The sequence below is a fragment of the Streptomyces sp. NPDC048111 genome (assembly GCF_043202815.1).
Taxonomy (GTDB): domain Bacteria; phylum Actinomycetota; class Actinomycetes; order Streptomycetales; family Streptomycetaceae; genus Streptomyces.
Window position 1 is genome coordinate 57,672 of sequence record NZ_JBIDBD010000019.1, and the last position, 57,671, is coordinate 115,342.

The 57,671-nt window shown below is 67.5% G+C and carries 41 protein-coding genes (2 of these 41 cut by a window edge); 27 read left to right on the forward strand and 14 right to left on the reverse strand.

Translation table 11 applies throughout. The annotated features are described in order from the left end of the window. Positions 1 to 82, reverse strand: the start of a protein-coding gene (locus ACGF3I_RS25460) for a hypothetical protein (RefSeq protein WP_393135759.1). It extends 956 nt beyond the left edge of the window; 82 of the gene's 1,038 nt are visible here — the first part of the coding sequence; it begins with the start codon at positions 80 to 82; the stop codon falls past the left edge of the window. Positions 83 to 987: 905 nt separating this feature from the next. On the opposite strand from ACGF3I_RS25460, the gene ACGF3I_RS25465 reads away from it, so the two are divergent. The 8 genes from ACGF3I_RS25465 (at position 988) to ACGF3I_RS25500 (ending at position 10,299) form a co-directional block, all read left to right on the forward strand. Further along, positions 988 to 1,449: a transcriptional regulator gene (locus ACGF3I_RS25465; RefSeq protein WP_393135761.1), complete on the forward strand. Its 462-nt coding sequence runs from the start codon at positions 988 to 990 to the stop codon at positions 1,447 to 1,449. 63 nt (positions 1,450 to 1,512) lie between these two features. Then, on the forward strand, positions 1,513 to 3,102 hold the full coding sequence (locus tag ACGF3I_RS25470) for a Mu transposase C-terminal domain-containing protein (RefSeq protein WP_393135763.1): 1,590 nt from the start codon (positions 1,513 to 1,515) through the stop codon (positions 3,100 to 3,102). Continuing rightward, positions 3,099 to 4,199: an AAA family ATPase gene (locus ACGF3I_RS25475; protein WP_393135765.1), complete on the forward strand. Its 1,101-nt coding sequence runs from the start codon at positions 3,099 to 3,101 to the stop codon at positions 4,197 to 4,199. The genes ACGF3I_RS25470 and ACGF3I_RS25475 overlap by 4 nt, the downstream gene beginning before the upstream one ends. Further along, entirely contained in the window at positions 4,196 to 4,969 is a 774-nt protein-coding gene (locus tag ACGF3I_RS25480; protein WP_393135767.1) for an AAA family ATPase, read from the forward strand. Before ACGF3I_RS25475 ends, ACGF3I_RS25480 begins: the two co-directional genes overlap by 4 nt. A gap of 20 nt (positions 4,970 to 4,989) precedes the next feature. Continuing rightward, a complete protein-coding gene (locus ACGF3I_RS25485) occupies positions 4,990 to 6,111 on the forward strand; it encodes a hypothetical protein (RefSeq protein ID WP_393135769.1) in 1,122 nt (373 codons plus the stop codon). Continuing rightward, positions 6,108 to 7,727, forward strand: coding sequence for a multiprotein-bridging factor 1 family protein (locus ACGF3I_RS25490; RefSeq protein ID WP_393135771.1), 1,620 nt, complete (start codon positions 6,108 to 6,110; stop codon positions 7,725 to 7,727). Before ACGF3I_RS25485 ends, ACGF3I_RS25490 begins: the two co-directional genes overlap by 4 nt. Positions 7,728 to 8,203: 476 nt before the next feature. After that, positions 8,204 to 9,070, forward strand: coding sequence for a hypothetical protein (locus tag ACGF3I_RS25495; protein WP_393135772.1), 867 nt, complete (start codon positions 8,204 to 8,206; stop codon positions 9,068 to 9,070). Between the two features lie 770 nt (positions 9,071 to 9,840). Further along, a complete protein-coding gene (locus ACGF3I_RS25500) occupies positions 9,841 to 10,299 on the forward strand; it encodes a lamin tail domain-containing protein (RefSeq protein ID WP_393135774.1) in 459 nt (152 codons plus the stop codon). A 103-nt stretch (positions 10,300 to 10,402) separates the two neighbouring features. Here ACGF3I_RS25500 and ACGF3I_RS25505 read toward each other — a convergent pair whose 3' ends face one another. Both ACGF3I_RS25505 and ACGF3I_RS25510 read right to left on the reverse strand, forming a co-directional pair. Continuing rightward, the gene (locus tag ACGF3I_RS25505; protein WP_393135776.1) at positions 10,403 to 10,606 is read right to left on the reverse strand and encodes a hypothetical protein; all 204 of its coding nucleotides are present in this window, start codon (positions 10,604 to 10,606) and stop codon (positions 10,403 to 10,405) included. Continuing rightward, a complete protein-coding gene (locus ACGF3I_RS25510; RefSeq protein WP_393135778.1) occupies positions 10,603 to 10,995 on the reverse strand; it encodes a hypothetical protein in 393 nt (130 codons plus the stop codon). The genes ACGF3I_RS25505 and ACGF3I_RS25510 overlap by 4 nt, the downstream gene beginning before the upstream one ends. A 1,891-nt stretch (positions 10,996 to 12,886) precedes the next feature. On the opposite strand from ACGF3I_RS25510, the gene ACGF3I_RS25515 reads away from it, so the two are divergent. Beyond that, positions 12,887 to 13,066, forward strand: coding sequence for a hypothetical protein (locus ACGF3I_RS25515; protein WP_393135780.1), 180 nt, complete (start codon positions 12,887 to 12,889; stop codon positions 13,064 to 13,066). Positions 13,067 to 13,425: 359 nt separating this feature from the next. On the opposite strand, the gene ACGF3I_RS25520 is transcribed toward ACGF3I_RS25515, so the two are convergent. Both ACGF3I_RS25520 and ACGF3I_RS25525 read right to left on the reverse strand, forming a co-directional pair. Then, entirely contained in the window at positions 13,426 to 14,136 is a 711-nt protein-coding gene (locus tag ACGF3I_RS25520; protein WP_393135782.1) for an ABC transporter ATP-binding protein, read from the reverse strand. Between the two features lie 76 nt (positions 14,137 to 14,212). After that, positions 14,213 to 14,578, reverse strand: a complete 366-nt coding sequence (locus tag ACGF3I_RS25525) for a hypothetical protein (RefSeq protein WP_393135784.1) — start codon at positions 14,576 to 14,578, stop codon at positions 14,213 to 14,215. Positions 14,579 to 15,546: 968 nt separating this feature from the next. Here ACGF3I_RS25525 and ACGF3I_RS25530 point away from each other — a divergent pair. From ACGF3I_RS25530 to ACGF3I_RS25550, 5 genes are all read left to right on the forward strand, one after another. Continuing rightward, the gene (locus ACGF3I_RS25530) at positions 15,547 to 23,457 is read left to right on the forward strand and encodes a polymorphic toxin-type HINT domain-containing protein (RefSeq protein ID WP_393135786.1); all 7,911 of its coding nucleotides are present in this window, start codon (positions 15,547 to 15,549) and stop codon (positions 23,455 to 23,457) included. Beyond that, complete coding sequence (locus ACGF3I_RS25535; RefSeq protein WP_393135788.1) at positions 23,435 to 24,433, forward strand: DUF3710 domain-containing protein; 999 nt, start codon at positions 23,435 to 23,437, stop codon at positions 24,431 to 24,433. The genes ACGF3I_RS25530 and ACGF3I_RS25535 overlap by 23 nt, the downstream gene beginning before the upstream one ends. A gap of 200 nt (positions 24,434 to 24,633) precedes the next feature. Further along, positions 24,634 to 25,545 carry a Dyp-type peroxidase gene (locus ACGF3I_RS25540; RefSeq protein ID WP_393135790.1) on the forward strand — a complete coding sequence of 304 codons (912 nt, stop codon included), beginning with the start codon at positions 24,634 to 24,636 and terminating at the stop codon, positions 25,543 to 25,545. 580 nt (positions 25,546 to 26,125) lie between these two features. Further along, positions 26,126 to 26,359, forward strand: coding sequence for a DUF397 domain-containing protein (locus ACGF3I_RS25545; RefSeq protein ID WP_393135792.1), 234 nt, complete (start codon positions 26,126 to 26,128; stop codon positions 26,357 to 26,359). A 90-nt stretch (positions 26,360 to 26,449) separates the two neighbouring features. Then, positions 26,450 to 27,385 carry a Scr1 family TA system antitoxin-like transcriptional regulator gene (locus ACGF3I_RS25550; protein WP_393135794.1) on the forward strand — a complete coding sequence of 312 codons (936 nt, stop codon included), beginning with the start codon at positions 26,450 to 26,452 and terminating at the stop codon, positions 27,383 to 27,385. A gap of 12 nt (positions 27,386 to 27,397) precedes the next feature. On the opposite strand, the gene ACGF3I_RS25555 is transcribed toward ACGF3I_RS25550, so the two are convergent. The 6 genes from ACGF3I_RS25555 to ACGF3I_RS25580 all read right to left on the reverse strand — a co-directional run bounded on the left by ACGF3I_RS25555 (position 27,398) and on the right by ACGF3I_RS25580 (position 34,655). Beyond that, the gene (locus ACGF3I_RS25555; protein WP_393135796.1) at positions 27,398 to 28,180 is read right to left on the reverse strand and encodes an SAM-dependent methyltransferase; all 783 of its coding nucleotides are present in this window, start codon (positions 28,178 to 28,180) and stop codon (positions 27,398 to 27,400) included. A gap of 161 nt (positions 28,181 to 28,341) precedes the next feature. Continuing rightward, positions 28,342 to 28,863 carry a hypothetical protein gene (locus tag ACGF3I_RS25560; RefSeq protein WP_393135798.1) on the reverse strand — a complete coding sequence of 174 codons (522 nt, stop codon included), beginning with the start codon at positions 28,861 to 28,863 and terminating at the stop codon, positions 28,342 to 28,344. After that, on the reverse strand, positions 28,863 to 29,621 hold the full coding sequence (locus tag ACGF3I_RS25565; RefSeq protein WP_393135800.1) for a helix-turn-helix domain-containing protein: 759 nt from the start codon (positions 29,619 to 29,621) through the stop codon (positions 28,863 to 28,865). The genes ACGF3I_RS25560 and ACGF3I_RS25565 overlap by 1 nt, the downstream gene beginning before the upstream one ends. 365 nt (positions 29,622 to 29,986) lie before the next feature. Then, positions 29,987 to 30,157: a hypothetical protein gene (locus ACGF3I_RS25570; protein ID WP_393135802.1), complete on the reverse strand. Its 171-nt coding sequence runs from the start codon at positions 30,155 to 30,157 to the stop codon at positions 29,987 to 29,989. 2,196 nt (positions 30,158 to 32,353) lie between these two features. Then, a complete protein-coding gene (locus tag ACGF3I_RS25575; protein WP_393135804.1) occupies positions 32,354 to 33,367 on the reverse strand; it encodes an IclR family transcriptional regulator C-terminal domain-containing protein in 1,014 nt (337 codons plus the stop codon). 676 nt (positions 33,368 to 34,043) lie between these two features. After that, positions 34,044 to 34,655: an RNA polymerase sigma factor gene (locus tag ACGF3I_RS25580; protein ID WP_393135806.1), complete on the reverse strand. Its 612-nt coding sequence runs from the start codon at positions 34,653 to 34,655 to the stop codon at positions 34,044 to 34,046. Positions 34,656 to 35,200: 545 nt separating this feature from the next. Between ACGF3I_RS25580 and ACGF3I_RS25585 the strand changes: the two genes are divergently transcribed. The 3 genes from ACGF3I_RS25585 to ACGF3I_RS25595 are packed head-to-tail and all read left to right on the forward strand — an operon-like array spanning position 35,201 to position 38,719. Next, on the forward strand, positions 35,201 to 35,800 hold the full coding sequence (locus tag ACGF3I_RS25585) for a DNA-binding protein (protein WP_393135808.1): 600 nt from the start codon (positions 35,201 to 35,203) through the stop codon (positions 35,798 to 35,800). A gap of 22 nt (positions 35,801 to 35,822) precedes the next feature. Continuing rightward, positions 35,823 to 38,000: a hypothetical protein gene (locus tag ACGF3I_RS25590; RefSeq protein WP_393135810.1), complete on the forward strand. Its 2,178-nt coding sequence runs from the start codon at positions 35,823 to 35,825 to the stop codon at positions 37,998 to 38,000. Then, on the forward strand, positions 38,000 to 38,719 hold the full coding sequence (locus tag ACGF3I_RS25595) for a helix-turn-helix domain containing protein (RefSeq protein WP_393135812.1): 720 nt from the start codon (positions 38,000 to 38,002) through the stop codon (positions 38,717 to 38,719). The genes ACGF3I_RS25590 and ACGF3I_RS25595 overlap by 1 nt, the downstream gene beginning before the upstream one ends. Before the next feature lie 196 nt (positions 38,720 to 38,915). Here ACGF3I_RS25595 and ACGF3I_RS25600 read toward each other — a convergent pair whose 3' ends face one another. Continuing rightward, positions 38,916 to 39,965, reverse strand: coding sequence for a hypothetical protein (locus ACGF3I_RS25600; RefSeq protein WP_393135814.1), 1,050 nt, complete (start codon positions 39,963 to 39,965; stop codon positions 38,916 to 38,918). A 183-nt stretch (positions 39,966 to 40,148) separates the two neighbouring features. Between ACGF3I_RS25600 and ACGF3I_RS25605 the strand changes: the two genes are divergently transcribed. Together ACGF3I_RS25605 and ACGF3I_RS25610 are read left to right on the forward strand one after the other, a co-directional pair. Then, on the forward strand, positions 40,149 to 40,412 hold the full coding sequence (locus ACGF3I_RS25605; RefSeq protein ID WP_362465523.1) for a helix-turn-helix transcriptional regulator: 264 nt from the start codon (positions 40,149 to 40,151) through the stop codon (positions 40,410 to 40,412). Positions 40,413 to 40,930: 518 nt separating this feature from the next. After that, positions 40,931 to 42,499 carry a UvrD-helicase domain-containing protein gene (locus ACGF3I_RS25610; RefSeq protein ID WP_393135816.1) on the forward strand — a complete coding sequence of 523 codons (1,569 nt, stop codon included), beginning with the start codon at positions 40,931 to 40,933 and terminating at the stop codon, positions 42,497 to 42,499. 164 nt (positions 42,500 to 42,663) lie between these two features. On the opposite strand, the gene ACGF3I_RS25615 is transcribed toward ACGF3I_RS25610, so the two are convergent. Beyond that, on the reverse strand, positions 42,664 to 45,846 hold the full coding sequence (locus tag ACGF3I_RS25615; RefSeq protein WP_393135818.1) for an AAA family ATPase: 3,183 nt from the start codon (positions 45,844 to 45,846) through the stop codon (positions 42,664 to 42,666). Continuing rightward, positions 45,843 to 47,129 carry an exonuclease SbcCD subunit D gene (locus tag ACGF3I_RS25620; RefSeq protein ID WP_393135820.1) on the reverse strand — a complete coding sequence of 429 codons (1,287 nt, stop codon included), beginning with the start codon at positions 47,127 to 47,129 and terminating at the stop codon, positions 45,843 to 45,845. The genes ACGF3I_RS25615 and ACGF3I_RS25620 overlap by 4 nt, the downstream gene beginning before the upstream one ends. Before the next feature lie 134 nt (positions 47,130 to 47,263). Between ACGF3I_RS25620 and ACGF3I_RS25625 the strand changes: the two genes are divergently transcribed. The 8 genes from ACGF3I_RS25625 to ACGF3I_RS25660 all read left to right on the forward strand — a co-directional run. Then, entirely contained in the window at positions 47,264 to 48,124 is an 861-nt protein-coding gene (locus ACGF3I_RS25625) for a hypothetical protein (RefSeq protein ID WP_393135822.1), read from the forward strand. Between the two features lie 31 nt (positions 48,125 to 48,155). Then, entirely contained in the window at positions 48,156 to 49,289 is a 1,134-nt protein-coding gene (locus ACGF3I_RS25630; RefSeq protein ID WP_393135824.1) for a hypothetical protein, read from the forward strand. Continuing rightward, the gene (locus ACGF3I_RS25635; protein WP_393135826.1) at positions 49,286 to 50,800 is read left to right on the forward strand and encodes a hypothetical protein; all 1,515 of its coding nucleotides are present in this window, start codon (positions 49,286 to 49,288) and stop codon (positions 50,798 to 50,800) included. The genes ACGF3I_RS25630 and ACGF3I_RS25635 overlap by 4 nt, the downstream gene beginning before the upstream one ends. Then, the gene (locus ACGF3I_RS25640) at positions 50,797 to 52,128 is read left to right on the forward strand and encodes an AAA domain-containing protein (protein WP_393135828.1); all 1,332 of its coding nucleotides are present in this window, start codon (positions 50,797 to 50,799) and stop codon (positions 52,126 to 52,128) included. The genes ACGF3I_RS25635 and ACGF3I_RS25640 overlap by 4 nt, the downstream gene beginning before the upstream one ends. Positions 52,129 to 52,159: 31 nt before the next feature. After that, positions 52,160 to 54,415 carry a Helicase associated domain protein gene (locus ACGF3I_RS25645; RefSeq protein WP_393135830.1) on the forward strand — a complete coding sequence of 752 codons (2,256 nt, stop codon included), beginning with the start codon at positions 52,160 to 52,162 and terminating at the stop codon, positions 54,413 to 54,415. Positions 54,416 to 54,609: 194 nt separating this feature from the next. Beyond that, complete coding sequence (locus tag ACGF3I_RS25650; protein ID WP_393135832.1) at positions 54,610 to 56,091, forward strand: hypothetical protein; 1,482 nt, start codon at positions 54,610 to 54,612, stop codon at positions 56,089 to 56,091. 34 nt (positions 56,092 to 56,125) lie between these two features. Then, on the forward strand, positions 56,126 to 56,896 hold the full coding sequence (locus ACGF3I_RS25655) for a hypothetical protein (RefSeq protein WP_393135834.1): 771 nt from the start codon (positions 56,126 to 56,128) through the stop codon (positions 56,894 to 56,896). 3 nt (positions 56,897 to 56,899) lie between these two features. Next, positions 56,900 to 57,671, forward strand: the beginning of a protein-coding gene (locus ACGF3I_RS25660) for a hypothetical protein (protein WP_393135836.1). 3,851 nt of this gene lie beyond the right edge of the window; 772 of the gene's 4,623 nt are visible here — the first part of the coding sequence; its start codon is at positions 56,900 to 56,902; its stop codon lies beyond the right edge, outside the window.

Here is a 57,671-nt window from a genome sequence, read left to right on the forward strand (position 1 = left end):
CAGCCCTGGTGTCAGGAAGCTGCTCGGCCAGAAAGCGCGAGATGGGGGAGCGGGCGTCCTTGAGGTGGGAAGTGAGGCTCATGGGGGCATCTTGGATGACGGCTCTGACAAGTCCTCCGTGCCGAAACCTTCCTGCTCTTCCCGTCGGAGGCGCATCAAGCCATGCCCCCTCTCCATCGTCCACATGCCCTGGTCTCCTGACCAGCGTCGACTGACCACAGGGTCTGTTAAAGCGCCGGCAAGCAGCAGGATTGAGTCAATTACGCGGCGAGGAAGGCGAGTTGTGCGAGGAAGCTAGAGCTGCACTGTCAGACCCGAACGCTAGTGTTCCTCTTGTCTTGCGTCGCCTCTCGCCCCGCGTGTGGCGTGTACAGCCCGGGTCGGGGCGTGCTGCGACAAGTACTCGCGAGTAGGTGAGAGCGAGACCTGCGGACCTTCCGTCTCTTCCATGGCTGAAAGCGACTCCCGCGCCCCGAAAAATGACCTGCCCGCACGTCTATCCGGCATCGACGGCACGGTTGGCGGTGGCTGAACACATGCGTTTCCTCTCGGATCGCACCAGCTGTGCCGATAGCCGATCGAAGCCCTGTGCTACTCGGTTCACCGCCAGGCGAGTGGGCCGACGGAGGCGATTCCGGAGCTGCACATTGCCCCGAAATGTTCCGCACCTTGATGTCGACCAGAACTCATTCGGGTGGACTCCCGCTCTCCTAGGGTGCCGTGCATCGGAGCCCACCCGGCTCCGGGTCACCCAACGTGCCCACCCGGCCATGACGTTGGGGGCCAGCCGCGCGCGGAGCACGGCGACGCGGTGCCTCTCCACACGAGAAGGCGCCCCTTCGAAGCCCGCAGCGCACCACCCCATGATTACGTGAAACCCCGGAGAAGGCTCTAATGGGATTCGGACGGTTAGGGGCCCAGGGCGTGCCCGGGGCCGTAGCCCTCAGTACCACACTTGATGAGATCGCCCAGGTCACCAACCCTTACATGACGCCGCCGGAACGGCTCAGGCGCAACCTGCTCTACCTCACCCGCTCCCGCACCGGCTACACCTTCATGCAGGACTGCGGCATCCGCCTGGACCGACGGATGATCACTGCGTGGCTCGCCGAGGAACGCTGCCCAAGGCCCGAGCGGCAGCGGCGCCTGGAGGACGCCTTCCGCCTGCTGCGCCGCCGCAACATGGCGCTCAGCATGACGCGCCGCCTCAACGCCGGGGGAGGCACCTGCGTGGAGATCTACCCCGTCGACCAGAGCGACGTCAGCGACGAACACCGGCGCACCGCCCGGTGGCGGCACAAGAACATCTACCGCTGGGACCCCATCGTCACGGCCTGGTCGCGCAGCGACCTGCGCGAGCTGACCCACCGGTGGCACGACGTCATCACCGACCTCGACTCCGACTGGCGCATGTACGAGCACGTCACCCACCTCGGCTTCTGGGCCTAAAACCCCTCCTTGCCGCAGTACCAGCGAACCCTCCCGATCGACCCGCACCGAAGGAACGCCTCCATGGAGCTCCCGGACTCCGAGGACCTCACCCACGAAGACCTGGCCCGCCGGCAGCAAGTACGCGCCGAACTCATGGGCCCGGCCGTACGCGCCTTACTGGAGCTGTCCCAGCGCGGAGAACTGACCACCGCCCACGTCGAACTGTCCGCCCACACCCTCCGCGTCCACGTCAGAACCGTGTGGCGCAACCTGGCCCGCGCCCGACTCGGTGAACCCCTGCGCCGCAGCCGGGACCGTTTCGAAATCACCGACAACATCCGCACGCTGCTCGCCTACCACCGCGGCAACGTCAAAGCTGTCCACAGAGAACTCGCGGAGGAAGCCCAAAAATCCGGCGCCACCCCGGTAAGCCTGTCCACACTGCACCGCGCCGTCAAACGCGATCTGACACCCGGCGACCGGGCCGGCATGAAAAACGGCATCCCCGCCTCCCGTGGCCACGACCCACATCTGCGCCGCCCGCCCACCGCCCGCAACGAGGAATGGGAAGGCGACCACAAGCAAGCCCCCGTGCGGGTATGGGCCGACGGCCGGCTGGTGAAACCCTGGGTGACCTGGTTCTGCGACTGCCACACCGGCATGATCATGGGCTGGGCCGTCACCCCACACTTCCCGCACCGCGGATCCATCCTGGCCGCCCTCAGATCCTGCATCCTGCACGGCGACACCTACGGCCCAGCAGGAGGCCTGCCCGCCCGGATCCGCATCGACCGCGGCAAGGACTTCCTCTCCCGCGCCGTTCAGGACGCCCTTGGCGCCTTCGCCGTCCACGTCGATGTCCTGCCCCCGTACACCCCCCACCTCAAGGGCAGCATCGAAAACCTCAACCGGGCCGCCACCAGCATGTTCTTCTCCACCCTGCCCCGCTACACCCACGCCCAGAAACTCGACTCCCGCCGCCGCTCGGGAGAGGAGGACCCGGCCCTGACCTTTGAAGGCTTCGTCGAACTGTTCGCGCAGTGGGTCCGGGACCGCAACGCCGAACACACGATGTCCGGCTACGGCGACCTCACCCCACTGCAATGGTGGAACAGCGATCCAAGCCCGCTACGCGAGGTCAGCGCCGAAGACCTGCACGCCTTCCTCCTGGAGGGCGACCGCACCACGCGCATCATCACCGGCCACGGCATCCGCTTCAAAAGCCGCGACTACATGGCCGGCTGGATGACCGGCCGCTCAGGCACCCGCGTCCACATCCGCTTCCAGCCCCACCACCTCGACCACATCGAAATCTTCGACGCCGGCAACCGACGTCATCTGGGCACCGCCCGCCTCGCCGACCAGGCCACCGAAGAGCAGATCGAACAGGTCTACCAGGCCCGCACCGAACGCGCCCGCCGCCTCCGCCGCGACATGCGTCGAGCCGAAACCCGACGCCGCCGGCGTTTCAAGGCACACACCACCGCCGGACCGGCCAAAGCCGACACCGCGATGACCCGCAAAGAGGCCTCCGAAGAACTCCGCACCCTGCGTTCCAGCCGTCCTGCCGACGATCTGCCCCCCGACTACATGCCCCGCCGGATCATCCCCCCACACCGCTGGGCCGTCCCCGACACCCACCCGCCCACCCCACCCGAGGAACACCCGTGACCGCCCCGGGCCCGCCCTCCGGGCAGGCCACCCGCATCATCCGCGGCCACACAGTGCACTGGAAAGGCCGCCCCTACACGGCTGACTGGATGGCCGCCCACGCCCAGAACGCCGTCCACGTCCGCCCCCACGGCCCGGACACCGTCGGCATCTACGACACCACCACCGGCCGCCAACTGGGCACCGCCCTCGCCCAGCCCTCCCCATCAGTCCCCAACCCCCTCGACTCCGCCCCGACGACCGCGAAGGACACCGACATGACCGACCCCGAAACCCAGCCGACGACACTCCGCCCCGAGCAGGACGACACCGTCGGTGAACCCGACTTCTACCTCAACCTCACCGACGCCCGCATCGTCGCCACCGAAGCCCTCCTCGAAGCCAGCGAAAACATCGCCGACACCATCGCAGCCCGCGCCATGTCCTGCATCTACGGAGACGCCGGCCTCGGCAAAACCTTCTCCGTCCTGGCCGCACTGAAGGAAATCTCCGCCGAACGCGTCCTGCTCCTCCAGTTCCGCTCCCGCCCCACCCCCCGCGACATCCGCCAGGAACTCTTCACCGAACTCAACCTCGAAGGCGAACCACCCTCCCACCCCAGCGAGTTCGACCGACTCCTCAAGCGGACCCTGGCCCGCAAGCCCTACGTCATGGTCTGCGACGAAGCCCAGCAATTCAGCCGGGAATGCTTCGAGTTCGTCCGCCACCTGTGGGACACCGGCAAAGGCAACACCCGCCCCGCCGTCCTCTTCGTCGGCGGCGAAGAAGCCTACAAAACCCTCTACAGCGAACCCGCCCTCGCCTCCCGCATCTACATCTGGCAAGAGTTCGCCCCCATGGAGCCCCACGAGGTACAGAAGAACATCCCCCTCTTCCACCCCGTGTGGGCCAACGCCTCACCCGAACTCATCGACTACGTCTACGAAGAAGGAGCCGGCGGCACCTTCCGCGTCTGGTCCAAAATCACCTACCACGTCATCGAAGGCATGAAGCGCCGCGGACTGGAAGAAGTCGACGAGACCATCGCCCGCTGGGCGCTCCGCCGCGCCCTGCCCCACCGCCGCAGGTCCCGCCGTGCGCACCAGGACGCCGGATGATCCAGCCACCAGACGCCCCACCCCCACCCCCGCCCCATCACCTCAGTCTTCCCGGCGCCCGCACCGTCATCACCATCGCGGTGCGGGCCGCCGCCCGCGCCCTCGACCAGACTTTGAACACGCGAAGCATGATGTGCCTGACCGCCGACCCCGGCGTCGGCAAAACCTACACTCTGCACCTCTTACGCCAGCAGCACGCCGACCTGCCCACGCCGACCCTGCTGCCACGGCCCCAGGCCCGCCCCGACGACCTGCGCCACAGCCTCTACCGCAGGCTCGGCCTGCCCGGCGACCCACCCAAGGACCCCGGCATCTGCGACGACTACCTCCGACACGCCCTGGCCCGAACCCACCACCTCCTCGCCATCGACGAAGCCCACCAACTCTCACCCGCTTGCATCGAATACGTGCGCTACCTCCACGACGATCCCCGCCCCCAAATCACCATCCTGCTCCTCGCCAGCCACCCCCGCCTCAAAGCCCTGCGCTCCCAGCCCACCCTGATCAACAGGGTCGCCACCTGGCACCACATGGAGCCCCTGGACGCGAGTGAAGTCCCCACCGCAATGCGCGCCTTCCACCCTCTGTGGCACGACACCCCCCACCACACCCTCACCCGCCTGGACAGCCTGTGGGCGCACGGCAACCTCCGACGCTGGGCCGCCCTGACCCACCAGCTCCACGCCACCCGGCACCGCCACCCCAACCACCCGGCCGACCCGGAAACGCTCCTGCGCCACCTCCGGCCCCGACTGCCCCGCACCGCATGACCCCGCCACCCCCGGCCACCATGCCGGAAACCCTCACCCAGTGGCAGCCCACCTGGTCACCCGACACTACCGACCCCGACCTGCCCCCGATCACCCTGATCACCGACCCCCACGACCACCCCGACTACACCACCACCGCACTCGCAGCCCACCATCCCGCCGCCGGCCGAATCGCCGTCCACCCCACCCCACTTGCCACCGCACCCGCCTACCTCGCCCACGACCTCATCCGCGCCCTGGGCAAACACCTCCCACCCCCCGACACCGACCCACCCTGGTGGACCGGCAACGCCGACGAATCCTGGCGCGTGGCCGTGGCATGGACCCAAGCCCTCAGCATCAGCCACTACGTCATCTGCCGAGCCCACCGCATCACCAGCCGACACCTCGAACACCTCATGGCCCTGCGCGAACAGACCCGCATCCAGCTCACCCTCATCGTCAGCGGCCCGACCCCAGCCGCTCTGACCACCACCCTCAACGCCGTATCCCACCGCCACATCGACACCCCGGAAAAAGCCCGCCTCCACCTCCGAACAGCCCAACAGCAGACGCCCACACCCGCAGACCACTTCCCCTGGTGGCACCCCGCTCCTCCCGTCGCTCCCGAGAACGAGCCCTGGTACGAGCTGCCGCCACGACCCCCACGCCCTGCAGTCCCCTCCCACCACACCCAAAACAACCCCGCCCCGCCCCCGGCCGGCCGCCCACCCACCGCCATCGCCTTGCCAGCCTTCACACACCCCGACTACCCGGCCCCCGGCCACCAGGCCGTCGCCCAGCGCATCCACACCCGTATCGCCCACCCCCTGCACGCGGCAGCCGTCGCCGCCCGCGTCCTGACCGGCTGCGACCTCGACCAGCTGGCCCAGATCACCCTCCCCACACCCCAACGACCCAGCGCCGACCTACCAGTGGACCTCCCTGCCTGGATGCTCCCTCTCCAGCAAGCCGCCCGCATCCACACCGAACTGCAGGGCCACACGAGAACCGGCCTGCCCCCTCACCTGGCAGGAACCGATAAGCCCTTCAGAATCACCCTCCGGGAACAAGACGACATCGCGAACGCCACCGACTTCTGCCGTCTCACCCCAGCCCCCACCCGCACACGCCCCAACAAGCCCAGAAAGAGGACACGATGAACCTCCATCCGGCTATCGACGCGCTGCTCGCCGCGCACACCCCTCTGCCCGCCCCCTGCGAACGCGCACGCGCACGCAACACACTCGGAATCAGCCTTGAACAACTCGCCCACGCGATCGGGACCAGCACCAGCGCACTGCAGGCATGGGAAGAAGGATTAGCCGAACCGGACGGCCATCCGCGCGACGCCTACGCCCACTTCCTCCTCCGCGCGTACACGGTGGTCGACTACCGAACCCGGACCGCCACCCCCACGCCGGCACCCGACGCCACCCTCAAGGCCGCTCTGTGCGTGCTGTGCGGCAAACCCGCCACGGATCAAGTAGCCGGCTACCCACAACACCTCACAGCCACGGAGTGCGCACAGACCAACGGCCCAGTCCAGCCTGCCCCAACCCCCGCCACCCGCCGCCAGGAACCCGCACACAGCATCCCCAGCGCCCGCCGCCCCAACCCCCCGCCCCCTGCCCGCACCGGCCAGGACCCGATCCGCGACGCCGTAACCGCAGCCATGACCACACATGACGGCGACCCACAGAAAGCCACAGCAGCCCTCACCGCCAACGCCATCCCCGACGCCATGCGTCTCCTCAACACCCTGCGTGTCGGCGGCCGCTACGACATCGTCCACCACCCAGCCCTGCCGGACATGCTCCGCAAACCATCCCCCCACACGCCCGACCTCATCTGGGAAGCCCGGCTCAACTGGCAACGTCCCACTGCACCACGGCAGACCGGCCCAGTGGCGATTCTGGACATGAACGGCGCCTACCTGTCAGCCCTCAAGACCCACTTGCCCCTCGGACAACTGCAGCCCACCAGGCCCCAACCCCACGACGCACGCCGTGCCGGCGTCCACCTCATCACGCCCCCGGTGTGGGAACACGACTCACACCTTCCCAACCCCCTGGGCCCCCGAGCGGAATCCGGCCCCCTCTGGATCACAGAACCCACCCTGCGACTCCTGCTCCGCCTATCAGGGCCTCGGCACGCACTGTGTGAACCGCCCGTCATCCACGAGTCCTACACCTCAGGATCCACCGAGAACCTGCTCGAGAAATTCCGAACCACCCTGCGCGATGCCAGAGCGCGAGCCCTCGACGAAGACGACGCGGTAACCCTCGACTACGTGAAAGCGCTCTACTCCAAGTTCGTTGCAACCCTGGGGGAGTCGACCTACAACAGAGATCTGCGCCGTCCCGACTGGATGCACATCATCCGTGCACAAGCCTTCGCCAATCTGTGGTCCAAGGCCTACAAGGCACACACCGCGGGACTGACCCTGCTGCGCGTGTGCGGCACCGACGAACTACACCTGCAGGGAGACTGGCGGCAAGTCCTTCCGGAAGGCCGAGACCTGAACCAGGTCAAACTCAAGGACACACACCACGTTGCTGCTCTCTATCCGCAGGCCCAACCACAGTCACAGGTCCCATGCACCCATCCATCCGCCGACAAACGGCGCTACGAATACGCAGGAGGGCGCTACATCGGCTGCCACACCTGCGGTGGCGATCTATGCACCTCGTGCTGGGCCACCCATCTAACTCCGTCCGATACACCTTTCGAGTACAACGACGACAACCTGTGTCCTGCCTGCCGGCAGACAGCGTGAGTACTCCCGCCGCCCCCGCTAACAGATCTTGACCTGCTCCGGATGCCTCGGGCAGCCCACGTGCTCATTACGGCGTCGATGAGCTCCGGGGCGTGGGCAACTGAGGTGATCGCGCGGCGGGCTGCTGGTCCGGAGGTGCCGACTACCTCGCTCAGGTCGGGTTTGACAGTGGCCAGGGGCTCGACGGCCGCCCTGGCGGTTTCGATGTCCGAGGTCGTGAGTGCCGTCGCGGCTGCGCGATTTCGCGACCATGCGCGCGGTCGGGCTCGGGACTCCGCGGCTGTTGAGGAACACGAGTCGCAAGGCGGCGACTCGATCCTTTTGAGGGCTTCACGCTCACGCAGGGGCGCCCTGCGCTCCTGGCTCGGCCCCGGCAGGGCCCGCATGGCCATCTTGAAGGAGGCAAGGGCGCTGGAAAGGCTCAGAAGAAGCTCAAATGCGCCCATTGGCCCCAGACTGCGACCCATGCTGCCGATATGCCTAACGACCTCACTCAAGCCAAGAGCACCCCATCAACCGAGCTCGAAGGCAAAGATGCGCTGCAGATGCTCGGCGCCGTTGCGGCACTGCTGTGCGGTTTGCTGTACCTCATTCAATACCTGGCGGTTGAGGACTTCTATCGCCAATTCGGCAGATTCTCTCCCGAGTTCGCGGGGATGGACCAGACGGTATTGCTGACTCGAATCGGCGTTGTGGCGTTCGTTCTAAGCTGGATGGTCGTCGTAGGTGCAGGAGTGGTCGCAGCAGTAGCTCGAGCGGTTCGCTGGGGTGTGTCGGGGTCGGTCACAGGTAACGAGCGGTTATGGGTACAGGCGCGGCGCCTATTGCCTGCGGGGATCGCCGGTGTGTGGCTGGGGCTCTGCACAATCGACTTGGACCGTGGCATCAGCACGGAAGTCTCTCTATGGGCAGTGATGCTCGTCGGCGCGGTCTCCGCAGCCGGGGCGCTGAGCGGTGCCTCGCTGGCGCCTGCGCGCTACCGACGCTGGGCCCGTGTCCTGGTCATGACGCTTCTGATCGCGATGCCCGCAGGCGCCTGGGCGGACCAGGCAATGGCGGAGCGAGGGCACCGGCTTGCCCAGACCGGCCAGTTCGGATACGTCGAGCGTGTCCTTGGCGTGCGGATCCAGTACGTGCACGCAGACTTCACTCATGCGGACGGGCAGCCGGATTACAAGAACGGCCCCTATATCCACTTGGGGGAAGCCGGCGGCATGGTGGCTCTGTACGACTGCGCCCACCGTCAAGTCCACCGGGTGGCGGTCCCACAGGTCCGTCTTACGACGGACCTGGACGGGCGAATCAGGCAGGCCGTGGTGGATGCCTGCCAGCGGGCGAGCTGAGACAGCATGGCGCTCACACGGATGCCAGGCCTGGGAACTCCAGGTGCCCCATCACTGACCCGGCGACCCATCGACAACCTCTTCTGACCTGCTCACACGCGAGAGGGGTCTTGGGTGGTCAGGCCGCCGCGATAGCGCCCGAGCTTGCGCTGAGCCGGTCCCGACTCGACGCCGCCCCGGGCTCCTTCGGCAGAGCACCCGCTTTTCCGGGTTCCCGGCGGCGCGCTGGCGGGCCCGGAGCGTGGGTTCGCTGGAGCGCCCAGTTGATCGGGCCCTTCGCATCGCTCGCCAGTGCCGGATCAGGCGGTGCGTCCTACCGCGTCGACGCGGTCACCGTGCTGTCGGATGCGTCCCTCGTCGCCAGGATCTGCGCGCCTGGCGACAGACACTTCAGGCATGGTCCCTCATGCGGTGTCGTCGGACCAGCCACACAGCACAAGGGGCGCGCTGTACCCAGACGGGAGGTTTACCCGGACAACACCTTTGCCCTCTCTCGCCGTTCCCACCCCGACGAGCTGGCCGCTGCTGCAGCAGCGCCGTTGAGGAGGCTCCTTCGCAGCGGCGCTCGGCGGTATTTGCACGCGGGGGCGTGGGCGCTGTGATCGCTTGGGTTGTGTGAAGGTCCGCGTTCTGTCACGCGCCGGGTGTTCGCGCGTGGACTCGATCAGCGGAGGCCATGGTGTGGGTGTCCGGCCGAACCAGCGTCGGACGTCCGCACCGACCGGCGCCCCGCACCCTTGTGTTGTGGGCGCTGTGAACTGGGGGTTTCCATGTCTCCTTGCACCATCACCCGCATCGCCGCCCTCGGCCTGGCCGCCGCCGGCCTCGCCACCGCCGCAGCTGTCGTCCCCGCCACTGCTGCGGCCAAGCCCCCCGTCTACCGCTCCCCGATCGCCTTCGGCGCGATCCAGTACGACAGCCCCGGGCGTGACGACCGCTCCCAGCGCAGTCTCAACGCCGAGTGGGTCACCGTCACCAATAGCAGCCGCAGCGCGGTCAACCTCAAGGGCTGGACCCTTACCGACCGCTCCCACCACACCTACACCTTCCACAACCTGCGCCTGGCCGCACACCAGGCCGTCCGGGTGCACACTGGCATCGGCCGCGACACCGGCCGCGACGTCTACCAGGACCGCCGCGACTACGTCTGGAACAACAACGGCGACACCGCGACCCTGCGGGACAACCACGGCCACATCGCAGCAGCCCGGTCCTGGGGACGGCGCTGACCTCGGGCAGTGCCGTCACGACGCTTCCCTGCGGTGGAACAGGCCGGCGCCCCGCGGGGTGCCGGCCTTGGTCGTCCGGGCGCGGCCCGGCCTGGGCGGTGGTTCAGCGCCGGGGGCGGCCGGCGAGCCACCAGGCGAGTAGGCCGCCGGGTACCGCGGTGGCGGCGAAGGTCGCCAGCGCGGGCCCCAGGGCGTGGCTGTCGGAGCGCAGTTGGGCGTGAATGAGCATGGCGAGGAAGAAGACCATGATGGCGCTGATCATGCCGATGACCGCGGGGCGCCGCCGGTGGGTGCCGGGCTGGTTCACTTGATGCACTTTCCTCCGGCGGCCTTGCCGGTGTAGGTGAAGCGGATCTCGACCTTCTTGCACTTGCTGAGGTTGTCGCTGCCGAGGCTGGCTATGTAGGAGTAGACGCCGGCCGCGACCGCGCCGCCGATGCCTCCGGTGATCACGCCGATGATGCCTGCCGCGGTGGCCGCGCTGCCGAAGAGGATGGCGCGGGCCTGGCTCTGGCCGAGCGTGACGTAGACGTACCAGCCGAAGCTCACCCCGCGTTTCTGGATGCGCCCGTCGCTGGCCGGCAGCAGTTCACCCCACACGACGCGGACCGCGTTGGAGTCCTTGAACGCCTCGACGGCCTCGTCGTAGGTGTAACCCCACTCGGCCAGGTTGACGGCGACGCCTTCGCTCTTCATTAGCTGTCCCACGGACGCCGATCACAGCAAGTCTGGCTCGACCGCCAGCGGACGGTGATACTGCACCACAACGAAAGAGACCAAGGCAATGATGGCAAAACGCAGTGATGACAGGACTGCAGCTTGCTCATTTTGACGGTATTGCGCTGATTGGTAGTCGCCCGCTCGGCTGCCGCGTCGCAGTCGGTGGCCGCCCCTGGCCTGCCGACGCGTTTCAGTCCCCGAAAGGGCGCCATCTGGTGGCTTGGAGTGCGCTCGAACGCGCTCCAAGCCACCAGATGGCTAGAGCCATGACGGTCAGCGTTGCAGCTGCACTACCGAGCAGCCCGTATGAGAGACGCACCCCGTAGTCGGGGTTCTCTTCTGGTGCAGCCAACCAGATCGCGGCAACAACACCCATTCCTGTAGCGATCAAGATGGGTGCCAGCACAGCCCATGCTGCTCCTGAGTAGTAGATACGTCGTGTCCCTGCCAATGCGCTCACGGGGGCAAGGCGTCGACCGAAGCGCAAAAATTCAGAAAGGCTTGACATAGCAACGGCGAGACCGAGGATCAACACGCCTGGAACTCCGAAGAAGATCACCCATTTCCCGTGCGATGCCGCGAGGCTGGATCCGCCTAGCCAACTAGCCCCCGGAGGGTCAACTGTTGCGGAGCCGACGGGCAGCCGCCTGATGAGTCGTCTGATAGGTGGCTGGTCCAGGTCGGTTCCATCTGCCGACAGTAAAATCAGCGTTTCCCGTCGAGTGGACGTCGTTTCGAGCAAGGGGTTCCCCTTGCGCACCACGAGTCGGTCTGACCCCGGTGCGAGCCAGCGCACTGCCTCAACGAGCCGTGCGTCGGCCTGTGATGAGCCAGTGGTCAAACCCTGAGCGCAATCTACTTGGAGTCTCAGCAGGGTTGCACAAGTTCCCACGAAGACAGCAGGAGAGTCTGGATCTTCGGCTGAATATCCTAGTCCGAGAGTGGCAGTCCCTGTCGGGAGGGCATTGACAAGCTCTTTGATGGCCTCTCGGGACAGTTCATTTGTATGGATATTCAAGAAGAGAATGCTACTGCCAAATCGTTTCTGAGCAGCCTTAGCCAGGTGAGAGCTTTCGCTGAACTGTGCTGTTGCAAGCTGTATCTGGGATATTACGACCAAGGCGATTCCCATTCCGGCTACGAGACGGGCCACAGAGCCGGGATGGGTAGTTAGATATCGTCCGGCAACCAGCGCCCCCGCAGCGCCTGTCCTTCGTGTGGATCGCGCCAGATGTGATCCTGTGCTAGCAGTGAAGACGGCCACAGCGCAGGGCAAAGTGGCGAGAACCGCCACTACTCCGGCGTGGTATAGCTGCACACGGAGCCAGGAATGCTGCGCTGGGTCAAGTTGAGCTGGTCCCCAAGCTGCCGCAAATAGTAGTAACGGGCAGGATGCGGCTGCCCAGCGAACCAATAGGCTGCGCCTAGAGGCGAGGCGCGTCGAGGAAGCAGTGGCACGCGCAGGAAGTTTATGTAGCATGCAGATCAGCGCAAACATAATTGTGATCGAACCGAAGCCGGCCAGTGCCAGCAGCCACGACCAATATTGTAGGTCGGCAGCCGACAACCAATAGTTTATCCATGGAAGTCGGAAGTCTTCCGTGTAGGCAATAATCGCAAAAGGAGCGATTCCTAGCATTCCACCCAAGAGTACTGGTCGAGCTGCTTCTCCGAGATTAATCCAGAGCCTGTCCCGCCATCGTCCACCCAATGCGCTGACCAGCATTGTGCGGCGATCACGACCCGTGGACCCCATGCGTGCTGCAATCACGGACAGGACACCTGCTGGTAATAGTAATATGTACAGAGCGTTCAATAGCCTGTCGCGGCCCTTGATGAAAAGGGGGTCTCCTGACACAATCCCTTTATGGCCACCGAATCCGACGATGGGTTGCATCGTCCGGGAGTTCAGTTGGTTATCTTTCGGGTTGATGTAAGCAAAGCGTTCTCCAGGGCTGGCCAGACCTTCGGCGTGAATAGTCTCGACAACCCTACCGAAGCGTTGAGGGTCTCCTTCGTCGTGCAGTGCCCGTATCAGACCCGGTGACAATGCGGCTTCTCCTGGTGCCGGCCAGTAGTCTACGCCGGGTGGTAAAGGGGCCTCACTCTTGAGCGGCCGCAGAAAGACAATGCTGTGCTGTATACCGTAGGCTCTGTCGAATCTCGCGCTGGCCAGGGCCACTGGACTGCGGTCTGGGTATGCCTCTAGCGTTTGCAAGGAGCGGTCGGATGATCTGCGATCTATACCGTCGTATGCAGAGAAGACGCCAACTACTGAAGCCAGTCCCAGAGAAAAAATAGTGGTGGCGAGTAGCAAAGCCAGCGCTCGCAGATGTCCCATTTCTGAACTCCGTCCAGCAGCCGCTCCTACCCGAAGTAGGTTCGCTCGGAGCGACAGGCGGCGCGTCATACCTGACGACCAATCTGAGTGCGGATGAGTGTCGACTCAGAGATTTGGAAAACCGTGTCCGCCCGCGCAGCTACCTCACTGTCGTGAGTGACAATCACCAAAGCGCAGCCCCAGCGACGGGGGATCGAGAAAAGCAAGTCTGCCACGCTGTCGCGCGAGTGGCGATCTAGGGAGCCGGTGGGCTCGTCAGCGAGAACTACCGATGGTTCGTTGACCAGTGCGCGAGCTACTGCGGTGCGCTGCCGCTCCCCTCCTGATAGGTGTTGCGTGGAAACACCAGACCGGGGAACTTCGAGTTCGGCGAGCAGATTCTCAGATTTCTTGTACGCCATCTCCGCATCATCCCCCCTGAGAAGTGCAGCTAACGCCACGTTTTCTGTCGGAGTCAGCTCAGGAAGTAGCTCGCCGAATTGAAAGACCATGCCCATGTGGTGATTTCGATGGCGCTCCAAAGGTCGTCTTTTCATTCTTGCGATATCTTTTCCTGCTACGTATATAGCTCCGGAATCAGGCTTGATCAGTCCGAGTATGCAACTAAGGAGGGTACTTTTCCCGCTTCCGCTCGGGCCGATTATCGCTATAGAGCTTCCGGTGGTGACTGTGAAATTCACGCTTTCAAGCAGCTGCCTTGCGCCTGCATTGTATTTAAGGTCGCAAACTTCCACGGCGGGGCGGTTTGATGAAACTCTACTAATGGGTTGATTCACCTGGCACTCCTGGAGTTGGTGCTTTGCAGAGAAAAGCGGGGGGCCGATTGGGCCCCCCGCCTCGGGTCGCTATCGACTAGTCATATTCCCAATCGCCGCAGTCGTCGTCATTGTCGGGGACCCAATTGCAGACCCGAGCTTCACCGACCGTGCTGCCGCTGTCGCTCCAGACTGTGGTGCCGGCACCGCTCTTGTTCCACAGGTGATAAAGGTCGTTACCGCCAGCTGCCCGGTAATAGTCGGCGTGTGACTTTCCGCTTCTTACCTGCTTCAGACTGACATAGGCGTAGCTCGGCGTAACCATGGCGACCGCCTTACTTCCGGGGGAGTAGGCGTAGTAACCCAGCCCTGATGCTGGCTTTGCTACTGCGGGTGCGGCTGTCATAACTGCCGCACCGAAGATCATTATCGCCGATATCCTGCGTGCGATTTCTCTTTTCAATTTATCTCCTTCGAGTTCCCTGTCTCTGGCCCTGCGAGAAGAAATAGAAGACGGACTATTCCGTTTCCCCTGCGCCCTCGCTTGCCTGTGACGATGCTGATCCGTCACAGCCGTCTATTTCTCACGAGATTCGTGAATGGCCGACGGGTGATCGTCATGCTCTCACCTACACGAAGATCGGAGCGCGAGCCTGACAATCGGCTTGTTCTAGGGTTTGAGGCGTCGGTTTCAGGACGTCCAGGCCAGGTTAATGTGTTTCATGTCATCGACGTGAAGCGCAAGACAACCTGGACGCTCTGGCTCGATCCGTGGGGTCGAACGATTGGCACGTGGAGTGCTCAACCAATTATGAAAGCGGAGCGCTTCAGCCTCCGCTGATGCCCGCCTGGCCATAGGATTTTCACGCGGAGCGGAACGATCCTGGGAAGAGTCAGACTGGTCTGATTTATATCGATTGAGAAGATCGATCCAGTCCGGTGATGTGCCCCGACTGGCTGAAACCCTGCTCTTTCTCGCTGCCCTCGCTGATGCCGCCTAGCCGGCGAGAGGTCCATAAGCGGAATACCGGACTCGGCAGAGCGAGGCATGGCGAAATTTCATATTCCGCTGGTGATCTCTAGTTGTGCTGTGTATCTTGTGACGTCCTCAGTGAGGACAATGAGGCCCAGCACGTCGTATGGGGTAAGACCATCCGGGGGGGAAGACGCGTGCGTGGATACCGAAGCGGGCCAAAGACAGGCCATCGGAGACGCCCGTTACTGGCCGTGGGAGCCGTGGTACTGGCACTGATGGCGGGTTCAACGTCGGCGGAGGCAATGCCGCTGTCTCCGGCAACGCCGCCGCCCGGGCAGTCCAGCACAACCTTGCCAGCGCCACCTTTACAGTCGTCGCCTTCTACGGAGAAAACCGCGTCTGTGCAGCCCCAGGCCAACAGGCCCGCGGCGGCAGCGCCGACCACGAACAACGCGGTGTACGCCTATGACGCCGCCGGACGTCTGGTGGGCGTGACCGACCCTGCCGGCGAGACAGCGCGCTACCGCTATGACGCCGCCGGAAACCGCCTGGGAGTAGACCGCTTCCCCTCCACTCAGCTGTCAGCTCTGTCGGTCGTGCCGCTGCGCGCCGCAGTGGGGGCCAAGGTGACGCTGTCGGGCACCGGATTTTCCTCCGTCCCGGCGAGCAATGCTGTCTCGCTCGGCGGAAGTTCAGCGACAGTGGCCTCCGCCACGACGACGCGGCTGGTGGTGACAGTCCCCCCTGGCGCCGCGAGTGGCAAGATCTCGGTGACCGCAGGCGGCAAGACCGTCCAGTCCACCGAGTCCTTCACGCTTGCTGCTCCTGCTCCGACCGTCGCCCAGATGCAGCCGGCCTCCGGGCCGACCGGCTCGCAAGTGACCATCAGTGGATCGGCGTTCGCGGCCACGGCCGGCGACAACACCGTCCGATTCAACGGCCGCCTGGCCGAGGTCACCGCGGCGGCTTCTTCCTCCCTGAAGGTGACCGTGCCGCCGGGAGCGACATCTGGACCGGTGGAGGTGACCACCCGAGACGGCCGGGCGACCTCGACCTCCTCCTTCTCCGTGGTTCTCAGCTCGGGAGACGCGCAGTACGACTCAACCGTCACGACCTCGGTCACCGACCCGAATCCGCCATCGATCGCGATCACCACGCCAGGGCACCAGGCCAAGGTGCTCTTCGACGCCGAACGAGGCGACGACATCAGCTTCGGCTTCACATCATCGACGTTCAACACCTCGCTGATGCTGCGCCTGATCGATCCTCAAGGCAATCAAGTCGGCGGTCTCGGCTCGCTGAGCGCCTCGGGCGGAGACTGGGACATCCGCACGCTTCCGCTGGCTGGCCGCTACACCCTGATCGTGGACCCAGGGCCGGGCAACATCGGCGCCGCGTCCGTCACCCTGTCCCATCCCGCCGGCGGCGCACTGTCTCTGACGGGTCCCTCGTCCGCGACACAGCTGACTCGGCCCGGGCAGAACGCCACCTGGACGCTGGAGGGCGGGTCCGGACAGTCGCTGAGCGCAGGCCTTGCCGTGTCCGGCATGACGAAGTCGGTCACGGCCCGCCTGTACGGGCCGAACGGAGCCGAACTCGACGGCACCTTCACCACCGTCTCTCCCGGTTCCACGGGCTCCATCAGCATTGACTCGCTCCCGCAGACCGGTACGTACACGCTCGTCGCAAACCCCGTGGACGGCGCCGTGGGAACCCTGACGGCAACCGGGTCGCTCTACGCCGACGCTGGACTGCTGGATGCGAGCGGAGCGGCCGGGCAGGTCCGGATCGACCGGGCGGGCCAGAACGGCTGGGCCCGCTTCACTGCGCAGGCGGGCCAGCGGATCTCGCTCGGAGCGGTGGCGACCGGTTTCGCACCCTCCTACGTCCGTGCCGAGATCCGCGACCCGTCCGGCAGCCCCCTCGACTCGCTAAGCGTGTCTGCCAACGCCACCGACCAATGGGACAGCCCCAGCCTGCCCGTATCCGGCACCTATCTCATCGCTATCAGACCTCTGTCTGCGACCACTGGAACCCTGTCCCTGACGTTGTCCCTGCCACTGAACGCGGGAACACTGACGACCAGCAGCACGCCGACAACGGCCAACGTGCAACGACTCGGACAGGACCTGGAAGCCGCCTTCAACGCCCAGAGCGGCGACAACCTCTCCCTGGGCATCACCGCGAACACGTTCACCGACTACCTGAACGTCAGCGTGATCGCCCCGTCGGGGAAAAAGATCCTGGACCGCGAGTACGCCCAATCGGCCGGGAACGCAGCGCTACGCCTGCAGAACCTTCCCGAGACCGGCACCTACCAGATCGTCATCGACTTCGCCCGCGGAGCAACAGGCACCCTGACCCTGACCCTGTCCGCGGACACCCCGCTCTCGCTCATAGCCACCGGACCCTCGCTGACGGCAGGGGCCAGCCGAGCAGGCCAGCGGATACGGGCTACCTTCACCGCGGCCATAGGCGACGACCTGGCGCTGGGCATCACCGGCGACACCTTCACCGACGCCGTCACGGTCAACGTGGCCACGCCGTCCGGAGCGAAGATTGTCTCCGACAGCTGGATCTCCGCCGGAAAGAGCAGTGCCCTGGCGCTCGCCGACCTGCCAGAAGCCGGCGTCTACACGGTTCTCGTGGAACCCAACAAGGCAGCCACTGGCACCGTGACGCTGACCCTGTCGGCCGATGCCCGCGTCACCCTCGCCCCCGATGGACCATCCGCGCCGCTCACCGTCAACCGACCAGGCCAGCGCATCAGAGCAGAATTCACCGCCCCTGCCACGACGTCACTCGGCTTCGCCGTAACCGGCAACTCCTTACCTCAGATGGCAGAGATCCGGCTCGTGGATTCCGCGGGCGGGGCCGGCAACTCCCTGGCCTGGATCAGCACCGCCTCAGCCCGGGCGAGCTACCTGTCAGGGCTGGCCTCCGGCGCACGGTATGCCCTGACGATCACTCCGGACTATGCCGCAACCGGCAGCCTGACCCTTTGGCTGTCGACCCCCGTACCGGCAGGCCAGCTGACCAGCAATACGCCTACGGCCCAGGCGACGATCAACAGGCCGGGCCAGCAGATGGAATTCACTCTTCCGGCCACGCAGGGCACCGGAATGACAACCGCGTTCAGCGGCAACACCCTCACCAAGGGCGCTTACCTCACCCTGATGGCGCCGGACGGAACGCTCAGCTCGTCGCCGCCCTACATGGGTTCGCAAGGAACGGGCAAGGTCAGCCTGCGCGCGCCGCTGGCGACCGGCACCTACCGCGTTCTGGTGCGGCCCGATGAGCCGGCCTCGGGACAGGTGACCGCGACGCGGATCGCCGACGTGGACGGCGGGGCTCTGGCCACGGGCAGCGCCAGGCAGCCTGCCGCCATCGCTGTCGCGGGCCAGAATGCCCACTTCACGTTCACCGGTACGGCCGGCGGAAAGCTCACCCTCGCGTGGGACACGCCGCCCTCCGCCTGGTACCTGTCCATTGCGGGCCCGGATGGCGCATGGCTGGCCAACGAGCAGTACAAGGGCACCAGCACCGTTTCCTACGACCTACCCGACCTTCCTGCTACGGGTACGTACACCGTCACCGTAGCCCCCGAAGCGCGAGCGACAGGGACCTACCGCCTGGGCCTGACACAACGGGCCTCCGTCGCGGGCCAGAAGACGAGCGGCCCGCAGGCCGCCGCAGCACGGCAGTCACCACCAGACCAACCCCGGGAGAAGGCCGCCGGCACTGTGCCGCAGGGCGCGGATGCCTGGCAGCCGTCGAAGGACAATCTCACGGGACGTGACTGGATCACCGGCCGGGGTGCCGCCCCCAAGGCGTCACCCGCTCTGCGGGCCCCTGCGGCGCAGACGGCTCTGACCGGACGTGTCCTCAAACTGGACGGCACGCCTCTGGCGAACGTCACCGCCCGGATCGGCGCCCGCTCAGTCCGCACCGATGTCCAGGGCCGGTTCCTGCTGGCTGGTATCAGTTCGGACGCCACCACGGTGGTCGTCGACGGTGCCACCGCCAATACCGCGGAGCGCCAGTACGGCCGCTTCGACATCCACATCCAGCCCCGTCCCGGTCAGAGCACCGATCTCGGATTCCCGGTGTGGATGACACCGCTGGACACCCAGCACACCGTGCACTTCGACGCCCCGGCCAAAGCCGAAGTCGTCCTGAAGACCCCACAGATCCCCGGTCTCGAAGTCCGCATCCCCAAGGGTTCGGTCGTGCGGGACGAGCACGGAAAGCCGGTCACCGAGCTCGGGATCACACCGATCGCCCTCGACCGCGCCCCGTTCCCGCTCCCAGCACACAGCGTGGTCCCGGTGTTCTTCACCGTGCAGCCCGGCGGAACCTATGTGTTCCCGCAGGGCGCGCAGATCATCTACCCGAACTACACCCACGAACCGCCCGGCAGCCGGGTTGAGTTCATGGACTACGACCCCGCTAAGAAGGGCTGGTACGTCTACGGCCACGGCCAGGTCAGCGCGGACGGCCGCCAGGTCGTGCCCGACTCAAAGACACGGGTGTGGGCCTTCCACGGCGCCATGTTCAACATCTCCGACCTGGTGCCGTGGGACATGTCCTGGCTCAAGGACGCCATCGACTGGCTGTCCGGCGACCCGGTCGATCTGGGTACCGGCATGCTCACCGACTCCCGCACCGACCTGGCGGTCACCGACCCTCTAGGCGGCGCGGAAATCTCGCGCACGTACTGGCAGGGCGACACCCACCAGAGAGCATTCGGTATCGGTCGTGACCTGTCCTACAACGTGCTGCTGCATTCGGAGAAGCAGTACCAGGAAGTCGACCTCTACCTGCCCGGCGGCGCAAAGATTCACTTCACCCGCACCTCGCCCGGCACCGGTTTTAGCGATGCCGTCTTCGAACCCCTGGACACACCGTCTGCCTTCCAAGGCTCCAAGATCGTCAACAATGATGGGCACTGGGAGCTGCAGTTCCGCGACGGCACCGTGTGGGTCTTCCCTCAGTACGCCCTGCTCAAGCAGATCCGAGACCGGCACGGCAACACCCTCGACATCACCCGCCTGAACGGCAACAAGGGAGAAGTCACCCAGGTAACCACACCGGGCGGCGGCTGGATCACTTTCACGTACGACACTCAGCACCGCGTCACCTCGGCCCGTGACAACACCGGCCGCACCACCGGCTACATCTACGACGATCAAGGCCGCCTGAAGACCGTCACCGATCCGGCCGGCAAGCCGATGTCCTACACCTATGACGGCACCTCGAATCGGATCGCCACCGCCAGCGACGCCCGCAACATCACCTACCTCTCCAACACCTACGACAGCAGCGGCCGTGTCAAGCACCAAACCCTGACTGAAGGCGCGACATACGACTTCGCCTACACCCAGACCGGCACCGGCCAGATCACCTCCACCACCGTCACCCAACCAGGCGGCGCGGTACGCCGAGTCGAATTCGACGCGAACGGATATGCCACCACCGACACCGCCGCCTACGGAACCGCCCTGGCTCGCAAGACCACCTTCCAGCGCGGACCAAACCACCGCGTCGACGCGGTCACCGACCCTTACGGACGCCGTACCGCTCTCGCCTACGACGCCCACGGCCATGTCACCCAGACCACCGAACAGGCTGGCACCCCCAACGCCCGAACGTCCGGCACCGCCACCTTCGACGGCCCCTTCGACCAACCCACCAAAATCACCGACCCGTTGGAAAATCCCACCCTCTTCGGCTACTTCGACAACGGCGATCCGAAGACGGTCACCGACCCCGAGAACCGCACCACGGCCTACACCTACACACCCCAAGGCCAGCTGAGAACGGTCACCGACCCCGCGAACGCCACCACCTCCTACACCTACCGGTATGGCAACGTCGAGACGGTCACGGATTCCGAGAACCGCACCGCCCGCCAGTTCACGGACGCGGCCGGCCGACCGGCCGTCGTCACCGACACGGCCGGCACCGCCACAGCGATCTCCTACGACACGCTGAACCAGCCCCGTACGGTCACAGACCCACTGGGCCAGAACACCGTTCTCGGCTACGACGAGAACGGCAACCTCACCAGCCTCACCGACGCCCGCAACAACACCACCATCTGGGGTTACGACCAGGCCGACCGCCCCACCAGCGCCACCGACCCCCTGGGCATCAAGGCCACCTTCGGCTACGACCCGGCGGGCTACCTCGCAAAGGCCGTCAGCCGCTCCGGCAAGACCGCCACCGCCGACCACGACCTTCTGGGCCGCAACAAGACCGTCAAGTACGGGGTGAACGTCCTCGGCCAGGCAGAATCGACCGCCACCTACGAGTACGACGACTCCCTGGACCTTCTGAAGAAGATCACCGACACACAGACCGGCAACCAGGTGTTCACCTACGACACCTACGACCGGCTCAAGACGACCACCGGCCCCACCGGCGCCGTCACCTACGACTACGACAACGCCGACCGGCGCACCCTCATGACCGCCGGCGGCGTGTCCACCACCTACGGCTATGACCGCTCCAGCATCCTCACCACCCTGACCGCCGGAACCCAGCAGATCGCCTTCGGACTGGATGCGACCGGCCGGGAAAAGACCGCCGCGCTGCCCGGCGGATTCACCCGAACCACCGGCTACGACACCACCGGCACCATCAAAACCATCGCCTACACCCAGGCCGGCAAAACCATCGGCGACCTCACCTACACCCGCGATGAACGCGGCCTCCAAACCGGACTGACCGGAACCCTGGCCAACATCGCCCTCCCGGCAGCCGAGACCGGAACCGTCTTCGGCAAGGACAACCGCATCACGACATTCAACGGCCGCTCCTTCACCTACGACGCCGACGGCCAACTCAGCAACGACGGCCAGCGCACCTACACCTGGAACGCCCGCGGCCAGCTCACCGGCCTAGCCAAGACCGGCCAGAACTCCACCTTCGGCTACAGCCCCCTCGGAGACCGCACCACAAAGAACATTGGCGGCACACAGCGGAACTTCCTCACCGATGGCTCCAATCCCGCAGCCGAGCAGAACAGCTCCGGAGTCACCACCGCCACCGTCACCACCGCAGGACTGGACGACTTCCTCACCCGCAGCGAAAACGGCCAGACGCAGATCTACCTCACCGACGCCCTCGGCTCCGTCCTTGGCCTCGCCAACAGCGACGGCACCATCGCCACGAAGTACGCCTATGACCCTGCAGGCCAGCCCATCGCATCAGGCCAGACCACAACCAACCCCTACACCTTCACCGGCCGCGAAGACGACAGCACCGGTCTCCTCTACTACCGTGACCGCTACTACGACAGTGCCACCGGCCGTTTCATCTCCCAAGACCCCCTCGGCCAGGCAGGTGGCGCCAACCTCTACCAGTACGCCCTCAGCTCCCCAACCACCTACAGCGACCCCACCGGCAACAACCCCCTGATTGCCGGATGCATAGTCGGCGGCCTCATGGACGGGGGACTGGACTGGCTTACCCAGCGGCTCTCAGGACGCAAGGTCAACTGGGGACAAGTAGCCACCGCAGGAGTGACCGGCTGCATGTCCGGGATGCTCGGCGAGGGCCTGGGCATGCTGGTCGAAGCCAAGGCCGGCGCCCGCGCAGCCGAAAGCTGCCTGCGCAATAGCTTCACCGCCGACACCCAGGTCCTGATGGCGGATGGGACCCCAAAAGCCATCCAGAGCATCAAAGTTGGCGACACTGTCATTGCCGCCGATCCAGAGACCGGTGCTTCAGGCCCCCGCGCCGTAACAGCTCTCATCGAGGGAACAGGCGATAAACAACTCGTTGATATCACCGTCAACGATGGCGCAGGAAACGTCAGGACTACCCCGGTCACCGCGACCGACGGCCATCCCTTCTGGTCGCCGGAGCTGCACCGGTGGGTGCCTGCGGGTGAACTGAAGGCCGGTCAATGGCTACAGACCGGCACCGGCACCTGGGTCCAGATCACCGCAGTGCACCCTCACGCAGAGGTCGGACAGGTATACAACCTGACCGTCGATGACCTCCACACTTACTACGTGCTCGCGGACACGATGCCGGTCCTTGTGCACAACTGCCCCGCCCGAGTGTCCCGGAATCCGGGAGATCTTCCAGATTTCGTCGATCCGAGCGGGGGCTACAACAGACCGCCCCGGCTGCCGGGGGCTTGGCAGGACGAGGAAGGAACCACTCGGAGAGTCACCGAAGAACTCGCCGACGAGGGAATCAACCGTAGGAGCAATGTTGGATCCGCGCCGGGGATAGCAGGCAAGATGGTGGACGGCCCTCAGCATCCCGGGGCCCACGGCCCGGCAGAGACCTTGGTCGTGATCGGAATCGTCATGGTAAGGACCTGGCAACGTGTCAGAAGAGGGCTCCACTGAAGTGCGAATCGCGACGAAGAGGATTATTGATGAGTTCCGTCAGCGAGGTGCACTGACTCCGGAGAGCGTGGAGTCCGCCGGCTTCGGACACTGGGACCGGGTGACACCCAGCTGGATCATCCTGAGCGCTCTCATGTCTGTGGTCAGGGCCAGACGGGAGAAGGGGAGATCCGCTGCGGCCCAGGTCCCCGTGAACCTGACGAAGACAGGTCTGAGTCGCGATGAGGCGGCTCTGGTTATCGATTCACTTCTCGGTGACGTTGCCGGTGCCCGAGAAATGCAAGCACGCGGTCTGCTCACGCTGCAGAGCATGCTGGGCCTGTTGTGCGCCATGGCCGATGAGGATTCGTTGTCCCGGCAGCAGCTCGATGATCTCTTCGAGATCGGGGAGGAAATTTGCCGGGAGACAGTGCAGGGCGGAGACCAGATCCGGCCGCCTGTGCGTGGTGTGGAGGTGGGACCATGGGACGCCAGTGAAGAGGCAGCGCCCCGACTTGAGCGTGTTGACCTGGGAGGATTGAGAGTCCCCTCTTCCGACGGCTTTGAACTCCAGCCGATGTATGCCGGTGACACCATTCTTGCGGTCACCGTGATCCAGGGGCCGACGGCGATTCAGCTGCAAGCCTTCAGTTCGGAGCGGGCCGGATCCTGGGCGGAGATTCGACAGCAGATGCTGAACCGGATGCGCGCGACGGGCAGTGACGCAAGCGAGTGGTTTGGCCCCGTTGGTGTCGAAATTAGAGCTGAGGTCCCCGTGACCGATCCGGCAGGGAAGCCGGCCAGAAAACGCATCAAGATACTTGGCTGCGATGGCCCGCGCTGGACACTGCGCGGCCTCGTGTCGGGACTTGGAGGGGAACCCGACAGCACCGATGACTGGGCCTACGAGACGTTCACGGAAACCGTGGTGGTTCCCGACGTCTGGGACGGCCGCGACACAACCATCGCCCTGCAATGGCCACAGGCTGCACGCTAGTGAAGCTGTCCCTGCCTGATTCATGGAGAGCTCTCGCCATGACACGGCGCGATCTGCTGCTTGGTGCGATGGTGATGGCTGGGGCTGGCGGAACAGGGGCTGTCATAGCCGACGTCGTCAGCCGCCGGAGTCCAACGCCCCCAGCGGAGAAGCTTCCATCGCCTCTGCGGGACTTACTGCCAGGTAGCTACACACAGGTGATGGCCGTCGATCGAGCCGGTCAAGGTCATTCGTCGGCCATGGACGCAGTACGCCAGCTGCATCGCGTCGTTACAACCGCCTCCACCGGTACGGTGCGCGCGTGGCTGGCTCTGGGCAGCACCGTTTTTCCCGACAACCTGCCACGACCGCTCGGCCTGCAACAAATGCCTGCCTTTCCAGGTGACGTGCTAGAACCTGAGGGCTCCCATGGAGACGCACTGGTGCAGGTGACCGGAGACTCCGCCGCGGTTGTCCTTGATGCCGTCGAAAAAATCGCCATGGAGGCGACGGCTTGGCGAACGCGCTGGCAAATCGACGGGTTCAGGCCCAAAAACCGCATCGACAACCATAAGAGCCTCACTCAGAACCCCTTCCACTTCGCTGAGGGTTTCGGGAACCCGACCAGCGATTCGGACATCGCCGACCGAGCTATCATCAGGCCATCTCCTGGTCAGCCGCCTTGGGCTACTGGAGGCAGCTATCAAGTCGTCAGGATCGTGCGACTTGCCACGGAACTGTGGGACAGAGATTCGATCGCCGAACAAGAGCATGTCATTGGCCGCCGGCGGGACGGGCGATGGCTGGACGGTACTCCTGCGCAAGGAGAACCGGACTTCGCATCTGACCCGCAAGGCAGAGTCACGCCACTCGACTCCCATGTGCGGCTCGTAGCGCCAGACAGGCACTCCCCTCCGCCGCTGGTCCGACGCAGCTACAGCTACAACCGAGGCAGTGAAGACACTGGTCTCATCTTTTCCTGCTTTCAACGCGATCTGAAAGCAGGCTTTGAGGCAGCCCAAAGGCGCCTGGAAGGTGAGGCCATGGCCAAGTACATCCTTACAAAGGGCGGCGGTTACTTCTTTGTGCCTCCTGTGGGCGAAGAGTGGATCGCGGCCGCATTCGGGGGTTGACACTCGCAGTGCCGTGGGACCGCCGAGCGGGGAGGGCACCGGCGAACGCATGAGCCGCACAGCGTGGTTGTGGCGGTTGGATGGGTGCGTGCCGCAGCCCCGTCACATGGGCCGTCATGGCCCGCTCCCTGTTCGATGACCTCGGCACTAAACACGGACATCAGCTGTTCAGCACGTTGACTGCGCTCGTCGCGAGCAGGTTCAGCGGTTAGCGCACCTGGCCGGTTGCGTCGGAGCAATGCACGCTACGCCTGCTTCGTATAGGCAGGCGGGGCCGTTGGCCCGTCCAGATGGTTGTGTTCCTCATGGCGTGAGGGTCGCTGGTGCGCCCAGGTCCACGATCCGCCACAGCACCGCGTCCTGATCGTTCAGTTGGTCAATCCTGCTGTTGGAGAACCCTTTTGGGGGACTCCCTCGACTGTGTGCTGTGGCCTAGCATCTGGTCGAGCCCACCCCCGTGCAATTGCATATGGGATTTCATCCCGTGGGAGGCAGTAATGCGTCGTGGTCCGTGTGCGGGTGGCCTGGTGCCGTTTCCGTGCGGTGGGGAGTCCGGTCGTCGAGCGAGAGGGGTCGTGGCATGCAGTACGGCAACGGTGTGTCTGCTGAGGAGATCACGGGCGCGGTGTGGGTGAAGAGCGCTTGGAGCAGTGCGCAGGGAAACTGCGTTGAAGTGGCGGCACTTCCCGGCGGGGAGGTCGCGGTCCGTAACTCGCGCGATCCGCAGGGGCCGGCACTCGTCTACACGCGGGACGAGGTGAGTGCGTTCGTGAAGGGTGCCAAGGGCGGGGAGTTCGACTACTTGACGGCCTGACTCCTGCTGGGCGGGTGAGCGCATCCGTCGGACATGCCTGGCTCGTTCTGGGAAACTGGCGTCTCTGCGCTGGTTTCCCAGGGAGTGGGTATGTCCGACGGTTCGGCACGACTGAATGAATCGACGGTGCGTCTGTTGCCAGAGGCCGTTTCGAGCGCCAAGCCGGAGTCGGCTGCACGGTTGTTGGGAGAGTTCCTGCGGCAACTGCGCAAGGAGCGCGGTCTGGCACTGAGGGATGTCGCCCCGGTGATCCGCGGGTCGGTGTCCAAGATCAGCCGGCTGGAGCGGGGGGAGAGTCCGCCCAAGCCTCGCGATGTGTACGACCTCGTCCGGTTCTACGAAGTCTACGACGGCGAGCAGATGTACGAGGTGGAGGCTCTGCTCCGGCTGGCGCAGGACGATGCCTGGTGGTCCAAGTACAGCGACCTCACACCGAACTGGCTGAAGCGCCTGATCGGTCTCGAGGGCGCGGCAACAAAAATCTCCGCGTACGAGAACCATGTAGTGCCTGGCTTGCTCCAGACTCCGGCCTACGCACGGGCGATCATCGCCAACGGCATGCCGGGTGCGGATCCGTCGGAGATCGAGCGGCGGGTACAGCTGCGCCTTGACCGCCAGCGCGTGCTGCACAGCGTCCAGCATCCTCTGATCGTCGCCATGCTGGACGAGGCAGTCCTGCGCAGGCCGATGGGTGGTCCGGAGGTGATGTGCGAGCAGCTCGACTACCTCCTGCAGATGGCCACCTTCGAGAAGGTCAATATCCGGATCGTGGAGTTCGAGAGCAGCGCCAGTTACGCGCCCAGCTACCCCATCACGCATCTGACCTTCGGTGACGGCGGGCCGGCTGAACTGGTGTATGTGGAGCACATCGACAGCGCTATGTACATCAGCAGGCCGACCGAAATCGAGCAGTACCGGCATGTCCTGGCCCGTGTGAGCGGCGCCGCTGCACCCCGGGAGGAGAGTCTGGACCTGCTGAGGACGGCCTACGGCAGGTACGCGCGTCGGGCCGGTCTGCTGCCGTAGTGAGCCAGAGCCTCAAAGCCGTGCGACGCCGCCCCATTCCACCCAGTCGTCTGCCCTGCGCCGGGGTGTGAGGCCGGGGTCGGGTCGCCAGTCGACGACGTCGACGAGTCCGGGTTCCAGCAGGTCCATTCCGTCGAAGTAGTCCCGGACGTCCTGCGTGGTGCGTACGCGGCCCCAGGTGCCGTGGGTGGCTACACGCATCAGTTCCGTAACTCCCGCGCGGACCTCTTCATGATCGCTGACCAACTGGCACACCACCAGGAAGCTCCCAGGTGCCAGACGTTGGGCGACGGAGCGCACCAGACCGGCGGGGTCGTCCTCGTCGGGCAGGCAGTGCAGCACGGATACGAACAGCGCTGCCACCGGCTGATCGAAATCGATGAGGGAGCGGACCTGACGGTCGGCGAAGATGGCATCGGTGTGACGCATGTCTGCCTGGATGACCGCGGTTTGGTCGTTCTCCTCCAGGGTGGTGCGTCCGTGGGCGAGCACGATGGGGTCGGTGTCGATGTAGACGACACGGGAGTCGGGTGCCACGCGCTGGGCGATCTGGTGGACGTTGTCCTGCGTGGGGAGCCCTGATCCGTGGTCGAGGAATTGGCGGATCCCGTAGTCCTGGGCCAGGACGCGAACCACCCGTTGCAGGAAACGGCGGTTGTTGCGGGCCAGTGTCTTGCTGCTGGGGGCGATTTTGAGGAGGTCCTCGCAGGCCGCACGGTCCGCGGCGTAGTTCTCGATGCCGCCCAGTAGCCAGTCGTACATCCGTGCAACGCTGGGTGTCTCCACGTTGATCATGGATGAAATGGATTTCTCCCGGCGCATCAGTGTCCCCCGGCCAGCCTCGCGCGATCGGAACCGCCCATGGTAGACGGGCCGTTGGCGGATGGACCAGACCACGTTCGAGGGACAGGGGTGAGTTACGGCCTGGGCCGGGGAGAGAAAATGCGCCCGTGCTGTTACGGGCGGAGAGCGCGCCGATGCGTGCCGCCGGCGGCACGCATTTCGCGGCGCGCGCTGGTGAGGAGCACGGCGATGTCGACGGCGCCGATGCCCATGAGCTCGGCCGCGGTCTCTGCCGGGAGTCCCAGCCGGTGGTGCAGGAGCACAGCGTCTGTCTGGCGGCGCTGCCATACATGCTGGATGAGATCGCCGTCCTGCCGGTGGTGTGCGGCGATCACACTGCCCAGGACGTACCAGGCCACCGCGCTGGGGGAGTCGGTGCGCAGAGCTTTCGGCCACAGGCCGGCGAGCTCGGTGAACGCCGTCTCCACCCAGCGGGCTGCCATAGGTGTGGCGGTGGCGCGCATGCGCGCGTAGGCCAGATAGGGGCGGCGGCGCGAGTGGCAGAACGCCTGGAACTCGACGCCGAGATGCTCGGTGGACGAGGGGGCGCGGCGCGGCGCTTGGAGCAGGCGCCGCATCTCGTCGTCCGGCGGGTTCGGCATGGGGAAACAGACCCGGGCCGGCGTGCGGGGCATCACAGGTCTTTCCTGTCGTGGACGTCGGAGAGGGGCGGCGCGGGGTCTTGCGGAGGGGGGAAGGACCCGTACAGGGCGATGACAGCGCTGTGCACTTCCCGCCAGAGCACGTACACGTCGCTGGGGCTGCCTCCCAGGGCAGAGGCCAGGCGGGCAGTGGCAGGCCAGTCGGGGAGGAGACGGCCGGCCAGAATCAGGCCGGCGGCGGTGGCCGACAGGCCATAGCCGTGCGCCAGTTGCTCCAGGGGCGGGCAGCCGGCTGCCAGGTGGAGCCCGCGCAGGGCCGCTGCCAGATCGCCGGCCGCGCCCTCGGCAGACATGCGCGCGGAGTGCACCTGGCCCTGGCTGCATTCCCACAGCACCCGCAGCTCGGCAGGGTCCCCGTGGAAAGCCATGGTGAGCATGTGCACCACCGGCCACGGCGGTACGTGCGCACCGGACAGAATCCTGACCATGTCGGAGGGCGCGAGGCCGATCCGGCACGCGGCATCGTGCAGCGAGACGTGCGAGCGGCTCTGTAACTGGGTCAGGGCCGCTCCCAGGCGTGCACTCGCCGCCGCCCCCCTGCGTTCCGGCGGGTTCGTTGTGGACAGACGCTCCACCTGTACCGGGTCTCGTCGACAGTCCGCGGCCGCAGGTTCCGGCCCGACGGTCTTCCCCCGGCCGCCATCGAGCCCGAGCGCTTGCAGAGCGGCTGTGGCCGCATAGCGCCGAGCCTGGTCCTCAATGCCGACCGACAGCTCCAGCAGGACACCCAAGGAGAGATGCTGCCGCTCCGCAGCCGTCAATTGAGCAACCAGGTGCTGCAGTTGGGCCGTTCTGCTGTTTCCTGCAGTCGAGCCGGCCGCTCGGGCTTCCGCCGCGTCGCGCTGGCGCTGGGCGCGCCTGCGGCAAGCCGTGTTGCAGTAGCGCCGAGGGCGTCCGGGCCCGGGGTGCTGGCGGAGCCTGCGCCCGCAAAAACCGCACCGGCCAGGACGTGTTGATGTACTCATCGGTGTCTTCTCCTCCGGCTGGCGTGGAAGCCGGGCTGTGGGCGTGCCGCTGCCGCACGGTGATAAGGCTGCGCTGCCCGCAGACGGCGGTGGGGAGGCCCGGCGCAGACGACCGGGCCTCCCGGACGGGTTCAGTCCTGGCGGATGCGCAGGTAGCGCACGGCGAAGTGACCTGTGACGGTCGCTGTGGGCAGCAGTACCGATGCCGCGACGACGGCCGCTGCCGGGTCGTGCACGGCCACTACGAGGATGACCACCACGAGGACGAGGCTCAGGGGCGCGTGGAAGTCCAGCGCGCGCACCCCACCCGTTTGTGGAAGGGCAAAGCACCGAGTGGTAAGTTCGCGAGAAGCCGAGGGGAAGTTGAAGACGCCTCGGATCGGTCGGACGGTCATTTGAATCTCCCAGCCGGGATTGTTGATTGTCCGATAGGGCCCCGTCGTGGTTGCACCCGCGCCGGGGCCCGCCGCGTCTGGCGCGCCGGACCTTTGCTTGAAGGAACCTAACTCTTCGGACCCTCCTGCGTCAGCGTATCGGCAAGATGAGCGTCCTGCCGCCACGCAAAACACTCAGTCAACTAGAGCCCTCCAGCAGCCATTTCCCCTACTTGAGAGTAGATACGCTAAAAAGCTTGCAGGGTTGATGTCGAGTGAAGACAATTCGATCAAAAACGAAAGTGAACGGTACTCAAAACTGTCCTCGCTTCACAAAGTGGCGGTGATGTGTATGGGCGTAACGACGTCGATAGTTACGTCAGTTCACCCTCAAGGGTGGTGTGAAAGGATGAACGGACTCGCCTGATCCGCTTCCCTGCACGTGCAGATGCAAAAAATTGAGGCCCTGTGACATGCAGGCGCGCGCCCCTGGTTACTCGCGCTCCGGGTAACCCGCAGGTCCGGCCGGTGCACTGCGGTGCACAATCCGCTCCAGGCGCGACACGCAAATCTGAGGACCGCAGAGCGCCTCGCAGGAATGAAGTTCGCCAGTCCCGGCCCGCTGGTTGCCCTGGAACGGGACAATGTCACGGGTACGGGCGGCCCGCCGGCCCGCTGCTTTGGTGCCGTGCACCCGGAAGGCGCGCAGGGAAACCGCCCGTCCAGTGCAGCGCCGGCAGCCGGCCCGGCGGACGGACGGGGCACACCGCAAGACAGGGGAAGCATGGCGCCACGCAGGGTCACCGAAGCCGACGCCGTCCGGGCATTCCTGGACCGGGGAGCTCGCCCCTTGGAACCATTCCCCGGTACCCAACAGCGCTGGCGTTGCCGCTGTTTGACCTGCGGAGGCATCAGCGCCCCCCGCTATAGCGACGTGGTCAACAAGGGAGGCGGCACCTGCAGCGGCACCTGCTGGTCCCACAAGATCGCCCGGACGCTGAGACGGGGCCACACCGAAGCTGCTTCGGTCATGCTCAACCAGGGATGGCTTCCCCTGGCCGACTACCCCGGCGCGGGAAAGCCATGGGTCTGCCGCTGCGCGCAGTGCGGCGCCGTCAAGACCAAGCGACTGGTCCACGTACGCAACGGCCGGGCCAGCTGTACCGCCTGCGGGGGACACGATGTCGGCGCTGCCACGGCTCGTCAGGCCATGCAGCGCGCCGGTCTGCATCCCCTTGTCGACTATCCGGGCCTCCAGGTATATCCCTGGCTTGCACGCTGCAGCCGCTGCGGCCACGTCGGCCTGCCCCCGCTTGCCGCGGTCCGTGCCCATGGCCACCAGTGCTGGTCGTGCCGTGCAGGCAGACTCGAGGCCACCGCAGAACCGAACGAACAGGAAGCTGTCGCCAGCATGCTGGCCCATGGCTTCGAACCCCTCGCCTCCTACCCGGGCCGGGCGGATGCCCCCTGGCGATCCCGCTGTGCTATCTGCGAGAGCGACCTCGACCCAAAACCGACCCTGAGCGCCGTCTGCCATCGCACAGCCCGCTGCACGACGTGCGCCCGCCGCAGCATCAATCCCACTGCGCCCGGCCGCCTCCACCTCTTGGTCCACAGGCACCTGAAGGCACTGCGCTGGGGAATCGCGAACTCCGACCACCCTCTGGGCCAGAGCGGTCACTACGGCTCTTGGTCCCTGGCTCACAGTTGGGATTTCCCTGCCGCCCAGGACGCCTGGGCGTTCGGATACCAGGTGAAGCTGTGGGTCCGTGGACAGGGACACCCGCCGGCTTCCTCGCTGGAGACGGCAGATCCTGTGCACTGGCAGGAGAGCGCCAGCCTTGACGACTTGCCCCTCGACCTGGCCGTCGCGTGGGTGGACGACCTCGTCCACCCCGTGGGCCCGGACCACTCCCGCGATACGAAACCTGCTTCCCCCGGGCGTCCTGCTCTGGTGAACAAAGACCGCTGACGTCCGCCCCCTCGAACCGCCGCCCCTCCACAGTCGGATGCAAAGCCGGGGCAGGCGGAGCCGGACGCGACGGAACGTGAGACCCGGACCGTCCGTGGACAGCGACCCGTCCGGCTTCCGGGCGCCACCAAGCCGACGCATCCGCGCCGGGATCAAGGTCCGCTGCTGACGAGATGGCGGGCACGAGGAGCAGGACTGCCCAGCAGGGGCGGCTGCACAGTGCCCGGACCAGGGAAGGTCAACTGGAGGGCCACGTTGCGGTCCGACGGGACGCGCGGCAGCCCGGCCTGATCGACCGGCACAAAGGCAGGCCCGTGCCGAACATGACCCGCCGCTCTTTCCATGCAAAGCCCGGCCGCATCGGCCTCAGCCCGCCGTGGCAGCGTGTCCGATGGGCCGGCGGCGAGCAGCAGGGACAACAACAGAGCTGTCGACCGGCTACTGAGAATATGAGCCGCTGCTGTGAGCCGCTGCGACTGGCCCACCGGCAAGGACAAGGCCACACAGCCCACATGGCCGGCAAACCCGAGAGGCACAGCGACGCACAGCTCACGGGTGGAATATTCCAGTAGGTCGAACTGGGCTGCCTGAGGCCCGTACGCGTCGAGTGCATGAAACAGCACCTTGGGATCGGTCATGGTGCGAGACGTGAGCCGCACCGCCCTGCGCCGGGAGAGATGATCCATACGCCCCTCGAAGTCAAGCTGGGCCAGCAGACTCTTGCCGACGGCACTGGCATGGGCGGAGGCACGGAAGTCGACCCACTCGTTGACCTTGGGCGTGGCCGGACCGTCGGCGCACTGGGAGATCGTCACTTCCCCGTCGGTGTAGCTGCTCACGTACACGGCCGCACCCACCGCGTCCCGCAGAGCCCCCAATGCCTGCTGGAGCGCCCGAGTGCTTTGCTGGGGCTGCTGTCTGCGGAGCACCAACAGCACCGGCCCGGCGGCGTATGCGCCGTCGGTGAGCATCTGCGCCATGCCCTGCTCGCACAGCCACAGCAGGAGCCGCTGCAGCACGCGGTGGGGCAGGCTGGTTGTCCGGGCGATCTTCTCGGCACTGACCGACCCGTCCGCGCTACCAAGAACGTCGAGCACGTCCAGCACCCGCAGCACCGACTGCCACCGCCGCGCAGGCCGGATTTCCCGCGGCATCTGCTGGACCATGTCGGTCAAGGCTGCGGGCCGCAACGCCGCCGGCGACCACCTGCTGCACCCCGGTACAGACTCCCCGGTCTTCGAACCGCTCGAACGTGGATCGGCCGTCGTGGCCCCCACGGCGGGGCGCGCCGACGGGGCAGCCATGGCCGAGCACCGGAGTGCATCCAGCATTCCGCGGACGGCCGGAGTGAACTCCGGGTCCTCCTCGACGGCGTTCTTGCGCCCGCCAAAGGGGAGGCACCCGTAGGGCAGCCGCCAGCCCTCCTCCCTCAAAAGGCACCGGGCGTCCCCATGCCCCCACAGGGCCGCATTGCGGACTGCTTCCGTGATCTCCTCGCCGCGGGAGGCGTCCACTCCCGCAGCATCAGCTCTCCCGTGCAGCACGAGCGCCAGCCGGAACGCTGCTCCCGGATGCCTGTCGGCGCACGCACGGCGCAGCCAGTTCTCCGCCCGCCTCAGATCACCCCTGCGCAAAGCCTTCGTGCCCAACCGATAACAGGAGTTGGCATGACGCAGCTCCTCTTGCCGGTCGGCACCGCCTCCCACTTGACCATGTGCCCAGTCCCCGTCAGGGCGGTCCCAGAAGTCCTTCGGCCCCCTCAGCTCAGACAGCAGGGCGGCGAGCCGGGGCGAGGCCACCGGTCCCACAGGTGTGCCGCCCCTGTTGTCATTCCTGCTCACATCACTCACCTGGTTCCTCTTCCCCACGCCGGCTCTTCTGCAGGTGCCGCGGCCGTACATGGGCTTTGACCCCGTCCATCTCGCGCAGTTCGCCGACCGCCTTGCTACTGAAGGTGCGGACCTGCTGGCGCGGGATCTGCAGGTCGGCCGCGATCATGTCCTCATCCCTGCCCTGGCTCTGCCGCTGCGCCACGACCTTGCGCTGAGTAGGTTTCATACGCGCGATGGCAGGCCGGACAATGTCCTGCAGCGGATCCACCGGCATTTCCGTCTCCCGGCCGGCCGCTTCGTTCAGCTCCGCCAGCCGCAGTAAAGTGCTCCCCTCGCACGGTCGTTCCTTGGCTCTGAACGCGTCCACCGCGAGCCGGCGCGCCGTGGTCTGCATGTAGGGGAGAGGGTCGCGGTCAGCCCCGAACCGGCCGCTGTGCCAGGCCAGCAGCGTGCGGTAGAGCGCCTCCTGGGCAATTTCCTCAATGTGGCCGAGCAGGTCGGGGAACTTGCGGCACAGCGTGCGGCTCACCTGGGTCATGCACGCCGTGTAGTTGGCCTCGAACCACTCATCCACCTCCTCGGAGGACCAAGAGGAATGGCTGGAGGAGCCTGTCTCTAGCATGAGGTGCGCCCCTTCAGGCGCGCGCCGATGCGCAGAGTGCTCCAGGCTGCCTCCGGCGCCCCGCACTCGTGCAGAAGCCGCGGTGCGGAACCCACAGGGGTGCCCCCGCCATTGCCAACCGCGGCGCAGCTCCGCCTCCTGGGCGGGCGCGCAGCACGGAACCAGGACCGCGCCGCGGCCGCGCCAGCGACGACGGCGAGGCCCTCGGTCCCCTCGGAGAGCGTCATTCAGGCTCCAGATCATTCATGGTCAGCGACAGCGCTTTCGTGTCACGCCTCTCTTACGGCGGAGCTCACGCCTAATTTCCCGCCGACCACAACTGATCGAAACTGACCCGGCAAGGACGAAAACCTGCCTGTATGGCGACGCCGCTCGGCCCGTTCCTGTCCGGCGGCGCCAGCTGACATGCGGCACGCGCCGGGACGGCGACCTGCGTGGCAGGAGCAACTCCTGATGCCGGAATCGGATATCTGATGCCGCTTGCACCCTCCACGAGTTTTGGATAGCCTCATCACATATCTGATTGCATACGGAGGGCGGGACGGATGCTCTTGACGACAGGGCAGGCGGCAGGCGAACTCGGCTGCGCCGTCACCACCTTCCGCCGCCTGGTCCACGCCGAAGTACTGCCCGATCTGAGCAGCAGGGGAAACAGGGTGATGGTGCCCTGGGACGCGGTCCAGCAGCTCCGTGACCGCCCCGCAGCCCCCCTGCACCGCCTGAAGGTTCGCGAAGTGGCAGTGCTGCGGGTCAACGTGGCCCAGCCGGTCCAGGAACCCGCACGCCAGTGGATCGGATTCTCCGCCGCGCTGGGGCCGGACGACCTCCTCAAAGCACTCCAGGGCTGGTGGCGTTGCGACCCCGAGAGTGTCGCTGCGGGTGGCGTCCTGCCCGTCACCCTGTCCGGGTACGTCGTCGCGGTCCTGACGCAAGTGCAGACCTGGGAAAGGAACCGTGGACGCTACCGGTTCCCCGACGCTGTTCTGGCCGGCTACGTCACCGACCTTGTTGGCCCCGTCACGCACCTCACGGATGGCGGATCCGGTGACCGGGCCGCCGCCGAGCTGCTGCTGGGAACCCGTCTTGTCTCACACTCGGGCGGTGCCATCGCCTATGTCCCCGCCGGTTCCTCCGCGGCCGGCTGACCTGTATCGCGCAAGGATCGTGATGGACGCCAAGACCTATACCGCCGCACTCGGTGAGCTGCGCACCCTGCGCGACGACATCAAGAAGGCGCAGGCCGCAGTCGCGAAACTGGAGGCTGAACGAGCCAAGAGGATCGCCGCGCTGGCGGCACACGGCAAGGCGAAGGCCGAACGGATCGCACCGGCCGCCGGACTGAGCCTGGCCGAAGTCGTCGCTCTCGTCCCCGCCCTCGCCCCCGATGCACTGTCCGCCACGGCCCCGCCGGCGCCCCAGGAGCAGGAGACCGCTCACGAACTGGCCCCGACAGCGCAGGAGATGGACGATGTGCCGGGCGCCCCCGCCCCGGCACTGACACCGGCCAAGGCCTCGGCCGCCGTCCCGGCCGCGCAGCCCGCCGCCGCGCAGAAGCCGTCCGCACCACCGGATGATGCCCCGGCCGCCGCGCCTGCTGCAGCTGCCACTGAAACTGCCCTGGCAGCACCCGCGCGCAGGGGCGGCCCCCGCGTTCTGCCGTCGGTACCGGATGGGCCCGAGGGGGAGCGGTGGTTCACCCACACCCCGAACCTGGCTTCCACGCACCCCAACTTCACCCAGCAGTCCCGCTCCACCGTCTTCCTGGACGCCGCAAGCGGGGTGCTGGTGCACCGCGACCGCACGCTGCAACTCGCGCTGGGCAGCGGCTCGGCGGGCGACATCCTGGACGCGGTCTTCCAGGCAGTCCCCGAAGGAGCCGAGCGGATCTACATCACGGGCGGCGACCCCTGGCACCGCGATGCGCCCCGCCACCCTTACCTGAAGGACGCGGTGGCCGCCTGGCTGAACGCCCCCGCGCCGGGCTGGCGCACCGACACCGGACGCGGCAAGGACCGTCTCGCCGGACACTTCGTCCACCCCCGCCACCCGGTCGGCCGCTACCAGCGCACCCACAGCGACGAGAGCGGGGAGGGCGGCCAGCATGTCGAACTGCGGTCGGTGGGGGAGTGGTTCGACGTGGACGGCGCTCACCCGGCCACCGTGCGCGACGCGTTCCGCCTGCTGTGGGGGGTACTGCGCTCGCACTGGCCCGACGCGGTCGTGATGGGCTCGCCCTCGCAGACCGGCCGGGACCTGTGGACCCGCACCATCCCTGCCAGGGGCCAGTACGCGGACGGCTACCCGGTCCTGTCCGAAGAGCTCCGCGGCCTCTTCCACGCCACCGCCGGACAGGGCCGCACCGAACTCATCACCCCGCCCCGCGTGCCCGAACAGCTCCCCGCGCTCGTCGAGTACGACCGCACCTTCGCCTACGCCAAACACACCTGGAAGTCCGCGGTGGGCATCCCCCGCCGCGTCACCGCCACCACCTTCGCCACCTGGTCACAGAAAGAACAGGTCAAAGCACTCTTCGGCTGCGGCCACTGGCACGTCCGCGTCACCGTCCCCGACACCTGGGACCACGTCGGGATCCTGCCCGCCCCCGCCCCCGGCGACCGCGCCTGGCACTACCCCAGCAAGCCCGGCACCACCTTCACCACCTGGGCCGGCGGCCCCGAGGTCTACACCGCACTCACCAACCCCCTCACCCCGTGGAAGATCGAAATCCTCGACGGGATCCTCTTCGACGACGGCAAACCCCTGGACGACTGGTCCAAGAAACTCAAGGACTGCTGGGCCCGCCTCACCGCCCAGGCAGCCGTACACGGCGACGAAACCCAGGCCACCGCCGCCCGCCTGGCTTCCCGCGCCGTCCGCGCCATCCTCCTGTACGGCATCGGAGCCTTCGCCCAACGCCCCCGCACCGTCACCGGCACCACCCCCCGCACCCTGGAGCGCGACGTCCCCGACGACGCCGAAATCATCGCCTTCGACGACGACACGATCACCTGGCAGCGCCCCACCGGATTCGCCCGCGACCCCCACGCCCACCCCGAATGGGCCGCCGGCATCTGGTCCTCCGCCCGCTCTGCCTTGCTGTCCCAGCGCATGCGCGAGGACGACACCTTCGTCGGCGCCCTCCACGTACCCGCGGCCAGCGTGGTCGCCTTCCGCACCGACGCCCTCTACCTCACCGCCGCCCACCCCTGGCCCTACCACGGCCAGCCCGGCGACTACCTCTACAAAGGCCACCTCACCGGCCCGCTACCCGCACCCACCACCGAAGACGACCTACTGGCCCTGCGCGACGCCGGACGCACCGCCCTCACTGCAGGGAGCCGGTAATGCCCACCCGCCGCACCAACACTCCCCGCGCGCAAAGGGAGTTGAACGAGGCAGCCCGCCTCACCGACCAACTGCAGGCAGCAGGCCTGACCAAACGGGACGTCGCCCGCATCATCGGCCGCGACCCCTCCCTGGTCTCCCAGTTCTACACCCGGCACAAGGGCGCCGCCTTCGTCCCCGCCCTCACCCACGTCCTGAACGCCGTCCACAGTGCAGGCATCACCGACACCGATGAACTCGCCGCCCTCGCAGCCCCCCACATCACCCGCCGCACCACCACCTCCGGCACCCGCGCCCGCGTGCGCACCAAAGCCGTCCTGATCACCCCCACCGGCACCGGTACCGGACGCGCCGGCCACCAGGCCATCGCCTCCGGCTCAGCCCGCCTGCGCCCCCTGATCGCCGAAGCCGCCCGCCAGCACCTGCGCCTCGCTTTCACCGTCCGCCTGCACAGGAGCGGCTACCTCCATCCCTCCGGCTCCCGCACCGACTCGCCCGGCATCCGCCGCGACGTCATCCAGCGCACCGACCACACAGAGGAGCGTTCCTACGGAGCGGCCGCCACTGGAGGCTTCGAAGCCGCCGACTTCGCCGGCCGCGTCGACGCGGCCGGCGGCGACGTCACCGCCGCCGTCCACCAATGGCTCGTGGAGACCGGCCGCATCCATTCCGACGCGCAGATCATCCATCTGGAGATCCGTACCTGGCGCCCGCGCTGAACCCGCCGCAAGGACAGTCCCAGTCCGCTGGCCGCCCGCCGCATGCGACCTCCAACCCGGCGGCATGGCCGTCCAATAGTGCCGCTGACATCCAAGTCAATGTGCCCATGGAAGAGCATGCCGAGAGAGCGTGCCGCGCGGGGCCTCCAGCCCGCCTTGGCCCGGGCAACCGCGGCGCCCGCGCTCGCGACTTTGGTCAGACCGGTCGCGGCGTCACCGCACCGAGGCAGGCAGACTTCCCCGTGGCCTGCCAATACAGATGCCCGTCTTCCCTGTTGAACGACCACGTGGCCAGCAACCCGGCATCCCGGAGCTGCAGGAGCACCCTCTCGAGGCGCTCTTCGGGCAGTGCGCAGGCGCGGCTGAGCTGCTCGATGTCGGCACGACCCTCCTGTGCCTCCCCGGGGATCATGCTCGCGCCCAGGGCCAGCATGGTCAGCCGTAGCCGGGTCGGCAGGTCACGCAGCACCGGCGCGTGGGCGGTCCGCAGGGCCCAGTCTGCGGCCTGGTGCCGGCCGGCGCGGTCGGGTGCCTGGGTCAGCACGGTGACATCCAGGAGCTGCAGCCGCTGGCTGGTGCCGGTCTGCCCCGGCAGGTGCCGCAGCCAGCACGCCTGCTCCAACTCCTTCCAGGCGCGGGCGTGATGGGAGTGCAGGCGCATGCTGCGCAGGAGTCCGGCAGTCAGGGCGGCTTGGCCGTGGCGGTCGGTGCGCAGCGCGCACTGAAGGGCGAGAAGCCGGGTGCCGGGGCTGACGGCTGGCGGGAGGGCAGACGCGAGATAGGAAAGCAGGTCACGAACCCGTTCCTGGGCGCTCGGGGTGTCTGCCGCGGTACGGCGGGAGCGGCGGGTCCTGCGCGCGGGTGGCGCGCAGGACAGGGTTTCGGGTACGACGGCGGCGTCGGGGGTGGCGCCGGCGCAGCTGGTGCAGACGTCGGCGAGCCGCCACCGGCGCCCGCCAAGCTCGCAGGCCAGGACCAGGATGACGGGACCTGAGCAGCCGCGGTGGCGCGGGTGCCAGCGGCAGCCCCGCTCGTGGCACTGGCAGGTTCTCAGGTACCGGGGGAGTGCGGCGGCCCGGGCATGCCGGGCCAGGTGGGTGAGCACGGCCGAGCGCGCTGAGACGCCGCGTTCCACGGTGGCGGGCGGTCCGCACAGCGGGCATGCGAGTTCCAGGCCGCAGGGGTGCGGGCGCAGGTCCACCGTCCAGGTGCGGGGCACCGTGGGGCGGGGTGTGCAGAGCCTCATCGGGCGGGCTGACCTTCCTTCTTGGCCGCGTACAGGCGCGGGGCCCTTGCGCGGGTGCCGGCGGGGAGCGGGCGAGGCCGCACCGTAGTGCAGACCCCTGCCCTATGGGGGATGACGTCACCTGCGCAAATAGGGCAGAGGTCTGCACTGACAGGGCAGGGGTCTGCACCTTCGGATGGTGGAGTGACGATCTTCCCGCCCGACCCCAACTTCGACGCGCTCCGCCTGGAGCTGTCGCGGCTGCGGGGCGAGCGCGGCTTCACCTACGACGAACTGGCCGACCGCAGCGGCCTGGCCAGACGCACCCTCATTGAGATCGAACAGGGCCGCACCATCGGATCCCTCAAGACCTGGCACGCCCTCGCCCACGCCTTGGACGTCCCCGTCGATCACCTTGTCGCCACACTCTGCGAGGGCCACACGCCGCCGCCCGGCACCACCGCCTGACCACCCGCGGCATCCCCGAAACCGAACCACCCGATCGTGACCCGAACGGCGAACGCCTGACCGGTCAATCGAATGCTCGTAGCAATGAATAGGGCTGTCCGGGCGACCCCAAGACCACGCACACCCAGGTACGGCGTGTCAGCTGCCATCTTCACCGCCATGCACCCCCCGCCCCGCCACCGCGACGACAGCCGCACCAGCATCGTCCTGCCCCGCGCTCCACGTGCCACCCCTGCACCGGACGCAGCCGACAGAGACACGTACGCCGAGGGCCAGCCCCTCTGCGCCTTCGCCTCCCGGCGCCGCGAGCGGACCTCCACCCGGCGTGCATCCACGCAGGCCGGTCAAAGCGCCAGCGCCCACTCGGAACAAGCCATCCACCACGAGGAATCCGGCCCCACACGCCGACGACCCCGACACCTGGACCACGCACTTCAGACCCTGCTCGACGACACCGCTCCCGAGCAGCCTGCCGCAGCTCGTGGACGCGCCCTCACCCCCACCTGCGGAGCACTGCCATGCTGAGCCCGACCGACGAACAGACCCAGGCCGCCGATGCATTTCGGGCCGGCAACCACTTGGTCCTGCAGGCCGGCGCCGGAACAGGGAAGACCACCACTCTGGCCTTGCTCGCGTCCGCCACCCAAAACCGCGGCCGCTACCTCGCCTTCAACAAGTCCATCGCCCAGGACGCCGCCACCCGCTTCCCACCGCACGTCACCTGCAAAACCGCCCACTCCCTGGCCTACGCCGCCGTCGGCCACCGCTACCGCGACCGCCTGGGCGCGCCCCGCCAAGCCAGCTGGCGGATCGGCGCCGCCCTCGGCATCACCAAGCCCCTGCGAATCGGCGACTGCGACCTATCCGCCAGAGCCCTGTCTCACGCCGTAATGAAGACCGTGACGCGGTTCTGCCAGTCCGCCGACCCCACCCTTGCCGATCACCACGTCCCCCCGCTGCGCGGTCTGGACTCTCCCGCACTACACGGCCAACTCGTTGACTACGTACTGCCGTTCGCTTTGAAGGCCTGGGCCGACCTCCAGCACCCACAGAGCGGCGTGATGCGCTTCGAACATGACCACTACCTGAAGATGTGGGCCCTGTCGCAACCGAAGATCGACGCCGACTTCCTGCTCCTGGACGAAGCCCAGGACACCAATCCCGTCGTCGAGCAGATCTTCACCGCTCAGCGCTCCCACGCCCAACTCGTCATGGTCGGTGATTCAGCCCAGGCCATCTACGGCTGGCGCGGTGCCCGCGATGTGATGACCGGCTTCGACGGCACCGCGCTCACCCTGACCCAGTCCTTCCGCTTCGGTCCGCGCCTGGCTGCCGAGGCGAACCGATGGCTGGCCATCGCCGACGCCCCCATCCGGCTCAAGGGAACCGAGTCCGTCCCCACCCGCGTTGGCGCCCTCGATGAGCCCGACGCGATTCTGTGCCGCACCAACGTCGGCGCCATGACCCAAGTCCTCACCCACATCGACGCCGGCCGACGCGTCGCCCTGGTCGGAGGCGGCGAAAGCCTGCGGGGTCTGGCTGCTGCCGCCCGCGACCTCAAAGAAGGCCGCCGCACCCACCACCCCGAACTCCTCCTCTTCAACTCCTGGGGCGACCTACAGGACTACGCCGCCCACGACCCCGCCGGCCAGGACCTGCAGCCCTTCGTCGACCTCATCGACACCCACACCCCCAACGCGCTGATCGCCGCGATCAACCGCCTCACGGACGAGAAGACCGCACAGGTCACCGTCTCCACCGCCCACAAGGCCAAAGGCCGCGAGTGGCCCGCGGTGAAGATCGCTGACGACTTCACACCGCCCAAGGACACTGACGCCCAGGACGACAACGGCCAGCCCCTGCCCGGCCCGATCGACGACGCCGAAGCCCGCCTCGCCTACGTCTCAGTCACCCGCGCCCGCACCTGCCTCGACCTTGGCGGGCTGTCCTGGATCAACCAACATCCCGACGGCGCATTCAGCGCGATTCAGATGGACGGTCGCGGGACCCTCGAAGAGGGACAGCGCGTGGTGTTTCAGATCTCGCAGGGACAGAAGGGGCTTCAGGCTGCCGAGGTACGGCTCTGAACGCCTGAAACAGGGCTGCCGTCCCGCAGCAGCGCACGGTCGATACTGCGGAGACGGTCACGGTCGAAGGCGTCGCACCCTCCGGGCACGGGCAGCGGGCGATGAAGCAGGCTCCCTACGGTGCGAGCCGTAGGACCATCCTCTCGTTCATGAAAAGGAGCACGTCATGCCAGGTCCGCGAGGTTGTGCAGATCGCCGCGGACGAGGGTGTCGCGTTCGGGCGCCGTGAGCCAGCATGCCTGGGAGCCGCGGTGGTCCTTTTCAACCCACAGCACGTCGTGCACCGTCTCGGCGACCGGGCGAAGGTGGCTGATGACGGCCAGCAGTGTGTCGGTGCCGACGTGTGCGCGCAGGACCTGCAGGGCGCTGTCGAGGGAAGCGCTATCCAGGGTGCCGAAGCCTTCGTCGAGGAAGAGGCTTTCCATGCGAGTGCCGCTTCGGCCGTGCATCTCCACCAGCGCGAGGGAGAGGGCGAGCGATGCTTGGAAGGTTTCCCCGCCGGAGAGGGTGCGTGAGCTGCGACGGGTGTGGCTGGTGAGGCTGACGATGTCGAAGTCGTCGGCGAAACCCAGCCGTCCGCCGGAGAGCTGCTGCAGCAGCTCACTGCCATGCGCGAGCAGGGCCCGGGTGCGCAGGTCGGTGAGGTGGCCGAGGAACTTCCCGTTCGTCATATGGGTGCTCACTGCCTGCCAGGCCGCTAGCTGGCGCTCGCCTGCAGCCAGTGCATCTGCCAGTCGTTCCTTGTGGGGGATCTGGGACTCGGCTTTCGCCGCGTCGCTGAGGGCGCGTTCGGCTTCGTTGCGCAGGGTGCCGGCTTGGCTGCTCAGGCCGTCCAGGAGGGTGGGGTCCAAAGGATCCGTCTCCTCGGACATCTGCAGCATTGTGGTGTTGGGGTAGGCGGCCGCCACCTCCTGGGCATGCGCAGAAAGCCGCGTGGTCAGCTCCGCCATGGCCGTGCGGGCTGCGGTGTCGTGTCCGTCCAGTGCCGCCAGCAGCAGTGTGCCGGCGGTTTCCAGGGCTGCGGCGTACTCCTCGGCAGCCGCAGGGGTGCTGGTCACGGCCGGGGGAGGCAGTACGGGGCGTGCGGACTCCTCGACCAGTGCTGCTGCGCTGCTGGCGCTGTCCGCCCAGCGCTGCAGCCGTACTTCGAGTTGATGCAGAGGGTCAGTGATCTCCCGCTGTTGGCGTTTGGCCAGTTCGCTCTGCTGGACAAGCAGCTCCTGCGCACGGCTACGCAGTTGGGTCTGCCGTCGGGCCAATTCCTGCTGGCGGCTCTGTTCGAGGCGCACTGCCTCAGCCGCGGCTGACAGATGGTCGGCGGTCGGCAGCTGCGGAGGCCGGGGCAGCTCGGTCCGTACGGGTTCAGGCATGGCGGACAGGCTTGCCAGCAGGCTGCGCTGCTCGTTCTTGAGGTGCTCGCTCCGCTTTCCCGCCTGCTCGCGAGCCTTGCCTGAGGTCCGTGTGGCTTTTTCCAGCTCCCTGCGATCCGCGCCCAGTTGGGCTTCTGCTCGTGCCAGCGCACTCCTGCCGGCGTTGGCCGCTTCCTGCAGTTGAACGGCACGGCCGCGGGCGACCTGCAGGAGGCTACCGGTCAAGGTCTCCCGCTCGGCGGCAGTTGGCTGCGCGCCGTCGGCCAGGCGGGCCAGGGCTGTCGCGACCGTGGTCTCCAACTCCTTGGCGAACGCCGCCGGTTGGGGGTGGTTGGTGCGCGAGGCGAGTTTCAGGGCCTGCTCACGCACCGTAGGAAGGGCCGCTTCGAGCTGAGTGGCGGCTTCCTTGACCTGCTGCTCGTGTTCCTGCAGGCCTCGCTGAAGCCCCTCAAGCTCGTGCGTGTGGCGGGCGTGTTCCTGCTCGGCGCTGCTCAGTGCGGCGGAGGCATTCTTCACTGCGGCCGCGGCTTGGGTGAAGGCTTCCTGGTCATGCGGCTGTGGCGGCTGGTAGTCCTCGGGCAGCGGTCGGGTGCAGACGGAGCAGCTGTCTCCCGGGCCCAGTCCATCACCGGCGGTGTGTGCCGCCTCCTGGCGCCGGATGTCGTCCAGCACGCCCTGCGCCGCGACCACTGCGGCCCGCGCCTTGTCCGGGTCACTGCCGGGAGGATCCTGCAGGAGGGCACTGAGCTTTTTGCTGGTGGCGGTGTGGCTGGCGCGCTGGTTGGCCAGTACGCCGGCTGCTTCGCCGGCGTGCCGGACGGCGGTCGTCAGCGCCTGCAGTACTTCGTCGGCGGCAGCGGCATCCTCGTCGGTGTCCTGTGCCTGTGCGCTCAGTTCGGCGACGTGTGTCTCGGCGTTCTTCAGCTCGTCGGCTTGCTGGGCCAGGGCCTCTTCCTCGGTCGTGAGCTCGGCCAGGAACTGGGCGTGCTCCGCCTGTTCCTGCGCGAGGGTGTTGAGCCGGCCGGGCATGTCCCTGAGAACCTGGGCTGCTGCTGCCAGGACGTCGGGGGCCAGTCCCGCGTCGACGGCCTTCTCCTGCTCGGCAGTGACAGCCGTGAGGCCGTCCTGGACGGCGGTCTCGGCTGTGGCGTTGGCTTCCCGCAGTTGCTGCAGTTCGTCCTGGACTTGTCGGACAGCGGCCGTGATGCGGTCGTAGTCGGTCACGCGCCGCTCGGTGAGTTCGGCTGCGGCCTTCCCACTGAGGCAGGCGTGCTGCGACGTCTGTGCGGCCTTGGTCTGCAGTCGGCGTAGTTCGGCCAGCCGGTCGTCGAGGTCTGAGGCGCCGAGGGAGGCTCGTTCGTGCCGTTGGCGGTCCGCCTGGGCCTGAGCTCCCGGGTCGGCAGGCAGCCGGGCGTCTTCCTGCCGTGCCTGGCTGATGAGGTCCTTGATCCGGCTGACGGCTCCGTCGGCGAGTTGGCGTACTCGCTGCAGCTCGTCAACGCCGAAGAGGGACTTCAGGATGCGGGTGCGATCGGCGTCACCGGCGTTGAGCAGATCGCCGAAGCGTCCTTGCGGTACCAGGACGGAGGATTTGAAGGTGATGTAGTCGATTCCCAGGAGTTCGCGGACGGCTGCGTCGACGGCGCGTGTGCCGTCGGTGTGCTTGCCGTTTGGGTCCGTCAGCCGTGCCTGGGTTCCGCGGGTGGCGTGGAAGACGCGGTGTGCCCGCCATTCCCGGCCGTCCACGCGGAACACGAGGTCGACGCTCATGGCCTGGCAGTCGTCGGAGCGCAGCTGGGCAGCCTGGTCGGTGAAGGAGCATCTGCCATACAGGGCGACGGTGATGGCTTCCAGGATGCTGGTCTTGCCCGCGCCGGTGTCACCGAGGATGCCCACGAGAGTCTTGCCGGTGAAGTCGATCTCGCAAGTGTCGGGGTAGCTGCGGACCCCGGAGAAGGTCAGGCGGACGATCTTCATGAGGTGGTCTCCGTACCGCCGTGTGCGGCGCTGGTCCAGGGGGTGGCGATGGCTTCGGCGAGCAGATGCTCGGCGGGGGAGGGGGGAAGGCCGGAGTCCGGTGTGTTCAGCAGGTCCGCGAAGGCGGCCACGACCTCGTCGGCGTGCTGCCCGGGGGTGCCGGGACCGGCGAGGTAGGCGCTGAATGCCGCAGTGACGTCGAGTTGCCCGTCGTCGGCCGCGTCGGCGCCCGACAGGACGGTGGCCCGGGTGGCCGCGCACTCTTCGTCGAAGTCCACCAATACGGCATCTGGCACCAGATCGGCGATCCGCTCTCCGAGCCGGGGGACGGGCTCGTCGGTGCGGATGACTGCTTTGAGGTAGACGCCGGTGTACTGGGCGGCAGCGGCCTCGAGTTCCTCCAGGGTGCCGTCGAAGCGGGCCAGGCGCCGTCCGGAGCGCAGTGTGTGGGGGGTGGTGAGTGTGCGCCGGCCGGGGGCCGCGTCGACGACGGTGACGCTCTTGGTCTCCTCGCTCTCGCCGAAGTCCATCTGCAGGGGACTGCCGGCGTAGCGGGCGGGCAGACGCCCGCTGCCAACGGGCTGGGGTTTGTGGATGTGTCCCAGGGCGCAGTAGGCGACCTGCGGCAGGGCGTCCGCGGCGGTGGCATACGGCTCGCGTGCCTCCCACATCCGCTCGCTGTAGGAGGGCACGGCGCTGGCCACGTACTGGTGGGCGGTGAACAGCAGCACGTCGCGGCCGGGGTGGTAACCGTCGAGCAGTCGGGCGAGCAGCCCGTCCTGTAGTTCGCGCAGGCCGGCCGCGTAGGCGCCCTCGGTAGTCCCGAAGCCGGGGAACAGATGCAGATAGCGGTTGGGGTGCACGTACGGCAGAGCGGCCAGGCGGATGCGCTCGTGCCCGTCGCGGCTGTCGAAGTCGAGCACAGTGCCCGGTTCCGTGTCGCCCCGGCTGTGCACGAAGCGCAGGCGGCCCTGGTCGGCGTCGGGCCGCAGCGTGCACACATAGGCCAGCAGGTCGAAGAGTTCGGGGGAGTCATGGTTGCCGCCCAGCACCACGGTGGGTGCGATGCGCGCGAGGCTGTCGAGGCAGCGCATCGCGCGCAGGATGTCCTTGTGCGCGGGCCGGTAGGTGTCGAACAGGTCGCCGCTGTGCACGATCAGATCGGGCTGCACGGACTCCGCTATGGCGATGATCTCGGCGAGGACGGCGTCGAACTCCTCGTCCCGGGAGCGGCGCCCCAGGGTGCGGCCCAGATGCCAGTCGGATGTGTGCAGGGCTTTCATGAACGGCTCTCCTCGGTGACGGCAGGACTGCCCGACGCCCACTGCGCAGCGGCAGTTGGCGAAGTGCCGACGACTCTACAGCAGCAATCACAGGAGAAAACTGGAAAACCTTGGAATGCGGTAGGGTGGTGGTCATGCACGAGCATCTGGACGCACTCGAACAACGCATGCATCAGCTGCAGCAGGCCATGCGGCGTGCCCAATTGGCCCGTGACAGTGACCAGGTCAAACAGCTCCGTGACGACCTGCGGCGTACCCAGCGCGCCTGGGACGCCCTCTTCGCACAGGCCGAAGAGGGCGAGGAGAGCAACGCCTCCGATGGCGGCGAGAACAGCGCTCCGGCGCAGGAGGCTCCCGCAGAGCCGCAAACCCTGCTGCCCGCACGTGAACAGGTCCACCAGGTCCTGACCCTGCTCGCCGTGCCGGCCGCCCCCAAGCTCATCAGCACCGTCCATGAAGCCTTCTTCGCCGGCGGACTGGCCCCCTCCCGGCTGACCAGCCTGCGCCGTGACGAAGAACGCTCCTACCGCAGCGCCCCCGGCGCCCGCCCCTACTACCTGTGCCCGGCGCTCACCTCCGACCTGCTCTCACCCGCGCGCGGCCTGCTCACCGTCAGCACCTGGTCTTTGGAACAGCGCATCGTCGGCCCGCTCAGCGCCCGCGTCCACTTCCTCACCAGCGCCCTGAACATCGCGGACGCCGCCGATCGCCTCGACACGGCCACCCTGCCGCTGCCCGTCCGTCAACTCCTCGTGCGCTACGCCCAGAACATCCCCGGTGCCCAGCCCGCCATACCGCACCCCGGCCCGGCCGGAGCACCCCTCGACCTGGCCCTGCTGCGCCGTGCCGCCGAGGACGAACTCACCCTCCACACTGCCAGCGACACCACCACCCGCACCCAGGCCGCCGCCCGGGCTCGCAGCCAACTCGACACCGCGGCACTGCTGTTCGGAGGATCCTTCCAGTCCGCCCGCCGCCTGCGCTCCGTCCCCTGACCGCTGCGCCCTGTCCCCGCAAGGAACATCTGTGAGTCAGCTCAACGACCGGCTCGCCGCGCTGCGCGGCCCCGTCCCTGCCAAAGGGCACGACGCCCGCACCCTCGCGGCCCTGACCGCCAACCCCGGCTGCAACCGCCGGGCCCTGCTCGACGCCGCCGGCATCGACAAGGACGCCATCGCCGTCCATCTGGGCAAACCCCGCCCCCTCGCCAAGTCCTCCCTCGCTCTCAGGAGCGGAGCCACCTTCGAACAGCAGGTCAAGGCCAACGGCTGCGCCGAACTGCTGCGCCTGCTGCGTGACGTCCTGGATCTGCCGCTGCCCGAAGCCGCCCACACCGACCTCGCGGTGGTCGGCACCCAGGACGCCTCCCCCCAGGTGCGCTACATCCACACCCGCAATGCCGTCCTGGAAGCGCTCCGTTCCACGAGCCCCGCCCGCACGCTGCTGGACCACCCCATCCTGCAGCTGACCGTCGCCGGCCACCCGGTCTACCTCGAGCCCGACGTCGTGGCCTTCCAGATCGACGGCGTCTTCCACATCATCGAGATCAAGTCCTTCGCCGTCGTCGACCAGCAGGCGAGCGGCGCGAAAGTGGCCGCCGCCGTTACCCAGGCCGCCGCCTACGTCCTCGCCCTGCGCGAACTCCTCGCAAAGGAAGGCATCGACGGCGACAGAGTCTCCCACGACGTCATCCTCGTCACGCCCCGAAACTTCACCCGACGCCCCACCGCCAGCGTGGTCGATGCCCGCAAGAAGATCGCCGCCCTCACGAGGCAACTCGACCGGCTCACCCGCGTCGAGCCGCTCCTCGACGCGCTGCCGGCCCGGATCACGTTCGACCTCGTCCTTGATCAGGACAAGCGGCCCAGCCGCGACCCCAAGGAACTCACCGCCGCTCTGCAAGCCACCACCACTCGCTACACCCCTGCCTGCCGTCATTTCTGCGACCTGGCCTACGTCTGCCGGGGCCAAGCCCGCGATGACGGATCGATCGACGTCCTGGGCAGCGACATCAGCGACGACCTCGGCGGCATCGACCACATCGGCACCGCCCTGCGCCTCGCCGACGGCACCCGCACCCCCGCCGCCGACCAGGCCGACCTGGCCGCCGCCCTCCGGCACGCCCACGCCGTCCGCACCCAACTGCGGGAGTCCGCATGAGTCGACTGTCCACCCTGCTGCGCCTTGAGGCAGCCGAGACGGAAACAGTGCAGGACGCCAGCATGGTCGGCCACTTCCACCTTGCCGAGCAGCCACTGATCTTCCTGCCGCTCAACCGCTCCGGGACCGAAGCGACCTTGCTGGCCGTCATGTTCGGCGACGATCCGGGCTGCCCCCAGCTCCTGGTCGCACCGCCCCATGGGCGGCCCACCGCGTTCCTGGAAGAACTGGCCGGCCACATCCTCGCCTACATCGAAGGCTTCCAGAACACCGAACACCTGCCCGCAAAAGGCAAGAAGCCCGCCCGCGAGCGTCACACCCATGCCCCCCAGCTCCTGGTCGCCAACCGCAGATCCCTTCCCTACGTCGGGCGGCTGGGCCGCGCCCTGCGCTTCACCGAGCCGCCCGAAGGCAGCGACCCGGCCCGCAGCGTCGGCCGCCTCGGCCAGTGGCTCACCTTCTTCGCCGACCACGCCGAACACCCCGGCTCCGCCCTCCTACTGGCCCTGACCGATCTACTGGGCACCCGCTGGATCACGGGCCAGAGCCGCCTGGAGGACGAGCATCTTGCCGCCCTCCTGGCCTGGATCGACCCTCCCCCCGGCACCACAGGCCTGCGCGCCGCGCTCGATGCCGAAAACCCCCAAGTCCCCGGCCCTGACGGCCAACTGCACCGGCCCGCCGGCCCGGCCACCGACCCCTCCTTCGACAGCCTCGAGCTCGACCCTCTGCTGACGGCCTATGACGACGCCGCCAAAGATGGCAACAGCGCCGCGATGATGAGGCTCACCGACCGGCTGCACACCCTCCTGCACAACTACCTCAAGCCGACCTGGGACGACGCCTGGCACGCCCTTGGCCTGCTGCGCAACCTGCCCCAGACCCATGACGCGCAGCGCCGCTGGGCCGCCGACCGTGACCGCTTCACCGCCTACACCACCTACCTCGCGGCCGACGGACGCCCCCAGCCCATCAAGGACGATCCCGTCTCCGCCGCCCGCCGGCTCGCCCGCATGGAACTGGCCCAAGGGGCCTTCGACGCCCACCGCGCTTTGGAGGACCCCTACTTCATGGCCGAGCGGCGCACCACCGGAGAAGCCGTCGCTGGCACCGTCACCGAGGTCGACGCCCACCACACCGTCCCCGGCGCCAGAAGCCCCAAACTGCGCCCACGCCTGACCCTGCACACCACCGACCCGGTACGCCTGGACATCGGGCACCTGCTCGCCGGACCCCACAACCCGCGCGTGCACATGGCCGTGCGCGCCATCACCCCGCGCGCCCAGGGCACGGATCTCCTGCTCGAGGTGACCACGCTCACCGGCACCGTCAACAAGCCCAGGACCGACTCCGTCCCCGCCGTCGGTGATCTGCTCGAGCTGACCTTCGCCCCCGAATTCTTCAGCCGGCCCCCGTTCCCCAGCCGGGAGAACACTCCCTGGACCCACGGCGGCCCCCAGCACAACCACCCAGCCGCCGTCCTGGAGGAGACCGAGGAGACCCAGCCGTGACCCAGCCCCCCATCCCGCCCGTGGAACTGGCCGACCAAGCGGTCACCGCCGTCCTGACCGCACTGACCGGCACCACCACGCGGCCCCTCGTCGTCGACTCGCCCCCCGGCGCAGGGAAATCCACCCTGGTCGTGCGCGCAGCCCGAGCCCTTGCCGACGCCGGCGAACAGAGCATCATCATCGCCCAGACCAACCACCAGGTCGACGACCTCCTGGTCAGCCTCGCCGACCCAGAAGCACCCCGCCTGCGCCTGGGACGCCTCGCCGGGCACAACTACGAGGCATCCGAAGAAGTCCTGGACCTGACCGACACCATCATCAGCAAAGACATTAAAGACGTCCTCACCTGCGACGTGATCATCGCAACCGCCATGAAATGGGCGTACGTAGACGGCCCCCGCTGGAAGTGGGCCATCATCGACGAGGCCTACCAGATGCGATCCGACGCCCTCCTGCTGATCGCCAAGCTCTTCGACCGGGCCCTCCTCGTCGGCGACCCCGGCCAACTCGACCCGTTCTCCATCGTCAGCACCCCCCGGTGGACCGGACTGCCCCACGACCCCCTCAACAACGCCGTCACCGTCCTGACGAACCACAACGACACCAGCACCCACACCCTGCCCGTCTCCTGGCGGCTTCCCGCCTCAGCAGCCGGCATCGTCTCCCGGGCCTTCTACCCCTTCACCCCCTTCCAGCCCGCCACCGCGCCCGCCACCCGCGCCCTCACCTTCACCATCAACGCCCTGCACAACCCCTTCGACCCAACCGTCGAGGAAGCCGCACGCACCGGCTGGGCCCTGCACGAACTCCCGCCCCGCCACACCGCACGCATCGACGCCGAGGCCGCCCACGCCACCGTCGCCCTGGCCTCCCGCCTCCTGGAGCGCGGAATCGAGGCCGTCTGCGAGAAACACCCCATGGGCCGGCGCCTGCAGCCCGCCGACATCGCCATCGGCACCGCCCACCGGGAACAGGCCCGTCACATCCAGCAACTCCTCAACCGCAACCCCCACGCCCGAGGAGTGCGTGCCGACACCGCCAACCGCCTGCAGGGCCGAGAGTTCGCCGTCACCATCGTGCTGCACCCCCTCTCCGGCCGCCGCGACGCCTCCGCCTTCCACCTCGAAGCCGGCCGCCTGTGCGTGCTGGCCTCACGCCACCGTCACGCCTGCATCATGGTCGCCCGCGCCGGCATCGCCGACCTCCTCGACCGCCAACCCTCCAATGAGCCCGTCGCCCTCGGCGTCCCCGCCAAGTTCCCCGACGGCTGGGAAGCCCACCAGCACATCCTCGACCACCTCTCCCAGCACCGCGTCCCCGCCGCCTGACCACTCCGCACCGGAAAGCCGCATCCTGCCCATGGCACCCACTGAGCTGACGCTGCGCCCTCACCAAAAGGACGCGGTCGCTGCAGCCACCCAGACCCTGGCCCGCCACCCCCGCGCGAGCGTGATCGCCGCCTGCGGCACCGGTAAGACCCTGATCGCCGCACGCACAACCGCCCGCATCGCCCCACGGGGGAAGGTCCTGGTGCTGCTGCCGACGCTGGATCTGTTGTCCCAGACGATCCGTTCCTGGCGTGCAGCGGGACGCAAGGGCACCACGGTCGCGGTGTGTTCGGCCCGTCAGGCCCTCGACCACGAGCCGCTCGGCGCTGACATCCCGCTGACCACCGACCCCGCGGACCTGACCGCCCTCACCGCCACATCCCGCCCCGGGCCCCTCACTGTCTACGCCACCTACGCCTCCCTCTCCGCGGTGGTCGCCGCCCACAGCAACCACCGCCTGCCCCCCTGGGACCTGATCGTTGTCGACGAGGCCCACCGCACCGCCGGCCGCCTGGGCAAAGCCTGGGCCGCCGTCCACCACGACGACCAGGTCCCCGCCGCCCGCCGCCTGTACCTGACCGCCACCCCCCGCGTCTGGGACGCCGATGACAGCGCGGACGAGAACATGGAGGCGGTGGCCTCCATGGACGACGAAACCCTCTTCGGCCCCGTCGCCTACCGGCTCACCCTCTCCGACGCCATCGACCTCGGCCTGCTCGCCGACTACCAGATCCTCGTCCCTGTCGTCACCGACGAAGACCTGCGCGACTGGCTCGCCACCGGACCCGGCGCGGGCGTCGACGGACTGCGCCTGGCCGGCCGCCAGGTCGCCGCCCTGCGCGCCATCCACGACCACCGATTGCGCCGCGTCCTGACCTTCCACCACCGCGTCGCCGATGCCCGCGCCTTTGCCACCACCCTGCACGACACCGCCGCCACCCTGCCCAGCCATCTGCGCCCGGAAGGGCTGTGGGCGGACTGGATCAGCGGACGCCACGCCCCCCAGGTCCGCCGCCGCCTCCTTTTGGAGTTCGCCTCCCACGCCGGCCCCCACGCCCCGGCCGTGCTGGCCAACGCACGCGTGCTGGGGGAGGGCATCGACGTGCCCGCCATCGACGCCGTCGTCTTCGCCGACCCCAAGAACAGCCCGGTCGACACTGTCCAGGCTGTCGGCCGCGCCCTGCGCCAGCAGCCGGGTGCGGGCAAGAAGGCCACCCTCGTCGTCCCCGTCTACCTCACCCCGGGCGAAGACCCCGACGACCTCCTCGGCGCCGACGCCTACACCCCGCTGTGGCACACCATCCAGGCCCTGCGCGCTCACGACGACCGCCTTGAGGCCCGCCTGGCCGACCCCCGCACGCACCGTCCCACCATGCCTGCGGACGATCCCGAGGCATGGCTGCACTTCGACCGCCCCGCCCAGGCCGAAGAAGTCGCCCTCGCCCTCTCCCTGAGGGTCCTGGCCCCTAAAAGCGCCGAGTGGCGCCGCGGACTGAAAGCCGCCCGCAGCTACCACCGCGCCCATCACCATCTCGACGTCCCCCAGGCCTACGAGGACGCCACCGGCTACCCCCTGGGCCGCTGGTTGAGCTGGCAACGCCATCTCTACTCGCTCGGCACTCTCGATCCCGCACGCGGTCAGGCACTCGAACGCCTCGGTGTCATCTGGGATCCCCGCCAGAAGGCCTTCGAGCGGGGTCTGGCCCACGCAGCCCTGTACGCCGCCCACCACGGCCACCTGGCTGCCCCCGGCGGCTACGTGCACGACGGCTTTCCCCTGGGCCGCTGGCTGGCCACCCAGCGTGCCCGCGCTGACCAGTTCGCCGCAGAACGCGCTGCTGCCCTCGCCGCCCTGGACCGGTGGTGGAATCCGCCGTGGCCGCTCACCTGGCACCGCGCCTATCACGCAGCCCGGCAACAGACCGAACAAGCCACAGCACGGGAGTGGCTCAACGCGCAGGCGGCGCGGGTGGATGCGCTTCATCCCGGGCAGCGACAGCTCCTCGCGGACCTGGGACTCGCCCTGCCGGCCGCATCCGGCTCCAGCAGCAAGGAACATCGGCAGCCGGCACGTGAGCGCTCCTTCCAGCGAGGGCTGAGAGCAGCACGGGCCTTCCGCCAGCGCGAGGGCCATCTCAACGTTCCCCAGCGGCACATCGAGCAGACCGAGGACGGCGATGTGCGCCTGGGGCAGTGGCTGAGCAACATCCGCCGCCGCGGCCTCAGCCCCGACCGGCAGGCCGCCCTTGCCGAACTCGGCCTGGACAGCACCACAGCGGGCGGATGAGCAGGCCGCGGCCGCCCCGCAGACCCGTGCCCTGCCGAGCGAGACGGGCTGGGCGCGGGCCGCTCACCGGCGAGCCCGCACGGCCGCAGACAGCGCTGCGGCGTCGCCTCCCGTCAGCATCACGCAATTTCACTCATCCACCCATCAAAGCGGCCAATGCGCTCGTATCATCCACGGCTGGGGGAGGGGCACCTGTGCCGACACAACTCAACGAGCAGCTCCGCGGATTCCTTGACCAATGGCAAACCCGCCAGCGCCGCACCGCAGGACTGCAGGCCGCACTCTTCGTCCGCCTGGACGGACTGCGCCGCATCCACCGTGAATGGGACGCCTACGACCTGATCACCGTACTACTCGCCGCACTGCACCTGGTCATCGAGAACGACCGCCTCAGCGGCGGCCGGCCCCGCCCCGCCCTCGTCGAGGACATCACCAGCCTGTGCGCCTGGCAGCAACCCAACGATCCACCCGCCACCCACCACGAGATCGCAGAAGCAGTCATGAACCTGCTGGTCAACGAACGTGACCGGCAAACCCGCATGACCGACCGCTACGTTCGGCCCGACGCCGACCACGACGCCCACTACGTGATGCAGTCCTTCGCCTTCGTCACCGCCGCCGCAGACGACGAGAGCGACGAACCCGTCCTGCGCGCCACCCCCGAAGCCATCAACGTCTTCCAGAACCTCGTCGACTTCGACCCGTTCGACCGGCTCTCCGCCGAGCGCTACCGCTCCGAACGCATGCTCAAGCGCCGCGACTACGACGAGGTCCTCGACTCCGTCGAGCGGCGAACCCTCAGCGTCCACGGCCTGGCTGCCCAGCTGAACAGCCTGCTGCGCCGCATCGTCTACAACGTCCGCGACGTCGACTATGAGGACGACGTCGTCCCCCGTCTGACCGACATCATCACCCTGGTCGGCGAACAGGTGGAGGCGGAAGAGAAGTTCGCCGACGCTGTCGCCGAACACTTCCATCTGCACGCACCCGACTACGCCAGGCTCCAGCACCTCAACACCAGCCTGCACGACCTGATCATGGCGCTCCTGGCACTGCAGGGCAGCGGCGACGAGGTGAGAACTGCCTTCGAAGCCGAACAGGACCGTCAGCTGTTCACCCCGCGCCGGCTGACCATCAACCCGCAAGGGCAGCTGTTCGCACCCCTGCTGGACATGGCCCCCGGCGACGTCGCCGACCTGCTGGAACCCCTGATGGTGAGACTGCTCGGTCCGCGCACCCCGCGCGTGCTCAGCTTGCCGCGCCTGAAGGACGTCATGACACCTGCCACTCGCACGACCAGCGAACCAGGCCATGATCCCTTCGACGTCGGCGAGCTGCGCATCACCCCGGACGACCTGGACCCGGCCGTACTGGCCGCCGTGCAGGACATCCTGGACCGCATTACCGAGCCCACCCGGCTGTCCACCTTGCTCAACAGCCTTCACCACGCTGACTTCCTCGGCGACCTCGCCGCCCCGGCGGCCCGCCTCGTGCCCTGGACGCTAGCCGTCACCGTCGCCAGCGCCTACGGCGGCTTCCACGGATCCGACGAGGACCTCCCGCCTGCCGCCGACGCCTTCCTCACCGGCCGCCTGGCCGTCGTCCGCCCCGGCACCCGCCTCGCAGCCGCCGGAATCGCAGGCGACGACCTGATCCTCATCCCCCGGCCGCGATAGGGCCCCACACCAGACAGCACCCCGAAGGGATTCCATGGACGGCACCGACGCCGGACGCCTGCTGGCCTTCGCCCTCGACGTCACCGCGGCCCCCGGCAACAGCGGACAGAGCGCCCACTACCGCAGCCTGCTCGACCGCTACCGCACCGACGCCGCATTCCGGCATCTGGTCGACGACATCCTCGAAGGAGCCGGCTGCTCTGTGGCTCTGGCCGACCCGCATCACGGCCTGCTCCTCGACACCGAGCTCGACGGCCCCTGGGCCTGGCCCCGGCGCACGACAGACCTGCCCTGGAACAAGAACTTCGAGGACGTCTCGGCCCGCGCTGCACGGCTGCTGGTCCCCGTCGCGCTGCTCGCCTATGTCGCGCCCTCCGCTGCCGACTTCGACGACCTGCTGGCCGACCCCCTGGCCGTGGCCGCCACCTTCACCGCCTCCCAGCTCGCCGACTTCATCACCGACTTCGCCCGGCACAAGGAGGAGGAAGCCACCGACCCGCCCGAAGGCGAAGCCCCCCTGTGGTGGCACTGGCTGCAACTGCCCGCCCACGCGCCCGCCAGTAAACGAGCAGGCCGCCGCGACAGGACGTACCTCGTATACACAGTCCTGACCTTCCTGCACGGTCAACGTCTGGTCGCCAAGACCGCAGGCACAACCGTCCGCGACAGCCTCTACCGCCCCCGCAGGCTGCTCCTGGCGCGCTGCCGGGCCATGCTCGCCGACCACCTCCTCCAAGACCTGCAGACCTACGCCACCACCGGTACGCAACCGCCCGGCGGTGCCGGACCAGAACCCGAGGAGTAAAACGTGGGACCCCTGCGCGGCTTCCGAGTCGTCAACCTCCGCGTCCGGGACAAAGTCGCCGTCCCCGACCTCACGGTCGACCTGACCCAGCACACCCACACCGTGATCGGCCTGGAAAACGGCGGTGGCAAGTCGACCCTGCTTGCCTTCCTCCTCCACGTGCTGCTGCCGCGGGCCGACTACTTCCTGCCCCGCATCGCCCAGCGCCGGCAGAAGAAACAGGGACAGGAAAAACGCATCGAGCACTACGTGCCCGGAGGCCCTCCCACGCACATCATCCTCGAAGTCGAAACGCCCCCAGCCAGCCCCCAACAGGCCCCGCAGCGCTTCTTCCTCGGCGCCTGCCTGGCCAAGCCGACCGCAAGCAGCGAAGACGATCCGGTCTCCGAATACTTCTGGGCGCTGCCCGCCTCCGCCCACAGCCCCTCCCTGGCTGACCTTCCACTGCGCAGCGGCCACCGCCTGCGGGACCACAACGAGTGGCAGACCCACGTCACCGAACTGCGCAGCCGTTATCCCGGCACAGGTATCCAGCACACCGCCAAACAGAACGACTGGGACCAATACCTGCGCCAAACCCTCAAGATCGACGTCGAGTTCGTCAAGAGCTGGCTCCTGGCCATGAACCAGGACGAAGGCGCAGCCGATCACGTCTTCACCTACGCGACCTCCCGAGACTTCCTCAACAGTCTCGTCAAGGCCATCGCCTCACCGGACCTGATCGCCCGGCTGAAGGCCGCCCTGACCCGCCTGGGAGAAGACGCCGACCGCCTCG

Excerpts from the sequence above, each read along its gene's own strand:
- ACGF3I_RS25485 (WP_393135769.1), top strand. The coding sequence starts at position 4,990 with ATGCCGGAAACCCTCACCCAGTGGCAGCCCACCTGGTCACCCGACACT.
- ACGF3I_RS25515 (WP_393135780.1), top strand. The coding sequence starts at position 12,887 with ATGGCCACCGAATCCGACGATGGGTTGCATCGTCCGGGAGTTCAGTTG.
- ACGF3I_RS25500 (WP_393135774.1), top strand. The coding sequence starts at position 9,841 with ATGTCTCCTTGCACCATCACCCGCATCGCCGCCCTCGGCCTGGCCGCC.
- ACGF3I_RS25590 (WP_393135810.1), top strand. The coding sequence starts at position 35,823 with ATGGACGCCAAGACCTATACCGCCGCACTCGGTGAGCTGCGCACCCTG.
- ACGF3I_RS25625 (WP_393135822.1), top strand. The coding sequence starts at position 47,264 with ATGCACGAGCATCTGGACGCACTCGAACAACGCATGCATCAGCTGCAG.
- ACGF3I_RS25620 (WP_393135820.1), bottom strand. The coding sequence starts at position 47,129 with ATGAAAGCCCTGCACACATCCGACTGGCATCTGGGCCGCACCCTGGGG.
- ACGF3I_RS25480 (WP_393135767.1), top strand. The coding sequence starts at position 4,196 with ATGATCCAGCCACCAGACGCCCCACCCCCACCCCCGCCCCATCACCTC.
- ACGF3I_RS25470 (WP_393135763.1), top strand. The coding sequence starts at position 1,513 with ATGGAGCTCCCGGACTCCGAGGACCTCACCCACGAAGACCTGGCCCGC.
- ACGF3I_RS25560 (WP_393135798.1), bottom strand. The coding sequence starts at position 28,863 with ATGCCCCGCACGCCGGCCCGGGTCTGTTTCCCCATGCCGAACCCGCCG.
- ACGF3I_RS25575 (WP_393135804.1), bottom strand. The coding sequence starts at position 33,367 with ATGGTCCAGCAGATGCCGCGGGAAATCCGGCCTGCGCGGCGGTGGCAG.
- ACGF3I_RS25580 (WP_393135806.1), bottom strand. The coding sequence starts at position 34,655 with ATGCTAGAGACAGGCTCCTCCAGCCATTCCTCTTGGTCCTCCGAGGAG.
- ACGF3I_RS25655 (WP_393135834.1), top strand. The coding sequence starts at position 56,126 with ATGGACGGCACCGACGCCGGACGCCTGCTGGCCTTCGCCCTCGACGTC.
- ACGF3I_RS25495 (WP_393135772.1), top strand. The coding sequence starts at position 8,204 with ATGCCTAACGACCTCACTCAAGCCAAGAGCACCCCATCAACCGAGCTC.
- ACGF3I_RS25465 (WP_393135761.1), top strand. The coding sequence starts at position 988 with ATGACGCCGCCGGAACGGCTCAGGCGCAACCTGCTCTACCTCACCCGC.
- ACGF3I_RS25585 (WP_393135808.1), top strand. The coding sequence starts at position 35,201 with ATGCTCTTGACGACAGGGCAGGCGGCAGGCGAACTCGGCTGCGCCGTC.
- ACGF3I_RS25615 (WP_393135818.1), bottom strand. The coding sequence starts at position 45,846 with ATGAAGATCGTCCGCCTGACCTTCTCCGGGGTCCGCAGCTACCCCGAC.
- ACGF3I_RS25555 (WP_393135796.1), bottom strand. The coding sequence starts at position 28,180 with ATGATCAACGTGGAGACACCCAGCGTTGCACGGATGTACGACTGGCTA.
- ACGF3I_RS25510 (WP_393135778.1), bottom strand. The coding sequence starts at position 10,995 with ATGAAGAGCGAAGGCGTCGCCGTCAACCTGGCCGAGTGGGGTTACACC.
- ACGF3I_RS25550 (WP_393135794.1), top strand. The coding sequence starts at position 26,450 with ATGTCCGACGGTTCGGCACGACTGAATGAATCGACGGTGCGTCTGTTG.
- ACGF3I_RS25600 (WP_393135814.1), bottom strand. The coding sequence starts at position 39,965 with ATGAGGCTCTGCACACCCCGCCCCACGGTGCCCCGCACCTGGACGGTG.
- ACGF3I_RS25645 (WP_393135830.1), top strand. The coding sequence starts at position 52,160 with ATGGCACCCACTGAGCTGACGCTGCGCCCTCACCAAAAGGACGCGGTC.
- ACGF3I_RS25540 (WP_393135790.1), top strand. The coding sequence starts at position 24,634 with ATGGCCGTCGATCGAGCCGGTCAAGGTCATTCGTCGGCCATGGACGCA.
- ACGF3I_RS25635 (WP_393135826.1), top strand. The coding sequence starts at position 49,286 with ATGAGTCGACTGTCCACCCTGCTGCGCCTTGAGGCAGCCGAGACGGAA.
- ACGF3I_RS25610 (WP_393135816.1), top strand. The coding sequence starts at position 40,931 with ATGCTGAGCCCGACCGACGAACAGACCCAGGCCGCCGATGCATTTCGG.
- ACGF3I_RS25595 (WP_393135812.1), top strand. The coding sequence starts at position 38,000 with ATGCCCACCCGCCGCACCAACACTCCCCGCGCGCAAAGGGAGTTGAAC.
- ACGF3I_RS25545 (WP_393135792.1), top strand. The coding sequence starts at position 26,126 with ATGCAGTACGGCAACGGTGTGTCTGCTGAGGAGATCACGGGCGCGGTG.
- ACGF3I_RS25490 (WP_393135771.1), top strand. The coding sequence starts at position 6,108 with ATGAACCTCCATCCGGCTATCGACGCGCTGCTCGCCGCGCACACCCCT.